This is a genomic window from Acinetobacter sp. NBRC 100985 (assembly GCF_000241225.1).
GTDB classification, from domain to species: domain Bacteria; phylum Pseudomonadota; class Gammaproteobacteria; order Pseudomonadales; family Moraxellaceae; genus Acinetobacter; species Acinetobacter venetianus.
The window spans coordinates 1-55,133 of the sequence record NZ_BAEB01000018.1; the positions used below are offsets into that span (position 1 = coordinate 1).

General features: G+C 38.3%; 51 protein-coding genes, 3 tRNA genes and 2 pseudogenes. 21 read left to right on the plus strand and 35 right to left on the minus strand.

Going from position 1 to position 55,133, the window contains the following annotated elements; genetic code table 11:
* Window positions 1-14: 14 nt before the first annotated feature.
* The 3 genes from ACT4_RS05210 to ACT4_RS05220 form a co-directional block, all read right to left on the minus strand.
* Entirely contained in the window at window positions 15-896 is an 882-nt protein-coding gene (locus ACT4_RS05210) for a hypothetical protein (RefSeq protein ID WP_007480282.1), read from the minus strand.
* Between the two features lie 67 nt (window positions 897-963).
* Window positions 964-2,511, minus strand: coding sequence for an esterase-like activity of phytase family protein (locus ACT4_RS05215; RefSeq protein ID WP_007480285.1), 1,548 nt, complete (start codon window positions 2,509-2,511; stop codon window positions 964-966).
* 142 nt (window positions 2,512-2,653) lie between these two features.
* Entirely contained in the window at window positions 2,654-3,748 is a 1,095-nt protein-coding gene (locus tag ACT4_RS05220) for an SDR family oxidoreductase (protein ID WP_007480287.1), read from the minus strand.
* A 100-nt stretch (window positions 3,749-3,848) separates the two neighbouring features.
* Between ACT4_RS05220 and ACT4_RS05225 the strand changes: the two genes are divergently transcribed.
* Both ACT4_RS05225 and ACT4_RS05230 read left to right on the plus strand, forming a co-directional pair.
* Entirely contained in the window at window positions 3,849-4,226 is a 378-nt protein-coding gene (locus ACT4_RS05225) for a MerR family transcriptional regulator (protein ID WP_007480288.1), read from the plus strand.
* Between the two features lie 217 nt (window positions 4,227-4,443).
* Window positions 4,444-5,736, plus strand: coding sequence for an MFS transporter (locus ACT4_RS05230; protein WP_004877905.1), 1,293 nt, complete (start codon window positions 4,444-4,446; stop codon window positions 5,734-5,736).
* A gap of 49 nt (window positions 5,737-5,785) precedes the next feature.
* On the opposite strand, the gene ACT4_RS05235 is transcribed toward ACT4_RS05230, so the two are convergent.
* Both ACT4_RS05235 and ACT4_RS05240 read right to left on the minus strand, forming a co-directional pair.
* Window positions 5,786-6,562 (minus strand): HD domain-containing protein, encoded by a 777-nt coding sequence (locus ACT4_RS05235; protein ID WP_007480291.1) that lies wholly within the window; start codon window positions 6,560-6,562, stop codon window positions 5,786-5,788.
* An 87-nt stretch (window positions 6,563-6,649) separates the two neighbouring features.
* On the minus strand, window positions 6,650-7,546 hold the full coding sequence (locus tag ACT4_RS05240) for a LysR family transcriptional regulator (protein WP_007480292.1): 897 nt from the start codon (window positions 7,544-7,546) through the stop codon (window positions 6,650-6,652).
* 105 nt (window positions 7,547-7,651) lie between these two features.
* On the opposite strand from ACT4_RS05240, the gene ACT4_RS05245 reads away from it, so the two are divergent.
* Window positions 7,652-8,407 (plus strand): SDR family oxidoreductase, encoded by a 756-nt coding sequence (locus tag ACT4_RS05245; protein ID WP_007480294.1) that lies wholly within the window; start codon window positions 7,652-7,654, stop codon window positions 8,405-8,407.
* A 50-nt stretch (window positions 8,408-8,457) separates the two neighbouring features.
* Here ACT4_RS05245 and ACT4_RS05250 read toward each other — a convergent pair whose 3' ends face one another.
* The 3 genes from ACT4_RS05250 to ACT4_RS05260 form a co-directional block, all read right to left on the minus strand.
* Window positions 8,458-8,775 carry an AzlD domain-containing protein gene (locus ACT4_RS05250; RefSeq protein WP_007480296.1) on the minus strand — a complete coding sequence of 106 codons (318 nt, stop codon included), beginning with the start codon at window positions 8,773-8,775 and terminating at the stop codon, window positions 8,458-8,460.
* On the minus strand, window positions 8,772-9,482 hold the full coding sequence (locus ACT4_RS05255) for an AzlC family ABC transporter permease (protein WP_034604645.1): 711 nt from the start codon (window positions 9,480-9,482) through the stop codon (window positions 8,772-8,774). The genes ACT4_RS05250 and ACT4_RS05255 overlap by 4 nt, the downstream gene beginning before the upstream one ends.
* 77 nt (window positions 9,483-9,559) lie before the next feature.
* A complete protein-coding gene (locus tag ACT4_RS05260) occupies window positions 9,560-10,390 on the minus strand; it encodes an AraC family transcriptional regulator (RefSeq protein ID WP_007480300.1) in 831 nt (276 codons plus the stop codon).
* 323 nt (window positions 10,391-10,713) lie between these two features.
* Between ACT4_RS05260 and ACT4_RS05265 the strand changes: the two genes are divergently transcribed.
* On the plus strand, window positions 10,714-11,637 hold the full coding sequence (locus ACT4_RS05265; protein ID WP_007480301.1) for a DUF2167 domain-containing protein: 924 nt from the start codon (window positions 10,714-10,716) through the stop codon (window positions 11,635-11,637).
* A 312-nt stretch (window positions 11,638-11,949) separates the two neighbouring features.
* Window positions 11,950-12,378, plus strand: a complete 429-nt coding sequence (locus ACT4_RS17460; RefSeq protein WP_023013874.1) for a hypothetical protein — start codon at window positions 11,950-11,952, stop codon at window positions 12,376-12,378.
* A 41-nt stretch (window positions 12,379-12,419) separates the two neighbouring features.
* On the opposite strand, the gene ACT4_RS05275 is transcribed toward ACT4_RS17460, so the two are convergent.
* Window positions 12,420-14,765 (minus strand): Tex family protein, encoded by a 2,346-nt coding sequence (locus ACT4_RS05275; RefSeq protein ID WP_007480305.1) that lies wholly within the window; start codon window positions 14,763-14,765, stop codon window positions 12,420-12,422.
* Between the two features lie 318 nt (window positions 14,766-15,083).
* Between ACT4_RS05275 and ompR the strand changes: the two genes are divergently transcribed.
* From ompR to ACT4_RS05290, 3 genes and pseudogenes are all read left to right on the plus strand, one after another.
* Window positions 15,084-15,848, plus strand: coding sequence for a two-component system response regulator OmpR (gene ompR, locus ACT4_RS05280; protein ID WP_004678831.1), 765 nt, complete (start codon window positions 15,084-15,086; stop codon window positions 15,846-15,848).
* A 17-nt stretch (window positions 15,849-15,865) separates the two neighbouring features.
* Window positions 15,866-17,329 (plus strand): ATP-binding protein, encoded by a 1,464-nt coding sequence (locus ACT4_RS05285; RefSeq protein WP_004877919.1) that lies wholly within the window; start codon window positions 15,866-15,868, stop codon window positions 17,327-17,329.
* Between the two features lie 150 nt (window positions 17,330-17,479).
* Window positions 17,480-18,993 (plus strand): annotated as a pseudogene (locus tag ACT4_RS05290) (acetyl-CoA hydrolase/transferase family protein).
* 60 nt (window positions 18,994-19,053) lie between these two features.
* Here the strand turns inward: ACT4_RS05290 and ACT4_RS05295 are convergent.
* The 4 genes from ACT4_RS05295 to ACT4_RS05310 all read right to left on the minus strand — a co-directional run bounded on the left by ACT4_RS05295 (window position 19,054) and on the right by ACT4_RS05310 (window position 21,295).
* Entirely contained in the window at window positions 19,054-20,313 is a 1,260-nt protein-coding gene (locus ACT4_RS05295) for an OmpP1/FadL family transporter (protein ID WP_007480321.1), read from the minus strand.
* 207 nt (window positions 20,314-20,520) lie between these two features.
* Window positions 20,521-20,596: transfer RNA gene (locus ACT4_RS05300), tRNA-Phe, on the minus strand.
* Window positions 20,597-20,735: 139 nt separating this feature from the next.
* Window positions 20,736-20,811: transfer RNA gene (locus ACT4_RS05305), tRNA-Phe, on the minus strand.
* Between the two features lie 106 nt (window positions 20,812-20,917).
* A complete protein-coding gene (locus tag ACT4_RS05310) occupies window positions 20,918-21,295 on the minus strand; it encodes a GNAT family N-acetyltransferase (RefSeq protein WP_004877925.1) in 378 nt (125 codons plus the stop codon).
* 104 nt (window positions 21,296-21,399) lie between these two features.
* Between ACT4_RS05310 and hisB the strand changes: the two genes are divergently transcribed.
* The 6 genes from hisB to ACT4_RS05340 all read left to right on the plus strand — a co-directional run bounded on the left by hisB (window position 21,400) and on the right by ACT4_RS05340 (window position 26,596).
* Window positions 21,400-21,993 carry an imidazoleglycerol-phosphate dehydratase HisB gene (hisB, locus tag ACT4_RS05315; protein WP_004877928.1) on the plus strand — a complete coding sequence of 198 codons (594 nt, stop codon included), beginning with the start codon at window positions 21,400-21,402 and terminating at the stop codon, window positions 21,991-21,993.
* Window positions 21,993-22,610: an imidazole glycerol phosphate synthase subunit HisH gene (gene hisH / locus ACT4_RS05320; RefSeq protein ID WP_007480325.1), complete on the plus strand. Its 618-nt coding sequence runs from the start codon at window positions 21,993-21,995 to the stop codon at window positions 22,608-22,610. Before hisB ends, hisH begins: the two co-directional genes overlap by 1 nt.
* A gap of 183 nt (window positions 22,611-22,793) precedes the next feature.
* Complete coding sequence (locus tag ACT4_RS05325; protein WP_007480327.1) at window positions 22,794-23,327, plus strand: DUF805 domain-containing protein; 534 nt, start codon at window positions 22,794-22,796, stop codon at window positions 23,325-23,327.
* 103 nt (window positions 23,328-23,430) lie between these two features.
* Entirely contained in the window at window positions 23,431-24,093 is a 663-nt protein-coding gene (locus ACT4_RS05330) for an exonuclease (protein ID WP_007480328.1), read from the plus strand.
* 65 nt (window positions 24,094-24,158) lie between these two features.
* Complete coding sequence (hisA, locus tag ACT4_RS05335; RefSeq protein ID WP_007480330.1) at window positions 24,159-24,890, plus strand: 1-(5-phosphoribosyl)-5-[(5-phosphoribosylamino)methylideneamino]imidazole-4-carboxamide isomerase; 732 nt, start codon at window positions 24,159-24,161, stop codon at window positions 24,888-24,890.
* A gap of 236 nt (window positions 24,891-25,126) precedes the next feature.
* A complete protein-coding gene (locus ACT4_RS05340) occupies window positions 25,127-26,596 on the plus strand; it encodes a SulP family inorganic anion transporter (protein ID WP_007480331.1) in 1,470 nt (489 codons plus the stop codon).
* A gap of 61 nt (window positions 26,597-26,657) precedes the next feature.
* On the opposite strand, the gene ACT4_RS05345 is transcribed toward ACT4_RS05340, so the two are convergent.
* Window positions 26,658-27,209 (minus strand): helix-turn-helix domain-containing protein, encoded by a 552-nt coding sequence (locus tag ACT4_RS05345; RefSeq protein ID WP_007480333.1) that lies wholly within the window; start codon window positions 27,207-27,209, stop codon window positions 26,658-26,660.
* Between the two features lie 103 nt (window positions 27,210-27,312).
* On the opposite strand from ACT4_RS05345, the gene ACT4_RS05350 reads away from it, so the two are divergent.
* Window positions 27,313-28,194 carry a DMT family transporter gene (locus tag ACT4_RS05350; RefSeq protein WP_034604659.1) on the plus strand — a complete coding sequence of 294 codons (882 nt, stop codon included), beginning with the start codon at window positions 27,313-27,315 and terminating at the stop codon, window positions 28,192-28,194.
* Between the two features lie 25 nt (window positions 28,195-28,219).
* Here ACT4_RS05350 and ACT4_RS05355 read toward each other — a convergent pair whose 3' ends face one another.
* Genes ACT4_RS05355 through ACT4_RS05370 form a run of 4 tightly spaced genes read right to left on the minus strand, consistent with a single transcriptional unit; the run spans window position 28,220 to window position 30,561 of the window.
* The gene (locus ACT4_RS05355; RefSeq protein WP_034604648.1) at window positions 28,220-28,537 is read right to left on the minus strand and encodes an antibiotic biosynthesis monooxygenase; all 318 of its coding nucleotides are present in this window, start codon (window positions 28,535-28,537) and stop codon (window positions 28,220-28,222) included.
* A gap of 23 nt (window positions 28,538-28,560) precedes the next feature.
* Window positions 28,561-28,953, minus strand: coding sequence for a membrane protein (locus ACT4_RS05360; RefSeq protein ID WP_004877943.1), 393 nt, complete (start codon window positions 28,951-28,953; stop codon window positions 28,561-28,563).
* A 30-nt stretch (window positions 28,954-28,983) separates the two neighbouring features.
* Window positions 28,984-29,601, minus strand: a complete 618-nt coding sequence (locus tag ACT4_RS05365) for a DUF1294 domain-containing protein (RefSeq protein ID WP_007480341.1) — start codon at window positions 29,599-29,601, stop codon at window positions 28,984-28,986.
* A 9-nt stretch (window positions 29,602-29,610) separates the two neighbouring features.
* Window positions 29,611-30,561, minus strand: a complete 951-nt coding sequence (locus tag ACT4_RS05370) for a homoserine kinase (protein WP_007480343.1) — start codon at window positions 30,559-30,561, stop codon at window positions 29,611-29,613.
* A gap of 112 nt (window positions 30,562-30,673) precedes the next feature.
* On the opposite strand from ACT4_RS05370, the gene hisF reads away from it, so the two are divergent.
* On the plus strand, window positions 30,674-31,432 hold the full coding sequence (gene hisF / locus ACT4_RS05375; RefSeq protein ID WP_007480344.1) for an imidazole glycerol phosphate synthase subunit HisF: 759 nt from the start codon (window positions 30,674-30,676) through the stop codon (window positions 31,430-31,432).
* Between the two features lie 322 nt (window positions 31,433-31,754).
* Here the strand turns inward: hisF and ACT4_RS05380 are convergent, their stop codons facing one another.
* The gene (locus ACT4_RS05380) at window positions 31,755-32,399 is read right to left on the minus strand and encodes a sterol desaturase family protein (protein WP_007480345.1); all 645 of its coding nucleotides are present in this window, start codon (window positions 32,397-32,399) and stop codon (window positions 31,755-31,757) included.
* A 115-nt stretch (window positions 32,400-32,514) separates the two neighbouring features.
* On the opposite strand from ACT4_RS05380, the pseudogene ACT4_RS05385 reads away from it, so the two are divergent.
* Together ACT4_RS05385 and aqpZ are read left to right on the plus strand one after the other, a co-directional pair.
* Window positions 32,515-33,521: pseudogene (locus tag ACT4_RS05385) on the plus strand (AraC family transcriptional regulator ligand-binding domain-containing protein).
* Between the two features lie 174 nt (window positions 33,522-33,695).
* Entirely contained in the window at window positions 33,696-34,385 is a 690-nt protein-coding gene (gene aqpZ, locus ACT4_RS05390; RefSeq protein WP_007480350.1) for an aquaporin Z, read from the plus strand.
* Between the two features lie 43 nt (window positions 34,386-34,428).
* Here the strand turns inward: aqpZ and ACT4_RS05395 are convergent, their stop codons facing one another.
* The 3 genes from ACT4_RS05395 to ACT4_RS05405 all read right to left on the minus strand — a co-directional run bounded on the left by ACT4_RS05395 (window position 34,429) and on the right by ACT4_RS05405 (window position 37,851).
* On the minus strand, window positions 34,429-34,671 hold the full coding sequence (locus tag ACT4_RS05395; protein WP_007480353.1) for a hypothetical protein: 243 nt from the start codon (window positions 34,669-34,671) through the stop codon (window positions 34,429-34,431).
* A 70-nt stretch (window positions 34,672-34,741) separates the two neighbouring features.
* Window positions 34,742-35,815, minus strand: coding sequence for a DNA/RNA non-specific endonuclease (locus ACT4_RS05400; protein ID WP_007480355.1), 1,074 nt, complete (start codon window positions 35,813-35,815; stop codon window positions 34,742-34,744).
* A gap of 158 nt (window positions 35,816-35,973) precedes the next feature.
* Window positions 35,974-37,851, minus strand: a complete 1,878-nt coding sequence (locus ACT4_RS05405) for a potassium transporter Kup (RefSeq protein ID WP_004877957.1) — start codon at window positions 37,849-37,851, stop codon at window positions 35,974-35,976.
* 123 nt (window positions 37,852-37,974) lie between these two features.
* Between ACT4_RS05405 and ACT4_RS05410 the strand changes: the two genes are divergently transcribed.
* The 3 genes from ACT4_RS05410 to ACT4_RS05420 all read left to right on the plus strand — a co-directional run bounded on the left by ACT4_RS05410 (window position 37,975) and on the right by ACT4_RS05420 (window position 40,468).
* A tRNA-Ser gene (locus tag ACT4_RS05410) sits at window positions 37,975-38,065 on the plus strand.
* Window positions 38,066-38,233: 168 nt separating this feature from the next.
* The gene (locus ACT4_RS05415) at window positions 38,234-39,412 is read left to right on the plus strand and encodes an integrase arm-type DNA-binding domain-containing protein (protein ID WP_007480358.1); all 1,179 of its coding nucleotides are present in this window, start codon (window positions 38,234-38,236) and stop codon (window positions 39,410-39,412) included.
* A 219-nt stretch (window positions 39,413-39,631) separates the two neighbouring features.
* The gene (locus ACT4_RS05420) at window positions 39,632-40,468 is read left to right on the plus strand and encodes a TIGR02391 family protein (protein ID WP_007480359.1); all 837 of its coding nucleotides are present in this window, start codon (window positions 39,632-39,634) and stop codon (window positions 40,466-40,468) included.
* A 378-nt stretch (window positions 40,469-40,846) separates the two neighbouring features.
* On the opposite strand, the gene ACT4_RS05425 is transcribed toward ACT4_RS05420, so the two are convergent.
* From ACT4_RS05425 to ACT4_RS05475, 13 genes are all read right to left on the minus strand, one after another.
* Window positions 40,847-41,353: a DUF4411 family protein gene (locus ACT4_RS05425; RefSeq protein WP_007480360.1), complete on the minus strand. Its 507-nt coding sequence runs from the start codon at window positions 41,351-41,353 to the stop codon at window positions 40,847-40,849.
* Window positions 41,346-41,948 carry an ImmA/IrrE family metallo-endopeptidase gene (locus tag ACT4_RS17465; RefSeq protein ID WP_007480361.1) on the minus strand — a complete coding sequence of 201 codons (603 nt, stop codon included), beginning with the start codon at window positions 41,946-41,948 and terminating at the stop codon, window positions 41,346-41,348. Before ACT4_RS17465 ends, ACT4_RS05425 begins: the two co-directional genes overlap by 8 nt.
* Window positions 41,945-42,451 (minus strand): hypothetical protein, encoded by a 507-nt coding sequence (locus ACT4_RS17470; RefSeq protein ID WP_007480362.1) that lies wholly within the window; start codon window positions 42,449-42,451, stop codon window positions 41,945-41,947. Before ACT4_RS17470 ends, ACT4_RS17465 begins: the two co-directional genes overlap by 4 nt.
* A gap of 120 nt (window positions 42,452-42,571) precedes the next feature.
* Window positions 42,572-43,678, minus strand: a complete 1,107-nt coding sequence (locus tag ACT4_RS17475; RefSeq protein WP_007480363.1) for a type I restriction endonuclease subunit R — start codon at window positions 43,676-43,678, stop codon at window positions 42,572-42,574.
* 53 nt (window positions 43,679-43,731) lie between these two features.
* The gene (locus ACT4_RS17480) at window positions 43,732-45,624 is read right to left on the minus strand and encodes a DEAD/DEAH box helicase family protein (RefSeq protein WP_007480364.1); all 1,893 of its coding nucleotides are present in this window, start codon (window positions 45,622-45,624) and stop codon (window positions 43,732-43,734) included.
* A 34-nt stretch (window positions 45,625-45,658) separates the two neighbouring features.
* Window positions 45,659-46,999 (minus strand): restriction endonuclease subunit S, encoded by a 1,341-nt coding sequence (locus ACT4_RS05440; protein ID WP_007480366.1) that lies wholly within the window; start codon window positions 46,997-46,999, stop codon window positions 45,659-45,661.
* Entirely contained in the window at window positions 46,996-49,233 is a 2,238-nt protein-coding gene (locus tag ACT4_RS05445; RefSeq protein WP_007480369.1) for a class I SAM-dependent DNA methyltransferase, read from the minus strand. Before ACT4_RS05445 ends, ACT4_RS05440 begins: the two co-directional genes overlap by 4 nt.
* A 28-nt stretch (window positions 49,234-49,261) precedes the next feature.
* On the minus strand, window positions 49,262-49,855 hold the full coding sequence (locus ACT4_RS05450; protein WP_007480372.1) for a restriction endonuclease subunit S: 594 nt from the start codon (window positions 49,853-49,855) through the stop codon (window positions 49,262-49,264).
* 239 nt (window positions 49,856-50,094) lie between these two features.
* Complete coding sequence (locus ACT4_RS05455; RefSeq protein WP_007480375.1) at window positions 50,095-52,038, minus strand: DUF262 domain-containing protein; 1,944 nt, start codon at window positions 52,036-52,038, stop codon at window positions 50,095-50,097.
* 132 nt (window positions 52,039-52,170) lie between these two features.
* Window positions 52,171-53,088 carry a GIY-YIG nuclease family protein gene (locus tag ACT4_RS05460; RefSeq protein WP_007480377.1) on the minus strand — a complete coding sequence of 306 codons (918 nt, stop codon included), beginning with the start codon at window positions 53,086-53,088 and terminating at the stop codon, window positions 52,171-52,173.
* Between the two features lie 96 nt (window positions 53,089-53,184).
* Window positions 53,185-54,195 carry an HNH endonuclease gene (locus tag ACT4_RS05465; RefSeq protein WP_034604651.1) on the minus strand — a complete coding sequence of 337 codons (1,011 nt, stop codon included), beginning with the start codon at window positions 54,193-54,195 and terminating at the stop codon, window positions 53,185-53,187.
* 3 nt (window positions 54,196-54,198) lie between these two features.
* Window positions 54,199-54,789 (minus strand): bifunctional 2-polyprenyl-6-hydroxyphenol methylase/3-demethylubiquinol 3-O-methyltransferase UbiG, encoded by a 591-nt coding sequence (locus tag ACT4_RS05470; RefSeq protein WP_007480381.1) that lies wholly within the window; start codon window positions 54,787-54,789, stop codon window positions 54,199-54,201.
* A gap of 59 nt (window positions 54,790-54,848) precedes the next feature.
* The gene (locus tag ACT4_RS05475; RefSeq protein WP_034604654.1) at window positions 54,849-55,079 is read right to left on the minus strand and encodes an AlpA family transcriptional regulator; all 231 of its coding nucleotides are present in this window, start codon (window positions 55,077-55,079) and stop codon (window positions 54,849-54,851) included.
* Window positions 55,080-55,133: the final 54 nt, after the last annotated feature.

The window sequence follows — 55,133 nt, forward strand, 5'->3', positions numbered from 1 at the left end:
GGTGTTTTTATTATTTAATTACAAAAACTGGGTTGGTATTGATATACAAACTGGGTCTTGGTCGCTGTTGAACTCGGTGCATTATATTGCGTTAAACCCTTTAAAGCACTAAAGCTTAAAGCAGCTCGTGCCACGACTTTTTTGGTGTAATCCGCATTTGCATCTGCATACTTAAATGACACCTCAACTACAGCAGGCTTCAATCCTGTATAAGGCATTTGGGTATACCACAAGCTCATTTCCAAATCGGCATCAAACTCGCCCAAATCAATGGTTGCGCCATCATATTTACGTTCATAAATAGTTAAACCACCAACCTGTTGTAAGCTCTGACTATTACTAAAAGTGTAATTATTTTTAAAGCCCGTAAATAAAGTATTAATATCTTCAAAATCATTGATCGTTCTTGACGTTGGAACTGTCGTAGACTTGCTTGCAACCACAAGAAAACTCAAATTATCTTTACGGGTAATATCATCTTCAAGCTTGGTTTTCGCACCTGATACGCTGCTGCTCATATCTTCAAAATCAGTAATGTAGTGATCATAACCACGATATTTCAAAGTAACTTCTTTCGCGCCATTTTCGATACGCTCTCTAAAACTATAGCCCATATTATTTAGTGGGCAGCTTCCTTGAGTATCATAAAAGCGGACTTCGCGTTGCGTATCGAGACTCATATTCCCTGTGACATTACGGCTAATTTTATTTTCAATCGCTGTTTTCGCCTGAGAAAAGTAGCTATTTATATTACTTGCTTCATTACCATAACTAAAATTGTTGGGATCTAATAATAATTTGTACTCGCGAGAAGTCACTTTAGGTGAAGCGTAGCTAAGCGATGGCAACACAACAATAGTGAGTAAAGTCATCAAGGTCAGTTTATTTATTTTCATCTTGGTTCTTCTTAAAAAAGTGAATTAAAAAAGCCCAAAAGTTTTTGCTTTTGGGCTTCAAGTATTGTTATGGATTGAACAGATTCAACTTATCAACGACATATAAGGTTGGTGTATCGACACGCATACGCGCATTATCCAAATATTTTTGCTCTAAACCATTGTCATTTCTCCAAAGACCCATGTCATCATCATTCAGCACACCAAGATGCTGATGATCAATCAACCATAAGCCTTCCATTTTGTCATGTGCATAACTCACTCGTTTGCCCATATCCAACACTAAGATTTTGCTGACAGGTTGAATATTTAAGGCTTGTAAACCCTCCCACCCTTGAGTCAAAACATACTGTTCTAGTGTTTTGCCTGCGATGGTCAAACCTAACTTTGGATCTTGCTGTAAGTCACCTTGAGCCGCGACATTTTCTAGATTGGTGGCATCCTTCAGATCAATACGATATACATGTTTCATGATATTCGGATCGTCTTTGAGGAAGTTACCATCACGCTCAAGTACCAAAAACTCATGATCATTAATCGCGACAATCGCTGAGTTTGAGTTTGCTGCAATTTCTTGGCGATAAAGATATTGAGCAACCTTACCCGTCTCTAGGTTGATCGTCACAATACGGGTCAGCGTTGATTTATTGACTGCTTTGGTTGGCAGATTCATGGTGGATTGCATAATCCCAACCAATGTTTTTTGGTCAGGTGTAATCGTTAAACCTTCCATTCCACGATTGGCACGGCGATAACTAAACTCTTGCGGCAAGGTAAGCGTATTACGGGCATCGTTCGCAAAAGGATTGATACGACCAATCTCTTTACCGTTAGCATCATAATGAACAATATGAGGCCCATATTCATCACTAACCCAGAATGTGCCATCTTTCAATGCAGCCAAACCTTCACTATCAAGACCATAGTCATCCAACTTGATCGGATTCGTCACAGAATCATAAGGCTTGCTTGAATCAACAGTAATCACATGACCATTGATGTCGTAAGGAGTTTCACCAGTGCCACCGAGAGCAGCAGTATTCGGTAAGCCCGTGATATTTTTTCCATTACGATCTTTCAATAAAATCGTTTTGATCAGTTTGACTGAACCATCATCTTGTGCCTCAAACAAACCAATTTTAGGAACATAATCTGGAAGCGGGAAAATCTTACCCGCCCCATGAACACCATCATCATAGTCAGCATTTGGACCACGATCGGTAATCGCATAAAACTGTTTTTTATTCGTGGGATGTGCCGCAACGTCAGAACCAAAGCCACCTTGACGAAGGGAAAATGGGCTATCAATGGTTGTACCATTGGGCTGAAAGCTCGCTAGAATTTCATAAGGTAATGCAATGCCTTGTGCAAATAAGTTTGCACCACACTGTACCGAACTTTGCTCGATTTCATTGGCATCCAATTGACCATTTTTGTTTTTATCTAGACCACTTTCAATACGCGTTCCAGCGCTCCAGCAATCATCATTACCCAACGCTAAAGGCGTTTGTTGAATCAAGCTGTTTAATCCATTTTGACCATTATCCCCATCAGAACATGCAGTCAATACAACCATCGAAGCCAATAAAGCCAAAGTGAGCGGTGTTTTTTTCATTGTTTACAAACATCATTGCCAAAGAGCCTTCATGCTAAGAAGCAAAAATGACAATCCCATGAACAAAAGATCACCAATCTATGACAACCGACGATGTGAATAAGTTTAAACTTATCCACAACTTGCCGCTTTTATCATCGGGTTATGGTTGTTGATAAACCCAAAGACTGGTTTTTTCCAAAGCTTTTCTTAAGTCCGTTTCTTGAATATCCCACTTTTGGATGAGTTGCATTAGCTGTGAAGTATTCAGCGGTTCTGTTCGGATAAAGTCCAACATTTCTGCGGACATTTCTAATTTTTGCGCCAACCATTTCCATCTTAAAATCATTCGCAGTACAGACAATGGTACATATTGCGTCGGTGCTTTTTGTTTCACTTGTGCGGCGATAATATTCAACATTTCAGCAAGAACAAATCGCTGTTGATGTGCAACCAAGAGTTCACGCTGTATTAAGCTTGGCTCAGTAGCGGCATGACTGATCACTCGCACAAGATAGTCGACGGTCACAAGTGGTAAATAGTGTTGTGGTGTCGCAGGAATGGCACTCATTTTTTTACGTTTTAATAAATCGACCATATGCGCCATCGGTTGGTTTACAGGGATTTCGCCTGTACTTGCATCTCCAACAACCGTTGCTGGATGAATAATCGTCCAATCTAAGTTCAACCGCCTAGCTTGTGAAATCCATGCATAATGTGCCTCTATTTTCGAAGCTTCATAAGCGCCTTGACGGGCATAGATCTGTTGCCAGTTACTTTGCTCAGGTGATGCTGAATCTATCCCGATCTGCTGCAAATGTTGCTCCAAAGTCAGCATAAATCCTGAAACATGAACAACACGTCGTAACTGACAATGTTGCTGCATACAACGCAGTAAATTTACAGCACCTTCAACATTCACAGCGCGGGCTTGTTGCATACTGAGATTCCATGCAAATAAAGCACTTCCATTGTAAAGCGTATTGACCGTACTCAATTTCTGCCAATCGGACGTCGATATTGCAAGGTCTGGTTGGGTAATATCACCTTGAATGTATGTGAGTTTTTCTAAAGAAACTTTTCGTTGAATGAGCCATGTCTCTAGCTCTGCTTGTTGTTTCAGTTTTTGACGTAATAATGCAAAAACCTGATGTCCTTGCTGCAATAACTCAGCAATTAAAAAGCGCCCAATAAAACCTGTAGCACCTGCAACAAACGCAATTTGTGTCTGCTGCTTATTTAAATCTTTATTTTCCATTGTGAATGACTCATTTTATTCAATGTAGGAATAGGCTAAAGGATGGAGTACACTCAATGGTCAAGATGTTTTTTAAGCAAATAATAAAAAAGGTGATGAAATGTTGATTGGTGAACTTGCAAAACAAACTGACCTCAGTCGAGATACCATTCGCTTTTATGAAAAAATGCAGTTGATTCATTCAATCACCCGCAATAATGGTTATAAAGATTATCCAGAACAAACACTTCAGCAAGTCCAGTTAATTCGTACAGCAAAAAACCTTGGTTTCTCACTCCATGAAATTAAGCAAATCTTAGCAATGACGGCGCAACAAGAAATTCCTGCAGATCAAGTACACACCATCTTCCAAGAGAAAATCGATGTGATTGACGAAAAAATTGCTCAACTTAATAAAATTAAACTGATGCTGAGCCGATTTACTCAAGGAGAGCCTTGTCCATTACGACAGGATTGTCCTATTCCTGAATTAAATTAACTATTTTTCATAAAATTAACTTTTCCATATTGACCCTACTGCCCAGCCTCATGTTTTTTAAATAATTATTCAAAAATGTCCTGATTATCATCATATAAAAATACAGTCATAAAAAGCATACAAAATAGTGTCATTTTCATGCTTTTTTAGCTGTATATAACACTCTGCAAAGATTCAGTTATCGAATCTTGCTTAGTCGAGAAAGGAACATACATATATGAGTCAGACATATAGCAAGGAAGAAAGAACGAGTCGCATCAAAGGCATTGTGGGTGCGGCATCAGGGAATTTAGTGGAATGGTTCGATTTTTATATTTATGCCGTTTTTGCTGCCTATTTTACTCATGCACTGACTGCTCCAGATATGGAGCCAACCACCAAAGCGATTTATGTGTGGGGTGTATTCGCCGCTAGCTTTTTTATGCGCCCGATAGGAAGTTGGTTATTTGGGCGAATTGCCGACCGGCATGGTCGCAAAAAGTCTATGGTGATCTCTATTTGCTTAATGGCACTCAGTTCATTTCTATTTGCGGCATTACCAACTTATGATCAAGTCGGCATGCTTGCGCCATTCTTATTGCTCATGGTTCGTTTGTTACAAGGTCTATCCGTAGGTGGTGAATATGGTGCCGTTGCAACTTACATGAGTGAACTCGGTTTGAAAGGGCAACGTGGTTTTTTTGCCTCGTTCCAATACGTAACACTCTCAGGCGGTCAGCTACTTGCCAGCTTGCTAGGTGTTATTTTGCTGGGCTTTATGACGGAACAGCAACTGAATGATGGTGGTTGGCGTATTCCATTCGTGATCGGGGGGATTGCAGCACTACTCTCTTTAGCTGCTCGAAGCCGCTTAGAAGAGACCTTATCGCATGAAGATGCTGAACGTGAAGAATCAGGTAGTTTGGTCGCGTTGTTAAAGCAACACTGGAAGACTTTCCTCTTGGTGGTTGGTTATACCTCAGCAGGTTCACTGACTTTTTACGTAGTGACGGTCTACTCTAAAACTTATCTCACCAATATCGGGATTGAAGGTAAAACCGTTGGCTTTATCATGACTGCGGCATTATTCGTATTTATGATTGCTCAACCATTCTTTGGTATGTTGTCAGATCGAATTGGTCGTCGTGCATCGATGTTGTCATTTAGCTTATTGAGCGCAATCTTTATCTATCCTGTCATGGTCATTGGTATGCGCAGTTTTGTTGATTCGCCAGTGATTATTGCCTTGTTACTGATCTTCTTAATGATGCTGCTAAGTTTCTACACGTCTATCAGTGGCTTGGTCAAAGCAGAGATGTTCCCGCCTCATGTCAGAGCCTTAGGGGTCGGATTCTCTTATGCAGTCGGTAATGCCTTGTTTGGCGGTTCAGCACCTTCCGTTGCCTTGTTATTTAAAGATGCAGGCATTGAAAACACTTTCTTTGTTTATGTAATCATCATGCTCATTATCTGTTTCTTCTGTAGTTTGGCGCTGCCGAAAAAACCTGCCTATTTAGAACATGATCACTAAATAAATTCTGCCCTCATCCAAACCACTTTTGCTCGACAAAGGTGGTTTTTTATTGTCCCGCTTTTTCCAGATATGGATTGAGATTGACTAAATGCTTAAAGCCACTCTGAACGACCATTGCTGTACGAGACTGAGGACGTGTAAATGCTTCATGCTGGGTAAATTCGATCATGTGTTGATTGAAGTCTAAACGTGGATATTGTTGAAATAATTGTTTTCTAAACTGGGGCGAAAATTCAAAACCTCGGCTTCCAATCACATCACAACTTGCTGCTTGTTGGAGTAAATGTGCTTCAACGCCATCATCAACAGCCACATAAGGATTCATGTGCATACTAATCGCATCAAACAACTGATCAACACGCGGTATCTGCCAACCTTGCTCAATGGACCAATCCTTAGCAGCATAAGCGCCCTGCCCAGCAAAACAACGACAAGTTTCATGATGGTGATAATGTTGTTCGGTCATCCCTAAATCATGTAATAAACAAGACACCGCCAATAATTCAGCATCATGTTTTAAATGCTGCATCTTGGAAAATGCAACGGCATAATGCCAAGTCCTTAAACAATGATTCTGTAAACTCACTGAACTACAAGATTGCATCTTTTCGATTGCCTGTTTGACATCATTGCTATCAGGCAAAAGTAGATCGTCTAAGCTCAGCCCCAACCGAGCATTTGACTGAGTTCGACCTGCTAAAGCATACATTTTTATACTTTGTTTGAGGACTGGAAATAAGCTATGACTCAATAGCTGCATCCGATCTTTTAAGGATAAGTCACCTAAAGTCTGTGCCATCCATGCTTGTCTGCCAATGTGCATTTTTATCACCCACAAAATTAGAGTAATTACTCTAATTTTAGTTTTTACTGTAAATCGCTTTAGTTGTCAAAACATTAAAGGATCATTCTAGCAATGGACAGCAAGCTCACTTTTCAGCAGATCATTAAGCCAATCAATGAAGTCCTGAAAATATTCTGGACGATATTGACGGTCTGTAAGCAAAATATTGACAGGTAGTTCCGAGCTAGGAACGTGTTCAAATAAGCCCTGTAATCGACCTTGTTGTACATAATTTTTCGCATCAAACGCTGGAATTTGGATAATGCCCAATCCTGCTAAACCCGCTTGAATATAGGCTTCTGTATTTTCAATCAATAAACGATATGGCATTTTGACGCGATGATTTTTAAATACTAATTCGCTCAGCTCTCGATAATGCTTGGCAACATGATAATCGACGGCAAAATGCTGTTGCAGCTCATCAAAATCTTTAGGAATGCCAAACTCAGTCAAATATTGCGGAGCAGCCAATGTCCAAATTTCAGTTTGACAAATCGGCTTGATCAGTAAATATTCATCTTGTATCTGCCCGACTCGAACGACACAATCAAGTTGTTGTTCAATCAAATTTGAAAAATCATCACTGCCATTAATCAGAACTTTCACTTTTGGATAACGTTGATAAAACGCTTTTAAATTTGGAATCAAAACTTGAGTGGCTAAACGTTTCGGCATCCCAATGCTAATTTTACCTTCCTGACTGCGTACCTGCGTTTTAAAACGATTGAGCTCTTTTAATTGCGCTACCAAACGGATTGCTTCTTCATAAAACAAACTGCCCTCATGCGTGAGAGCCACCTTACGAGTCGTGCGATAAAACAACAGCACTTCATATTCCTTTTCTAGCGCTTGGATCGCATAGGTCACATTGGAACGTGGTAAGCCTAATTGCACCGCGGTTTGTGCAAACGATTGCTTCTCTGCCACCAAACAGAAGATTTTTAAACGGTCTATTTTATCCATTTTATTATTCAACTTTTCTGCACAATCAGTTCAATACTAACAACTATTTCAGACAAATAAATTCCTTTAGCATCATTTCATAGATAACATCATGAGGAAGAATAAATGTCACAACATCATCTCAAAGGCAAAACCGTACTAATCACTGGCGGCGCAAAAAATTTAGGTGGTTTAATTTCACGTAAATTTGCTGAACAAGGTGCAAACTTATTAATTCATTACAATAGCACTGCAACCCAAGCAGATGCCGAGGAAACACTAAAAGCAGTCCAAGCATTCGGGATCAAAGCGATTTTGGTTCAAGCTGATTTATCCAATATTCAAAATATAGAACAACTTTTTATACGAGCTAAAGCAGAGTTTGGTGGTGTGGATATCGCGATTAATACCGTCGGACGTGTGCTCAAAAAACCATATTTAGATACCACTGAACAAGAGTTTGATGGAATGAATGACATCAACAATAAAATTGCCTATTTCTTTATCCAATCAGCAGGCCGACATCTCAATCCAAATGGAAAAATTTGTACCATCGTCACCAGTCTATTGGCGGCCTACACAGGACTATACTCAACCTATGAGGGTTTAAAAGCGCCAGTCGAACACTACACTCGTGCCGCATCTAAAGAGTTTGGTGAACGTGGTATTTCAGTCACTGCTGTTGCCCCAGGCCCAATGGATACACCGTTCTTCTATGGGCAAGAAGCACCTGAAGCGGTGGCTTATCATAAATCGGCATCTGCATTAGGCGGATTGACTAAAATTGAAGATATTGAACCATTGGTTCGCTTCTTAGTAACAGATGGATGGTGGATCACAGGACAAACTATTTTTGCCAATGGTGGTTATACCACACGCTAAGAGGTGCAAATTTAAAGCTTGGGTTCATGCCATTCATGACCCTAGTTTCTTTAATTCAACCAAAAGACCAAAGCGTAAAAACATGCCAAACTGAGAATAATCGTCGCTAAGGTATGTCGTACCGTATAAGCAATTCCAATTGTTAAGACTGTGGCAAGAAAATAAGGGTTTAGTAATGTCGAACGAAATACGCCTTGCTCATCCATAAAGACAATCGGTGTCGCAATTGCGGTGAGTAAACAAGGTGCTGAATATTGCAATGATTGTTGAAACCACTTCGGTAAACGTAAAGGAATATTCGGTTCAAGCAGAATATAGCGATTCATAAAAACGACGAGCGCTAGAATAATCAGAAGAAACCAATTCATGCCGCACGCTCCCGAAGATTCTGCAAACAAGTCGCGGTCAGCATCCCAATGACACCCGCTAAAATTGCCGCACTTTTAATTCCTAGACTCAAAAACATAATCGTAAGTACTACAGACACCATCACGCCAACGAGCGTATTGAGGTTTTTAATAAACGGAACTACGATTGCGATAAATGTCGCAACAATCGAAAAATCTAAATGATATTGATCTAAATTTGGTACGGATGCAGCGAGCAATACACCACAAATACTGAATAGTACCCAACATAGATAAAAACAAATACCTGCACCCAATAAATAATAAATATAGTGTTGCTGTTTTTTGATACTGACCGCAAATAGCTCATCTGTGAGTAAAAAACCAAGCATAAGTCGATGCTTCAATGGCTGCTTAGAAATATCATCTCGTAAATACAACGCATATAAATAATGCTGTGTCGTAATCAGAAACACCGAAATAATAATCGTCAACGCAGGTGTACCCACCATCACTAAACCTAGCGTCATCAATTGCGCTGCGCCTGCAAAAACTAATGCCGACATACCGATTGCTTGCAGCGTGGTTAGCCCAGCTTGAATCGCCATTGAACCCGCCAATAATCCCCAAGGTAAAACGGCAAAACACAGGGGGAGAATTTTGATCACACCATTGAGAAATGCCTTGGATTCAGACATTGGGGTGTCATCTATGCTTTCAGTTAACATCAAAATCACAATTACTCGTCGAACAGAACATAACTATGCCAAACTTCAACATAACCGAATTGTATAAAATTGCTGTTTTATTTGAGGTAGGCGATATAACCGCCCGGTGTAATACCGAAAGTTTGACGGAAATGACGGCTAAAATGACTTTGATCAGAAAAGCCACACTGTTGCGAGACCTCTGATAAATTTAGTCCTTGCCTCAATAGCTTTTGTGATTTCTGTAACCGCGCTTGGATTAACCATGCATGGGGTGAGAGTCCAACATGCTTTTTAAACTGGCGTAGAAAATGCCACTGACTGAGATTTGCCATTTCCGCAAGTTCAGCCAATGAAAACTCTTGTTCAGGCATACTTGCCATCAGTTCTTTAATCTTTAATATACGTTGCTTCGCATTGGTAAGATCAGCAACCGTGGGACGTACTTGACTATATTTAGAGACAAGCCATGCTATTGTTGATAAAAATAAAGTTTGTTTGAGCAAAGTATTGCTCGGCTGTTCAAGCAGATCGAATAGCAAACGAAACTGTTGTGCCAAACCTTCATCATGTAAGACCGCCTCTCTAAACCACGGTGCTGTCCCATGAATCGTGGTGAGATCTCGTGTTAACTCATGGAAAACTTCTGGTGTTGGATAAATCGCTCGATAACGCCAACCCGTTTCTACTGCAGAAGATCCTGTATGGACTTCATCGGCATTCACCAAAATGATATCGCCTTGTGGTGCAACATGATTGCCACCCGTACGATAAAAGCGTTGTGCGCCCTCTTCAATGACACCAATACAAAAACCTTCATGAACATGACGAGAAAACTCCTGTTGAAAGTAACTGGCTTTCAACATTTCTAAACCACCGAGTTCTTCAAGGTGTAAATAATCCACTTGTTCTCGAGGTCTACGCGACATCACGACCTCCTAAGGCATGTATACATCATTGCAGGTTAACGCGATTGCATGAAACTTATAGAATAAAATTGCTGTTTTTCAAAATCCAGTACATTCAACTCATCCCCAAGCTCATCATACTGCTATATTTTTCCCAATAAATTTATTAAACCATCAATATATATTTGAACAATTATATTTATTACATTCCAATATAAATAAACGCTTCTATTTTAAATGATTAAAAAAATATTTTAATTTTAGATAAAAATATTTTAGAATCCGCTGATAATTTATTCAATAAATTGTAATAAAACGAATAGCTAAAATATTGTGAGAATTTCATGTTAAATCAGTTACAACCGAAAAAATTAACCTCTTTGAGTTATGCAATTGCATTAAGTCTTTCTATGTTGGGTGCAGCTTCAGCGCCAAGTTATTCATTTGCTTCAGCATCAACTGAAGAAACCACCGTGCATAATACGCAAACTCAACAAGCTGAAGAAAATCCGATGTCAAAACTAGATTGGCATTTAGGTCCTAAAAAAGAAAATGTTGCCAATGTCGCGACATTAAATACGCTCAAAGATGAAGGATTTTTAGATCCCGTTAACTCAGATAAATTTCTAGAATTAACAGGCAATCTTACCAGTGGCAGCACCAATATTCTTGTTGCTCCAGATAATTCATGGTGGGCAACATTTGATTTTGATCCCGCTGGATATGTAAAAGATGATGAAAAAATAGATGCAGATGCATTATTAGAACAGCTTAAAGCCTCAGATGAGCCATCGAATAAAGAACGTGAGCGTTTAGGTTTTCCAAAACTTTATACCGTGGGTTGGGCGGTGCCGCCACATTATGACAATCAAACTAAACGTTTAGAATGGGCATTGAAAATTCGTGATGATAATAATTCAGAAGCAATCAATTACACCATTCGTATCTTAGGTCGTACAGGTGTAACCAGTGCCACACTCGTTTCTGATGAAGAAGGACTAACTCAAAATATTGATGCCTTTAAATCAAGTTTAAAAGGATTCGAATATAACTTTGGTGAGAAATATTCTGAATATCGTGAAGGTGATAAAGTTGCAGAATATGGCTTAGCCGCTTTAATTGCGGGTGGTGCAGCCGTTGTAGCAACTAAGAAAGGCTTCTGGGCAGCAATTGCAGCCTTTTTTGCGGCAGCATGGAAATTTGTTGCTGTGGGTGTGGTTGCTTTGGGTGGATGGATTAGCTCTTTATTCAAGCGAAATAAATCATAAATGCATTTACCCTTAGAAATACTGATCATTATCGGGTTATATGGATTTTATCTTTATGACTCTGCTCGTCTATATTTTTTTAATGAATTCAATGTGACTAAGGGTATTCGCTCAAGCTTTAAATTCCAACACATTACGAAATCATTTAGTTTTTTGAGTAAGTATTTATTTATTCCTAATATGTTCTTTTCGTATCAATTGATATTTAGATGTGCTTGGAAAATAAAACAATCCATACCATCAGATCAGTCCACAGATGTCGACTCTATTCTATTGATTAGCAAAACATTGAGACCACTACAATGGACTAATATGTTGATATCATTATTAACACTGGTCTTACTCCCTCTGTTGTTACTACTCAAATTAAGTTATTTACCTTTAGCAATCACAATTATTACGATCTATATTCTTAATATCTCATCTTTACTTTTTGTTATTTTAAAACGGAAATCATTACAACTGTCTTGGACTAAAATTTTCCAGTTTTCCCTCGATATATTGTTATGCCCGCCTTTCGCGTTAAACCTATTACGCAAAATTGGCTTAAATTATCACATTCAAATGGAAGGGATTGCTCTTGCAGAAAAGCTGCTAAACCCTACAGATTACCAAGTGTTTTTAGAACAGATTATTTTAGATATTAATCATTTAAAAACATCAACCAATGATAAAAATTTAACGTACTTATTATCCAAAGAAAAGCTTTTACGTTCATCACTCAACGCCAATAAAGAATAAAAAAACCTTCCCGAAGGAAGGTTTTTAGGGACTCAATTCAATTACTTAGAGCCTTTGATTCCTGCTTGCAATAACAAAGCACCTAAACCACCGATTTTTTGCTCTTGCGGTTTTTCAGTTTTTGGCTTGTTATTTTGTGGACGCTTAAAGTCGCCCTCTTTACGTGGTGGGCGTTGACCTTGTGGTTTACGCTCAGTACGGTCTTGCTGTGGACGTTGTTGACGCGGTGCTTTTGCTGGAGCAGCACCTTCAGCACGCATACTGAGGTTCACACGGTTACGTTCCACATCGACCTGCATCACACGTACTTGTACGATTTGACCCGGTTTTACCACTTTATGCGGATCTGAGACAAACTCGTTTGCAAGTTCAGAGATATGCACAAGACCATCTTGATGTACACCCACGTCAACGAATGCACCAAAGTTCGTGACATTAGTTACGACACCTTCAAGCTGCATACCTTCAGTCAATTGCGCAACTTCAGTAATGTCTTCACGGAACTTCGCAGTACGGAACTCAGGACGTGGATCACGACCTGGTTTTTCCAATTCTGCTAAAACGTCTTGAATCGTCGGTAAACCAAATTTGTCATCAACAAACTCATCTGCTTTAACCTGACGAATAATCTCGGTATTGCCAATAATGTCTTTAACCGTAGTTGCTTTCGCTGCAACGATTTTTTCTACCAGACCATAACTTTCAGGGTGAACAGCTGATGCATCCAATGGTTCAGAACCATCTTGAACACGTAAGAAACCTGCCGACTGTTCAAAAGTACGCTCACCTAAACGTGGCACTTTCTTCAACGATTGACGGTTATCAAAACGACCATTTTCTTTACGATATTCAACGATCTGCTGTGCAATTGATTTATTTAAACCAGCAATATAAGCCAAAATCGCAGGTGAAGCTGTATTCACATCTACACCAACAGCATTCACACAGTCTTCAACTACTGCATCCAAAGTTTTTGCTAGACCCGTCTGGTTTACATCGTGTTGATACTGACCAACACCAATTGATTTTGGATCAATTTTAACGAGTTCAGCCAATGGATCTTGTAAACGACGTGCAATCGAAACTGCACCACGAATCGATACATCAAGATCAGGAAGCTCCTGCGCAGCAAGCTCACTCGCCGAATAAACCGATGCGCCTGCTTCGCTGACAGTTACACGCGTCAATTGCAGATCCGTATTCGCAGCCATCATTTCAGCAACAACGGCTTCTGTTTCACGACTCGCAGTACCATTACCAATCGCAATAAGTTCCACGTGGAACTCTCGACATAAACGTGCGAGTTCAGCAATCGAACCTTCTTTATCTTCTTTCGGTGCAAATGGATAAATCGTGCTATGTGCCAACACATCACCCGCATCATTTACAACAGCGAGTTTCACGCCAGTACGAATACCAGGGTCAACACCTAGAGTTGTACGACCACCCGCAGGTGCAGAAAGTAATAAATGACGTAAATTTTCCGCAAAAACATCCATAGCTTCTGCTTCAGCAGCCAAGCGCTTATCCGTCAGCAATGAATGCTCAATCTGAGGACGAATCTTACCTAACCAAAATAATTTTGCAGTTTGTTTTAAATAATCTTGGCGGCTTTGTGGTTGAATTTGTTCAAGATTATATTCAACTTCAATACGAGCCAATGGAGCTTCATCTTCGCCATCTACTTTTAAACCAAGTACATTTTCTTGACGACCACGTAACATTGCCAATAAGCGATGAGAAGGAACTTTATTCAGATTTTCTGAGAATTCGAAATAATCACGGAACTTCTTGCCGACTTCTTTCTTTTCATCAGAAGCAACTGCACTTTTTAGAACAGCAGTTTTTGCAAAAGTTTGTTTTAATTCAGTCGTTAAGGCAATATTTTGTGCCCAATCATCGATCAAAATATGTTGGATTGCATCCAATTGACTCTCAACATCTGGATAATCTTCGTGGCTAAAACCAGCCAAAGCTTCTGTTGGATCAACTTGTTCTGCAATTATCTTTTCAGCGATTGGACCTAAGCCCGCTTCTTTTGCTTTAAATGATTTACTCGTACGTTTCGGACGATACGGTGCGTAAATTTCTTCTAATGCATTTTTAGTTTCTGCTGCATTTACACGCGCCAGTAAGTCATCGCTTAATTTATCTTGTTCTGTTAAAGATTGGATCACTTTCTCACGACGCTCGTATAAATCACGTAAATAGGCTAAACGTGTATCGAGTTGACGTAATTGAGTATCGTCTAAGCCTTGCGTGACCTCTTTACGGTAACGTGCGATAAAAGGAACACTAGCGCCTTCATCAATTAAACGAATAGCAGCTTCTACTTGGTTTGGACGTACGGCAAGTTCATTTGCCAACTGCTGAACTAAGTCAGTCATCGTGATTGATTCCACAAGGGTTAAGTCTAAAAGCACTGATTATAAAGTCCACGGCTATAAAATCCACCATTGTTTTTTTGAATATTTGGCGAGTATTTTTTGCAAATTGATGAATGTTTCTAAAATATCGACATTTTTTACTCTAAATATTGAAAAATAGATTGTTTGTCATAATTTTACCTGTATATATTTGGTATCTATCTCTTGATTTTATTGGCAATATTTGTTGCTTTATAACATAGCCAAACCTGTGCAATGAATCGTATACTCCCAAGCATTGCATAATGACGATGACAATAAACGATAAAGGAGCACATCATGAGTTTAGTTGTACCTGCTGAATCGACGGAAACCGTACACCATGAGACAGATCGTGTCGAACGCATTTTAGTGGTCGATGACGATGTGCGTTTGCGTACGCTTTTACAACGTTTCCTAGAAGACAAAGGTTTCGTCGTAAAAACTGCTCATGATGCAACACAGATGGATCGTTTATTACAACGTGAGTTGTTCTCGCTGATCGTCCTCGACTTTATGCTCCCTGTAGAAGATGGTTTAAGTATCTGTCGTCGTTTGCGTCAATCAAATATTGATACCCCGATTATTATGCTAACTGCACGTGGCAGTGACTCTGACCGTATTGCGGGTCTTGAGGCAGGTGCAGATGACTATTTACCAAAACCATTTAACCCAAATGAATTGTTAGCGCGTATTCGTGCCGTATTACGTCGCCAAGTCCGTGAAGTACCAGGCGCACCAAGTCAACAAGTTGAAGTGGTCAGCTTTGGTCCTTGGGCGTTAGACCTTTCTACTCGCACTTTAACCCGTGAAGGTCAAGTGGTTACACTTACGACGGGCGAATTTGCCGTGTTAAAAGCGCTTGTGCAGCATCCACGTGAGCCATTAACTCGCGACAAACTGATGAACTTGGCACGTGGCCGTGAATGGGGCGCAATGGAGCGTTCAATTGACGTTCAAGTTTCTCGTTTACGTCGTCTAATTGAAGACAACCCTGCCCGTGCACGTTATATCCAAACTGTTTGGGGTGTAGGTTACGTTTTTGTTCCAGATGGCGCGGAATAAAATCAGGAATCTAAACCTTGAAACTTGAACCAATTGATCCACAAGCATTTACAGATTTTGTTTCGTATTCTGAAAGACCACGAACAAAGTGGGAACGTTTTTTAGATAAAATCAAACCACGATCCGCCGCAATGCGTACCACGATTTTGGTACTCTTTATGGTGTTTTTCAGCCTCTTTATGTCATTGTGGTTCTTTTGGCGAACACTTTATTTACCTGAATTACAGCAACACGCTCGCTACCTCGCGATTGAATTAGAACTAGTCAACAATCCTGATATTCGTATTTTGCATCGCGACACTGAAGTCGATGTTGATACGTGGCTTAAAAATAGGATCGGGATTGAGTACATTACTGATCCCAAAGAATTTCCAAAAGTCGAAGATAAATTTTTAGCTGAGTTATTTACCAACCAAATCGAAAAAAAATTGGCGAAAGAACTTGGTGTTGATAATGCTGACAATGTGACGGTTTATTTCAAATTTAAACCAATCCCTCGTATCTGGATTCAAACACCAGAAATGAATGGCAATTGGGTTCGAGAGCCCTTAAAAACCTACACCAACTATAGTGTTGAGTTGATCGCAACATGGCTATTTGGTGTACCCATTTTATCTTCAATTATTATTTTAATTTTAGTTCGTCAAATGAATCGGCCATTGCGTCGATTACAGAATGCGGCCAACAATTATAGTAAAACAGGTAAAGCCCCTTACCTTGATACCAATCATGGTCCTTTAGAAATCCGTCAAGTGAACCAAGCGTTTAACCATATGGTGTATACATTGGAACAGACAGAGCGTGATCGCCAAATTATGTTGGCAGGGATTTCTCATGATTTACGTACACCATTAACTCGAATTCGATTAACTGCGGAAATGCTCCCAGATGAGTTTCTACGTGAAGGCTTAGTATACGATGTCGATGATATGGATGCGATTCTGAACCAATTCATTTCATACATGCGGGACGGTTCGGATGAGGAATTAACTGATACCAATATCAATACCTTATTACAAGAATTAGTAATCCAGTTCAAGCCGCTCGACATTCGCTTTGAGATGCAAGAATTACCGATTATTCCTGCACGTAGCTTGTCTCTAAAACGCTTAATTGCCAATTTGATTAACAATGCCAAGCGTTATGGTGCTGAACCGATTGAATTGTCAGCCAGTTATGTTGATGAACATATTTTAATTACTGTGGCAGATCACGGTGAAGGTATTCCACCTGATCAAGTTGAAGAGCTGATGCAACCCTTTGTTCGAGGCAATTCTGCACGAACAGTCCAAGGAAGCGGTTTAGGCTTAGCGATCGTAAAACGCATCGTGGATATTCATCAAGGACAAATCAATATTCGTAATCGTGAGCAAGGTGGTTTAGAAGTGGTCATCTCTCTTCCGATCTCAACTCAAGAGCCTGAAGAAAATCCGAGCAATACGATTGGCAAGATTAAACAAACACTTACAGGGCATTTTTAAACTGATTTTTGCTCATTAAAAATGCCACTTATTTGTAGTCAAAAATCATCTTCTATTTCACATATTAGACCTTAGCAGTAGTCCAATTCACTTTTGCACTTTTAGCGCTAAAATCCATATCTAATGAAAAAGCAATATTGAGAATGGATGATGTCTTTAAGTCGTATTCGCCTTGCATCTCTTCACGACAAAGTGATGAGTGCTGAGCAGGCAGCTCGCTTTATTGAAAATGATATGACGGTTGGTATGAGTGGCTTTACACGTGCAGGGGAAGCAAAAGCAGTCCCTCAAGCACTGGTTGAACAAGCTAAAAAAATCCGTTAAAAATCACGTTAATTACGGGCGCTAGCCTTGGAAACGACTTAGACAAACAACTGACTGAAGCAGGTGTTCTTGCGCGTCGTATGCCATTCCAAGTTGACAACACTTTACGTCGTGCAATTAACAATGGCGAAGTGATGTTCATTGACCAACATTTATCTGAAACTGTTGAGCAAATGCGTAACCAGCAGCTCAAGCGTCCTGATGTAGCCGTGATTGAGGCTGTTGCGATCACAGAAGAAGGTCATATTGTTCCAACAACATCTGTAGGGAACTCTGCGAGCTTCGCGATCTTCGCTGAAAAAGTGATTGTAGAAATCAATACGTCTTTAAGTGAAAACTTCGAAGGTTTGCATGACATTTACATCCCAACTTACCGTCCAACACGTACACCTGTACCTTTGACGAAAGTTGATGATCGTATTGGTTCAACTGCAATTCAAATTGATCCGGCGAAAATCGTTGGTATCGTGTTTAACAACACAGCGGACTCGCCATCGACTGTGACTGCACCTGATGCTGAGACTCAAGGTATCGCAAATCACCTCATTGCTTTCTTTGAAAAAGAAGTTGCTGCAGGTCGTTTGGCGAAAAACTTAGGTCCTTTACAAGCAGGTATTGGTTCGATTGCCAATGCCGTATTAACAGGTTTAAAAGATTCTAATTTTGAAGATCTAGTCATGTATTCTGAAGTACTTCAAGACTGTACTTTTGAATTAATTGATGCAGGTAAAATGAAGTTTGCCTCTGGTAGTTCTATTACGTTATCAGCACAATGTGGCGAACGCGTTTTTGGAAATCTCGAAAAATACAAAGACAAATTGGTGTTACGCCCTCAAGAAATTTCCAATCACCCTGAACTTGTTCGTCGTTTAGGAATCATCGGTATCAACACTGCCCTTGAGTTTGATATCTACGGCAACGTGAACTCAACGCATGTGTGTGGCACGAAGATGATGAATGGTATTGGTGGTTCAGGTGATTTTGCTCGTAATGCGCATTTAGCCATCTTCGTGACTAAATCAATTGCCAAAGGTGGTGACATTTCATCAATCGTTCCAATGGTCAGCCACGTTGACCACAACGAACATGATGTAGACATTTTAGTAACTGAAGTCGGTCTTGCTGATTTACGCGGTTTAGCGCCTCGTGAGCGTGCTCGTGTCATTATTGATAATTGTGTACATCCACTGTATCAAGGTGCGTTAAATGATTATTTTGAACGTGCTTGTGAACGTGGTGGACATACACCTCACATTTTACGTGAAGCATTGTCATGGCATGCAAACTTTGAAGAAACAGGTCAAATGCTTGTTGCTGACTCACTTGCAAAGACTGCATAAATACACAGAATTTTCTGATGTGAAAAAAGCTGAATCTTTATGATTCAGCTTTTTTTATTGTTAAAACTTCACACCATATGAAAGCCCCCAAATTTGCTGATCCATCTCAATATTGGCTTCTCCACCACCAAATGCTGTTGGAATCGATTGATTCCCTTTAACGGTTTCTTTTAAACCATAGGTATAAGCAACACTCAGCTCTTGTGCTCGATCAATATTCCATGTTGCTCCAACACTAACGTGATCTTTAATAACACCAGGCGCCAAAATATTTAAAAAAGTCTGACTTTCAGAAATAGGCTGATCATTATGGCTATATCCTGCACGTAGAGTAAGTTGTGGATTCAATTGATAACTTGCACCCACTTTATAAACATTAATATCTTTCCAACCGAAACCCTGCCCCTTTTCAGAACCAAAAGCATTGCCCGCCATTAATGAATCAAAACTAAAGACGTTGCCGACAGAATCCACATCCGAATAGTTGATACGCTGTATATCAGCTAGCAGTGTTAGTGCAGGGCTGGCTTTTACACTAACCCCTACACCATAACTTTCAGGAACATCAAAACTGCCTGCTTGAGCAAATAAGCCACGATACTGATCAAACTTGTCTGCTTTAATTTTTGATGAGTAATTTGCACCGACAGTCACTACGTCATTTAACTTAGCGCTCCAACCCACGCGAACACCGATTCCTGTCGATGAATCTTTGCCTTGATTACTTAAATGCTCACCATCTGTAGAAAATGGTGCAAAACCGGAAATGCCTTTCGCTTCAAAACGCTGGTAGAGAAAATTCGTTGCAACACCAATAGACTGATTTTCGCTGTACCGCCAAGCTACAGATGGAGAAACAAAGATCTGTGTTAAATCCACACCTGCTTCACCTGTATTACCAAAAGCAGCATAAGGATTATTCCGATATGAAGTATTCATCCCACCATTACCATAAACTGCCAGACCTAGAGCAACACTGTCATTTACCTTCTTATTGATCGCAATTTCAGGTAAAACAAAGTATTCACGACCATTCGCACTATATTGTCCATTCGCACCCGCTAGATTTCCTACAATCTCGCTAGAGCGCTTCGGGTTAAATAAGGTTGCACCAACATCCACGCGACTGTCTAACCATGCTAGACCTGATGGGTTACTCGCAATCGTTAAAGCATCGTTAAATGCCGCTATAGAAGCTCCTGCGTTACCCTGCGCCTTTACTCCATAGCCATGCATGAAATAGCCTGTAGTTGCGAAACTATGCTGAGATAGCGTAGATAAAATAAGAACTGGTAAAACAACCCCGAGAGACTTTTGCATAGTTTATCTGCATTAAAAATAATATATATCAAAGCATATTGTTTTTCTTTTATTCATATAACTAAGTAAAATTGAAGTACATATTCTTTTTATTCATAAGCTATTAATTAATAGGCACTTAACGAGAGCAATAGCGTAACAATAATGAATAGGTCTATTTTGAAGTATAAAAAAAGCCCCAAACAGATGTTTGAGGCTTTTTGAATATGGTGGCGTGACCCAGGATCGAACTGGGGACACACGGATTTTCAATCCGTTGCTCTACCGACTGAGCTATCGCGCCAATGGCGTGTATTAAGCCGTATCTCAGCTCAATAGTCAACAATTATCCTGAGCTTTTGATTTAATTGCCCATTTTTCACGCAAAATATTTTGGGTAAAAAAAATCCCTGATGGGATCAGGGATTGAAAATACAAATCTATGGTGGCGTGACCCAGGATCGAACTGGGGACACACGGATTTTCAATCCGTTGCTCTACCGACTGAGCTATCGCGCCAAAGTGGGCGTATTAAACAATGTTTGTCAAAATCCGTCAAGCAAATTTGTGGATTTTTCTATTAAGTGTTTAATTTTGCTCCAGAGTCCAGGTGAAAATCATATTTTCAGATTCGACCAATATGCGATAAACAGCGATGGATTGCGCCACAACCCGGTTCGAATTGTTTTACCCCTTGCTCTTCTTCCATACGGCAAACCTCTTCAACTAAGCGTTCCGCCACACCTCGACCACGATTGGCAGGGTGCACAACTATATATTCCAAAACACGGCTTTCACCTTGTCCTGTGACCCAGATTGCACCTATAATTTTGGTGTTAAATTCAGCGGTATAAACTGTGGTATATTGCTGTAGATCTTGTTCAAGTTGCTCCATCGCATCTTGCCCATCACCAAACTCTGGGCTGGTGTCATAAAGTCGCTCTAGCTGGGTACGAATCCCTAGATTTTCTAGTGAACTGTAAGCATGTACGGTAATAGGCATTGATTAACCCTCCTGAGCAAACTATGATGCTGTCACTTTTTCGTCACAGCGAAACTATTGGTTTTTAATTCAATCATTTTTGACGTTTTTTGAGGAACGTGTCCATGACGCAACGTATCAGTGAAGTGGTAAGAAATACCAACGAAACAAAAATTCGAGTTCGTCTCAATCTCGATGGTACTGGTCAAGGCACACTCAACACTGGAGTTCCATTTTTAGACCATATGATTGATCAAATCAAGCGCCATGGTCTATTTGATATCGACATTCATTGCGATGGTGATCTCGAAATTGATGATCATCACACCGTAGAAGACTGTGGAATCACCTTAGGACAAGCCTTTGCGCAAGCTTTAGGTGATAAAAAAGGCTTACGTCGTTATGGTCATTTTTATGCACCTCTCGATGAAGCACTTTCTCGTGTTGTAGTCGATTTGTCTGGTCGCCCGGGCTTGTTTATGGATATTCCATTCACTCGTGCACGCATCGGAACCTTCGATGTCGATTTATTCTCAGAATTTTTCCAAGGTTTTGTCAATCATGCACTGATGACATTACATATTGATAACCTGAAAGGAAAAAATAGCCACCATCAGATCGAAAGTGTTTTCAAAGCTTTAGCACGTGCATTACGTATGGCGTGTGAAGTTGATCCTCGTGCAGAGGGTATGATTGCTTCGACCAAAGGTAGCCTGTAATGACTCGTATTGCTTTACTTGATTATGGCATGGGCAACTTACACTCAGCAGCAAAAGCTTTAGAGCATGTGGGTGCAACAGTTGACGTGACCAACGACCCAAAACTTATTGAAAAAGCAGATAAAATTGTATTCCCTGGTGTTGGCGCCATGCGTGACTGTATGCAAGGGATGCATGAAGCAGGAATTGATGAAGTTGTTCGCAAAGCCGCTTTCAACAAACCCGTTTTAGCAATTTGTGTTGGTATGCAAGCGCTGCTACAAAGCTCTGAAGAAAATGGCGGCGTAGAAGCATTAGGTATTTTTGATGGTGTTGTTAAACATTTCCCAGCAATTCCAAACCTAAAAGTGCCACACATGGGATGGAACCAAGTGCATCAACTTGATCCAAACCATCCAATGTGGAACAACATTGAACAAGATGCACGTTTCTATTTCGTTCATAGCTACTATGTAGAACCCAAAGATGCGATAGTCACTGCAGCAACTTGTGATTATGGTGTGAACTTTTGTACCGCGATTCATAAAGATAATCTGTTCGCGACACAATTCCATCCTGAGAAAAGCCATACAGCAGGTTTACAGTTATTGAAAAACTTTGTGGAATGGAAAATTTAATTCGTTTTCAGCTGTTTTAAATATTCAAAATTAGGTCAATTGATATTGGCCTAATTTTTTTCATACGCATTTCTATTTATTTACAATTATTTTTTGCTTATTATGCAAACGCTTTGAATGAAAACCAAACAATTTATCTTTTAAAAAATTAATTTTAAAAATCAGTGACAACAGGAAAATAACATGTCATCTCATCTTCAAACAAATGATTCGGGTTTTAGTGCAAGTGGACGTTTTGGCCGACTATCTTATTTAGGCTGGAATATGTTACTCGTAGTCTTCGTATTCATTTTAGGTATTATCGCAGCATTTCTTGTCCCAGCTTTTAGCAGTTCATCAACAGGCTCATCGTTATATGTATTCGGTGGACTCTTTGTCATTGTTTATATTGCAATGATCTATTTCAGTTTCATTTTCTCGATTCGTCGTCTACATGATCGAAATCAAACAGGTTGGCTGTCATTGTTAGCGTTATTGCCACTCATAAATTTATTCTTTTTTATTTATTTAAGTTGTGCAAAAGGCGATGAAACTACAAATAACTACGGCTCACCACGTATTACTCAAGGTTGGGAAAAGGTTTTAGGGTGGATATATATCGTCATTTTCCCACTCAGTATCTTAGCGATCGCAGCAACCGCTATTCCTGCGTATCAAAACTATATTCAAAAAAGCCAACAAATCCAAATGGAACAAATGAATAGATATGCTGAATAAAATGCATAAATAGAATATTTATTTCAAAGCCAAGTTTTCTAACTTGGCTTTTTCATTTCAAGAAAAACGTTTAAGCTCATCTAATAGATTTGAGTTGAATCCAATGAAAATGCAGCAAAAGCCAAAACTTTTAAGCAAAGAAGAAATAAGAACTTTTCCTGCATTTCAAAATTTAGATACTCACAATATTTTAGTCATTCAAACGCTTGCACAATGTCTCAGCATTCAAGATGAACTCTATTCCATTCAAGTGTTTGGCTTCGATACTGAATCTAAACCCACATTCAAAGTCGGTGAGAAATCAACTGGACCTCACCTCGTACAACTTGCAACCTCAGAGAAAGCATATCTGTTTCAAGTTAATCCTGACATTCTCAGCTTCTTAAAACCGATTTTGGAGAATGAACAACAACTCAAAGTTGGCTTTGGTTTAAAAAATGATAGTGCGAGTTTTCGCAGTAAAGGCATTGAACTCAACTCCCATATTGATCTATCAAAAAGCTTCTCAAGTTTTGGTTATACTTCCCAAGTCGGAATACAAACAGCAATTGCTGTCCTGTTTCAACGCCATTTAACCAAAAGTAAAAAAGTCAGCACGTCCAATTGGTCGGTAAAACAACTCAGCTCTCAACAGATCAACTATGCTGCCGCAGATGCCTATGCTGCACTCATGGTTTTTAAATATTTGTATCAACATCAACTTCTCTCTCCTCAATTACAACAAAAAGTCGTGAGAATACTTGAAGGTTCAGCATCCAAGGCTTAGCGATTGATCAATATTTTGATAATATGTAGCCAATTTAAATTTATGATGATGCAAGGAGCGAAAGCATGCTAATCATCCCTGCGATTGACCTGAAAGATGGTAAATGTGTTCGTTTAAAGCAAGGCCGTATGGAAGACGATACTGTTTTCTCTGATGATCCTGTTGCAACTGCACAACATTGGGTTGATGAAGGCGCTCGTCGCTTACACTTAGTTGACTTAAATGGTGCCTTCGCTGGTACGCCGATTCATAAACCTGTAGTTGAAGCAATTGCTCGTGCTCAGCCTGAGTTGCCAATTCAAATTGGCGGTGGTATCCGCTCACTTGAAACCATCGAGCACTATTTAGATGCTGGCGTATCATTCGTAATTATTGGCACAAAAGCCGTCAAAGAACCTGAGTTTGTTGAAGAAGCATGTAAACGTTTTGCGGGTCACATCATTGTCGGTATCGATGCAATCAATGGTATGGTTGCAACTGATGGCTGGGCAAATGTCACTGATGTAAAAGCAACTGATCTTGCTAAACGTTTTGCTGATGCTGGCGTATCTAGCATTGTTTACACTGATATTGCGCGTGATGGCATGATGCAAGGTGTAAATGTTGAGCAAACTGTAAATCTAGCTGCTTATTCAGGTCTTCCCGTAATTGCTTCAGGCGGTGTGACTAACCTTGATGATGTTCGTAACTTAAAAGGCCAAAAAGGCATTTTAGGTGCGATCACAGGTCGCGCAATCTACGAAGGTACACTTAACCTTCGTGAAGCTCAATTATTGTTAGACCAACAATCATTGTAATTCTCTGCATTCGCTCTAGTGATTGAAATGATGACTAGAGCTTTTTCTGCTTAAATGTTATCCTTATCCAAACTCTCATCTCAAAGTTCCATCCCATAATGACACTTACGCCACCTTAGTTTTTTACACATCCCATCTGTAAGTAACTCATCACTGTCTAGTGATGTGGTGTAGTCTTGTGTTTTTATATCACATCACTAGCCTTTAATTTTCAAAGAAAAAAATAGGCTATTTCTATGTTATCCAATGTTCGAGAACAATGGTTTTCCAATATCCGTGCGGATATTTTGGCAGGGCTGGTTGTCGGTTTAGCACTCATTCCTGAGGCAATCGCATTCTCTATTATTGCGGGTGTTGACCCTAAAGTCGGCTTGTATGCATCATTCTGTATCGCAGTCGTGATCTCATTTGTCGGTGGACGACCTGCTATGATTTCGGCGGCAACTGGTGCGATGGCACTGGTTATGGCCACGCTAGTGAAAGAACACGGCTTGCAGTATTTACTGGCTGCAACGATTCTAACGGGCGTCATTCAGATTCTTGCAGGTTATCTCAAACTCGCCAAACTCATGCGCTTTGTCTCTAAATCTGTGGTGATTGGTTTCGTCAATGCGCTCGCGATTTTGATTTTTATGGCGCAGCTGCCCGAACTAGTCAATGTCACATGGCATGTTTATGCACTGGTTGGTTTAGGTTTAGCGATTATTTATCTATTTCCATTGATTCCTAAAATTGGCAGCTTTTTACCTTCACCATTGGTCTGCATCATTGCTGTCACGCTCGTTGCTATTTATTTCGGAATTGATATTCGTACTGTCGGTGATATGGGCTCGTTACCAGATACTTTACCGATCTTTTTACTCCCCGATATTCCGCTTAACCTAGAAACACTCCAAATCATTTTGCCTTATTCGATTGCTTTGGCTGCTGTGGGTTTACTTGAATCAATGATGACCGCAACGATCATTGATGAAATGACAGATACACCCAGTGATAAATTCCAAGAATGTAAAGGTCAAGGCATTGCCAATATCGCGTCAGGTTTCATGGGAGGGATGGCAGGCTGTGCCATGATTGGTCAATCGATCATCAATGTAAAATCAGGTGGTCGCGCACGTCTTTCAACCTTCTGTGCAGGTATATTCTTACTCATTTTGGTCGTGTTTATTAGTGACTGGTTAAAAGTCATTCCAATGGCGGCATTGGTTGCGGTGATGATCATGGTTTCAATCAGTACCTTTGAATGGAAGTCATTAACCACATTTAAAGCCAATCCTAAGAGCAGTAATATCGTGATGCTCGCGACCGTTGCCGTGGTAGTTGCCACCCATAACCTTGCCTTAGGTGTGCTGACAGGTGTGTTACTTTCAGCGTTATTCCTTGCTAATAAATTAGAAAATGATATTCATATCGAGCATTATTTTGAAGGTGATGTCCGCGTTTACGATCTTAAAGGGCAGATTTTCTTTAGTTCATCAGAAAAATTTATGCAGAGCTTCGATTTTCAAGAACCTGTTAATGATGTGATTATTGACCTGACACACTCTCACATCTGGGATGTTACCTCCGTTGCCATGCTTGATTCTGTCGTCAATAAATTTCAAAGAAATGGTGCCAATGTGACCGTTCGTGGTTTGAACGAAGCCAGCTCAATTATGATTGATAAATATGGTACGCATAGCAAACATCATTTTGAAACGATCTAATATTCATTGATCGTTTCAAAATCCCAAAGAGCCAAATTCAAAAATTTGGCTCTTTTTAATACTAATAAATGACATTACGAACAAATTTCAGCGTACCCTTGCCTTGATTGCAATAACGATAATGTGTCGAGCTTTCAAATAAAATGGATGATCCAGTACTAATCACTTGTGTACCTGATTCTAATTCCAGACTGAGCTCACCCTCGATCACATAGATTAATTCTTGCCAACCTTGTTGATCAGGTTCGGCCACGTATGTTTCTCCTTCTGCCAAACTCCATGTCCACAATTCAACCTGCGCACGTGCAGGAACAGCAGCATGCAAAACTGCCTGACTTTCAAGCTGCTCCCCCTGCCACGCAATCGTGTTAACAACTGCCGAATCTGCAAACTCAGGCGCACTGACAAGACGTTTAAAGTCGACTCCTAAAGCATTTGCGATAGCATCTAGTTTCGCTAAACTAATATTGACCTGTCCTGCTTCAAGTGCGGCGATGGTTCGCCGGCTCAGCCCTGCCCGATCAGCTAGCTCTTGTTGACTGAGCTGCGATTGGTCACGGAAGAAACGTATATTTTCGCCGACATATTGCAAGATGGCTTCTGATTGGCTCATTCAATTCAATCATAAAAAACAATGTGCAATATATTGCACAACATTAAAAACCAATGCAATATGTGCAGTATATTGCACACATCCTGTATTCGGAATTTTTACTTTGACGAATTTGTCACAATCGCCCAAAGCGGCTCAATTCGCCCTGATCTTTATCACGATGATTTGGGGTGGAACATTTTTAGCGGTTCAATATGCACTAAATTTTAGTACGCCGATGTTTTTTGTCGGCTGTCGATTTGCTGTCGCAGCACTGGTTATTTTTCTGATTTCAGTAAAATCCTTGAGCGGCTTAACGCTCAAAGAAACGTTTGCTGGGACAGCGATTGGTGTGATGATTGCCATTGGCTATGGCACTCAAACCATTGGACTGCAAACTATTTTAAGTAGTGAGTCTGCTTTCCTAACGGCGCTTTATGTCCCGCTTGTTCCTATTTTGATGTGGGCTATTTTTCAGAAACGCCCTTCACTGATGACATGGATTGGAACAGGATTAGCATTTACAGGTTTGGTGTTGCTGACAGGAAATGGATTTTCAAGTATTAGCCTAAATTATGGACAAGTTCTTACACTGATTTGTGCAGTTGTGATTGCGATGGAAATCATTTTGATTGGCTATTTTGCAGGTAAAGTAAATTTAAGGCGCGTGACTATCATCCAACTTACAGTTGCCTCATTACTCTGTTTTGCTAGTATGCCTCTCGTTGGTGAGCATACGATTCCAAGCTTTTCATGGCCACTATTTCTAGTGGCTGTCGGGCTAGGTCTCGCGAGTGCATTGATTCAATTCGTCATGAACTGGGCACAAAAAATGGTTGATCCAACACGTGCGGCGATTATCTATGCTGGAGAACCTGTCTGGGCAGGTGTATTTGGACGTATCGCAGGTGAACGTTTACCACTTTTAGCATTATTTGGTGGCTTATTGGTGGTCGTAGGTGTGCTCGTAAGTGAATTGAAACTCAAAATATTAAAAGACAAATAAGACTAAAAAATTAAAATTATCCAACTCAATGAGAAGGTTCTTTCTTTTTAAGCAACATATTCGGTTGATAGTATTCAACCGTTGGCATCGGATCATAGAATGGATGCAATAATGTCTTCCATTCTTGATACGCTGCTGATTTTCTAAAACCTTCAGTATGATGTTCTATACTGTCCCAAAAAATCATCAAAATGTAGTGGTGATTGTCCTCGACATGTTTAATCAGTTGAACTGCATTCAGCCCATCCATTGGGTAAATAATCTGTTTAGCTTGCTGAAAGGCTAACTCAAACGCTTCACTTTGATTGGGCTTAATATTTAAATGTACATGCTCAATAATCACAATCACACCGTATGAAGTCAGGTTTATTGATACATCGGTTTATTATCATTTAAAGCAATTAAACCACGGATTGCACGATAGACAATCCACACCCATGCACCGAACACGGCAGCAAAGGCAAAAGTCGTTGCCGTTAACGCAACACCCGCAAACGCCGTTCCATTATCACCTGTAAAGAACAAGAATAAGAACGGAACAAAGGCGATAATATTCCAAGCTAAATACCACCAGAAGGTGCGAATTTGCCAAGTAAAATGACTTTCAAATATCGAGCCTTGAACATCACTACGTTTTACATAGTTAATGATGAGCGCAATGATCGCCAATAAACCGCCAGTAAAAATGGCAATAATATAAAGTACATAAAGAACCAACGTTAAAGTACGGTTTGGATCTTGATCTACGGAATAGTTCATTTTTATTTATCTCCAAACTCCATCTCAATATTAATAAAACACATTGAGGGGAGAAATTAACCAACATATCAACAATATATGAAAGCCTATGGTACAGAAATAAATCTTACGGAACGGTTGTTTTTGTGTTTTATGTCTCAGTTTTTGCTGTGCAAGCCAACCAGCACACCATCCTCCTAGAGAATCAACGATATGTAAAGTCTGCTCAGGGATACGGCGATTGCCTAATTGTGCTGCTTCTTTGTCCTGTGCATATAGCCAATAGCTCAAAACATTCATCAAACTGACAAACAATAAAGTATAAGGCGGTAGCAATTTACTAAAGCTCGCAATCACCATAAATACAATATAAATCACGATACCGATTTGCATCGCCGACCAACGCTTCGCTGCTGTTGGTCGAGCTGGTTTTGTCTTATATTCAAAGACTTGTGATGCTTTTAAATAAGTGACTTGCTGAGCGCGATAACGACCGCGCTCATCGAGAATAATCGTGTATTCCAAAGCACAACCGACAATTGGTCGAGGGCCTGTGCGAGCAAAGTCTTTGATGTGCAAAAAAACGCGATCTTTGTGTACATCATTGGGTTGAATAAAGCCGTAACCTTTCTCATCAAACCATTCGACTAAACGACCTTGATCTCGCATAACTCTTCCTTAAGCACTGATTCTTTGTAAACGATCTTGTAACATCATACGCATTTCAAGCGGATCTTTTTGCGAGATATCATCACCTGTGCGCCCATGTTCAGCATTTTTTTGTGCCACTTGCAAACGCATACTCCAAAATCGACAAGCTGCCATCGCCAAGAAAATATCAAGACATGCAAGCTCATCTTGAGTTAATGGACGAATCGCTTGATAAGCTGCTAAATAATGCGCTGCTTTTTCTTGATCAAGATGGGCTTGAGGATAAGCTGTACAAAAGTCATTGATACTAATTGCAATATCAAAGAGCCATTCATCTTGATTCAATTCATAAAAATCAAGAATCCCTTGTAATTCATCACCCTCAAATAAGGTATTGTCTCTAAATAAATCAGAGTGAATAAAACCCACAGGACGGTCAGGATGTTGCTGGGTAATTTCAGCAAACTTTTGGAAAACCTGCGCCGATAATGCTTGATCTTCAGCATTCATTTTGGGTTGAAGCTGTGCCGCGACATCAGACCAATATTGATGATTACGATTAAAATCGCGTTCTAAAGGAAAATCATGTAACGCTAAATGCATTTTCGCCTGTGCTTGAGCAATTGCATCAACCTGTTTAATCGTGGTTTGCTCTGGATGTTGGCCCATCAAACGCGGTGCAATCTGTGCAGGTTTATTGGCAATGCTATGAATCGCTTGTCCATGATGTTTTAACGGTACTGCAACTGGAACGCCCGCCTCACCTAAACGATCAAGCACAGGAACAAGCTCACCTGCACCTTCAGCATCTAATTCCTCAAAAACAGTGAGTACATAGTGTTTCTGAGACTGATCCACCAAAAAATAATTGGTGTTTTGAATACCGCCTTGGATTGGAATGAGGTCAATCACTGCCAAACCATATGGTTCAGCGAATGCTTGAACTTCTTCTAAACTCAACGGGGTATAAACCGACATGGAAAACCTGCAAAAAATAGCTGTGAAGTTTGATAGAATACCCGTTCCCTCCATGAAGGTGTAGCACCAGAGTCGGTCTCCTTTCACTATTGGCGATTTTTTGGAAAATTTTATGCTCGCAAAACGTATTATCCCTTGCTTAGATGTTGATAATGGCCGAGTCGTCAAAGGCGTTCAATTCCTAGATATCCGTGACGCAGGTGATCCTGTAGAAGTCGCACGTCGTTATAACGAACAAGGTGCTGACGAAATTACTTTTTTAGATATTACTGCTACCCATCATGGACGAGATACGACTTATCGCACTGTAGAACGTATGGCTGAAAGCGTTTTCGTTCCACTCACCGTGGGTGGTGGCGTGCGTAAAGTTGAAGATATTCGTTTACTGCTGAATGCTGGCGCTGACAAAGTGAGTATCAACTCAGCTGCTGTTTTCACACCTGAGTTCGTACAAGAAGCCTCGCAGCGCTTCGGTGCACAATGTATCGTTGTTGCGATCGATGCCAAAAAAACGGGCGAGAACAAATGGGAAATTTTCACCCACGGCGGACGTAAACCGACGGGAATCGATGCGATTGAGTGGGCTATCAAAATGGCAGACTATGGTGCAGGCGAACTTCTCATCACAAGTATGGATGCCGATGGTACCAAAGCAGGTTATGACATTGCGCTGATGCGCCAGATCAATGATCGCGTCAATATCCCAACCATCGCTTCAGGCGGTGTTGGTAATCTACAGCATTTAGCAGACGGTATTTTAAAAGGTGGCGCTGATGCGGTGCTTGCTGCTTCGATTTTCCACTTTGGTCAACACACCATTCCAGAAGCCAAACAATACTTGGCAGATCAAGGCATTGAAATGCGTCTCTAAATCTTAGAGATACTCAAAAAAACCTCTCAATAATTTATTTCGAGAGGTTTTTTTTATTCTTTGACATTTCTTTCAGACAAAAAAATACCTTGCGGAACAAGGTATGGAAACTGCGTTTATACAACGCTAGAGGGTAAACAAAGTACAGCAAATCTGGATAAATATTAAGCAATAAAAAGGCTTGAGCTAAGGTAGCGATAAACTCAGCATAAATATTGACATTAAATCCCGATTTTATTGACAATTCACGACAAGCTCATCTTTATTGTCGTGATTTATCAAAATAATACTTTGTCTGGCTTATTTACCCTTAAGCGATAAGTTAAGCCACTGATGCACTTTGCTCTTGTTCTACGACAGGAGGCTTAACCAGTTTTGGCTTTTGCTCAACCCATTTTGCTGGAAATACAGATTCAATCGCATGACTGAGTGCTTTAGAAATAGGGGCTGGTAACTTGATGCCTAGCGGATTGTCCTCTTTTAAATCCGCAGATGAAACAACCCGAGTTCCCATCACATAATCAAACCATGGGCGTGTCACACACCAGTTCGCATCTTGGTTTGAGTTCATATGATGATCATAATGCCAAGGAATTGTACGACGTGCCCAATCAGGTTCTAAATGCGCGCGACGGTGCACATAATAATAATTTCCTGCACTGTAAATCGCGGCAAGTGACATCCCTTTTGAGAAAGGATAGAACACAACACTTGCTACACCCGCTGCCACAGCAAGAGACATTAACTCATTACGAGTACGCCAACTATCTAGCCCCTTAACATAACAATCATCAGAAAATTCTTGTTTGCGCACTTCACGATGGTGTGCCCAATGCGACTCCATACTTTTTGGAACTGGACTATAGCGTGGCTGTCCTGGGCGATGTACGCCATGTAAAACGTATTTATGTGCAAACCACTCAAATGCATTTGCAACGGCTAGACCTGCAATAAAACCCTTTAACATGGTTTTCTCCAAAAGATTCCTTATTTTTATTAAAGATATAAATTTTTATAGGCGAAGTATTGACGATACGATATAGTAATATTGACAAAACACGACAAGATCGGGAGTAGACGGGATGTCTCAACTCAAGAATTATACAGGCTCTGTATTTGGAGGTTTGGGGCACTTATTAAAAGCCTATTGCGAAGCAAAAAATATTGAAATTCCTGAACAATTACAACAAGTTCAAAACCTAGAGCGCTTTGATTATGTGATTTGGCGTGACTTGCTGGAAAACCTCAATGCGATGCACCCTAAAACAGGTTTAGGGTTAGAAATTGCGGAATATGTTCAACCGAAGCATCTGGGGATTATTGCTTATCTTGCTTTGTCCTGTGAAAATTTAGGCGAGGCTTTGGCCCGATATCATGACTTTCATCGACTGATTTATGATGGCAGCCCTCTCATTGTTGAGTTCAATCCACCTTATGTCTCGATTCGTTGGGAAGCCCCTGAACCTCATCCAACACAACTGACAGATGAAATTGCAATTGCCCTTATGGTGCAGTTTCTAAAGCTTTTTATGTCAGGCGAAAGTATTCATTTACATGAAGTCCACTTCGTCAATACAGCACCCAAAAACATCGCAATTTATGAGCAATACTTTCATTGTCGTGTTCGTTTTGAACAGCCTAAAACTCAATTATTGCTTCCTGTCAGTGAAGCGTTTAAACCGCTTAGAACTGGCGATCACACATTACAACAGCTCTTGTTAAAACAAGCACAGGCACTCTTGGAACAACTACCAAACTCAACTCAACTGGATCAACGTTTACAACATTCCATTTTGACTGGACTACAAAAAACCAATATCAAATTGATTTTATTGCTGAGAAATTAGGACTTTCAGTACGACAATTACAACGTCATTTACAACAACAAAACACCACTTTCCAAGAGCGCGTACAGCAAATCCGCTTTATGCTGGCAACCGAATATTTAAAAGACCCTCATTTGAGCCTACAAGAAATCGCCCTACTACTTTGCTATTCAGAACAAAGCGCTTTTCAACGTGCTTTTAAGATTTGGACAGGACAAACGCCTCAGCAATGGCGGAAAGACAACACAACTTACAATTCGTAATAAATTTCGGGGCAAACTAACGGTTTCACAATTGATCATTATTTTTACACCATTTATACAATAGCCTACAACCTGCGTGAATTAATTCACATTTATTTCACATAGGTTGAACATATCCACAATAAATTTTTGGATGGTTACTTTTTATTTTTTATAAATTGTGTGGTGATAAAAATGAACAAATATTTAGCAGAATTTCTCGGAACCTTTTGGCTCGTATTTGGTGGTTGTGGTAGTGCAGTGCTTGCAGCTGCATTTCCAGAACTTGGAATCGGTTTCTTAGGTGTTGCTTTTGCTTTTGGTTTAACTGTTTTAACAGGCGCTTATGCCTTTGGTCATATTTCTGGAGCGCACTTTAACCCAGCTGTCAGTGTGGGCTTATGGGTGGGTGGTCGTATCGAAGCCAAAGATTTAGCACCATATATTATTTCGCAAGTGCTCGGTGCAACATTCGCCGCATTTATTCTTTACATTATCGTTCAAGGTCAAGCAGGCTTTGCAGGCACAGGTGGCTTCGCAACCAATGGTTATGGTGAGTTATCTCCAAACCACTTTTCGTTGGCTTCAGCATTTTTAATTGAAGTGGTTTTAACAGCCGTTTTTTTAATTATCATTTTATTGTCTACACATAAGAATGCCCCTGCTGGTTTTGCTCCGATTGCGATTGGTTTAACCTTAACAGTGATTCATTTAATCAGTATTCCAGTCACCAATACATCTGTTAACCCTGCACGTAGTACAAGCGTTGCATTCTTTGCAGAAACAGCAGCATTAAGCCAACTTTGGTTGTTCTGGGTTGCACCAATTATTGGTGCTGTGATCGGTGCAATCATCTACAAGGTGGTAAGCAACGAGAAAAACTAAGCTATATTGCAATAAAAAACAGCCTGATTAGGCTGTTTTTTATTTATAGAAATGGGTTTTCTATCTCTTGTTCAGGTCGACGTTCAATCTTCGCAGGCAATTCTTGCTGCTCTAATGCTGCCACAAGCTCATTCACAAACTGCTGTAAAGCTTTTGCTGTTTTCAAACCCTCTTGATCTTTGGTGATCTGCAAATTGCCATATAAGCTCACGCAATCTAAATCATTTTCTAGTGTCAGATCATAAATCGCTGCTGACTCATTTCCGTTTTGAAAAGGCTTAAACATTTTTTCTCTCATTGTTATTTTCAGTTTTACACCATGAGCGAAGTGTGGAGACTTTGCAATCTTCGCTACACTATCTCAACAATTGTAAGAAATACTGAACTAGGGCATCGACTAACTGCTTGATTAATGCTTGTTTAGTCTCCTCATCGATCTGTGGAAATTTACTTTCAACAGCTTGTGTTTGTCCTGAAGTGAACTGTTTTTGCTGCGCTTGAATACTGACATTATCCGCTTCATCTGCGCACTGACTTTGACCATCCCAATGCGCGTAACTGATTTCTCTATTGGCTTTTACATTTTGCGCAGTGAGTGGAAGATGATAAACATTCCGCTTCTGTTGTTCGGTCAGCTGTGGAAATAAATTGATTCCCAATTTCTCTTCTAGATAACAGATACTCACCACTTTCACCTGCTGAGAATTATTATTAGGAGCGTAATAAGCACCAATAATCCCCTGCTTTGGCAAATAAACTGCCTTATACACCGCAGTTGGTACAATCACTCCACTGCCAATGGTTTTTAATCTTTTACCTTCAAAAACTGGCCCAGTGAGTACATAAGCATCTTTATGATGTTTGGTTACGACTGCTCGAACCGCCTCTTCTAATTTACGCCAAACTTCCTGATTATTTTTCGGTGCTTGCGGCACCATATTTGCCAATGAAAAACTATCATATTGTGCTGCGGTATTATTCATATCCGCATTCGGTGCCATATGGCCGCGATCATATCCTGAACCACGATAATCGGATAACAATGCACGATGAGACTGTTGTACACGTGTCTCTTCATGAAAATTATCTTCACGCTTAATTTTGATACTTAAACGCTCAGGCGTAAGATGCTCTGCTGACCAAAGTGGGGTTTTAGAAATCCCAGAATACATAACATTAAAATCATTAAAGCACAGTGCATAGCTGTCTTTTTTTAGGCTATCTTTTGCTAATAATGGCGGTACATCGCGATAAAACTGTTTTAAACAAGCCCCATTACTCGACTGTAATGGAATAAATTTAGCAATTTTTTCACTACCAAATGCGATCGCAAAACTTCCTGTCGCGATCAAAGCAAGCATAATTTTTCCAACATTTTGGCTTAAAAAAGTAGCTTGTGATTTACCTTTTCTCGTTGGTCTCTTCGCCATAATTACATCAAAATCAATATGAACGCGAAGCTTAGCAATTCAAAACTACGCTGTATATTGAGTTCCCATAAAGAACGACAATTTATGTCGCAAAACTGTTCAATTGAACAACAGACAATAAAAAAGGCACTCTAAAGTGCCTTTTTCTTCAAGATTCATTAAATTTCAATTTGGCTACCTAATTCCACCACACGATTGGTTGGAATTTGATAAAAGTCACTCACAGGGCTGGTATTACGCTGCATCGAAATGAATAGACGTTCACGCCATGGAGACATCCCATCACCAACACTATGCACAATACGATCACGCGAGATAAAGAAGCTGATTTGCATTAAATCGTATTCAAAGCCCAATAATTCATAAGCTTGAACCAACGCACGCGGCACATTCGGCTCATCTTTAAAACCATAAAAGATTTTTATACGATAAAAAGCACCGTCCAAAGTCTCGACGCTGACACGTTCTTCTTGCGGGACAAAAGGGACATCTTCGATCACCACAGTGACTAAAATATTGCGTTCATGCAGCACTTTATTGTGCTTAATATTATGCAACATCGCATGAGGAACTACATTCGGCGTGCCTGTTAAGAAGACCGCATCGCCCGGTACACGCAGTACATTGTCACCCAAGCTTCTGACAAACAGATCCAATGAAAGCGTATCTTGTTCAAGTTTGGCAAATGTAAGCTCTCGACCGCGCTTCCAAGTCATCAGAATCATGATGGCAATACCGCCGATCAATAATGGCACCCAACCACCAGAGAACATTTTTAAGGATGCCGCAGCCACTAAAATAGACTCTAAAACAAAGAACGGAATAATCAAAAGCAGAACTTTTGGTAAGCTCCATTTCCAAGCATAGTAGATAAAAATCGAGACTAAAATCGTATCACATAGCATGGTCAACGTAACAGCGAGACCATAGGCACTTGCCAAGTTTGAGCTGGTTTGGAAAATTAAAATGAGGATAACAATTGCCACAAGCAACAACCAATTCAAGAAAGGTACATAGATCTGTCCCTCTTCTGAATCCGAAGTGTGTTTAATACTGAGTCGTGGTAAATATCCTAACTGAATCGCTTGACGTGCTAAGGAGAAAACGCCTGAAATCACCGCTTGAGATGCAATCACTGCCGCCATCGTTGCCAAAATGATCATTGGATAAAGTGCCCAACTTGGAACGAGTAGATAGAACGGATTTTCAATCGCACTCGGATCACGTAGCAATAACGCGCCTTGCCCTGCATAATTAAGCACTAAACAAGGAAGCACCACACTAAACCAGCCTAGTCGAATCGGCGCTGGCCCAAAATGTCCCATATCGGCATAAAGCGCTTCACCGCCTGTTACTGTTAAGACCACCGCTCCCATAATGAAGAAAGACATTACTGGATGGGTGAAAATAAACTGAATCGCCCAATGTGGACTCACCATTCCAAGGACTAAAGGTGTTTGTACAACACTGACAACGCCCCAAATCCCGAGTGACATAAACCACAATAGCGTGATTGGGCCAAAGAATTTACCGACAAATGCCGTTCCATGTTTCTGCATCAAAAACAAGGTTGTTACGATAACAATCGCTATCGGTACAATAAAAGGATCCAACACATTGGTTGCAATCGAAAGCCCTTCAACCGCCGACAATACCGAGATTGCTGGGGTGATGATCCCGTCACCAAAAAAGAGTGATGCGCCGATAAAACCAATTGCGATCAGATAAATCTTTTTACTATCCGATATTTTTGCTTTTCGTAGATTCAGGGCCAATAAAGCCATGATCCCACCTTCGCCATTATTATCAGCACGCATAACTATTGCGATGTATTTGATACTAATGATCAGCATCAAACACCAGAAGATAATGGACAAGATACCCAAAACATTTTCAGGTTGAATTCCTAAACCATGTGCAGCATGGAAAGATTCTTTCAACGCATAGAGAGGGCTTGTTCCAATGTCTCCAAAGACCACCCCTAATGCTGCCAATGCCGTGGCAGGCAATGCTGCTTTTTTTGCAGTATTTTGCATATATTGTCTTCAATACAGAACATTACATGTCGCAATCTTAACATTAGCCAAAAAGTTTTTGTGCAAATCTGTTCGACGACAACTTGGCAGCCTGCTTTTTTTTCGTTACTATCGCACCCCATTGGTGAGGTGTCCGAGTGGCTGAAGGAGCACGCCTGGAAAGTGTGTAAACGTTTATAGCGTTTCGAGGGTTCGAATCCCTCTCTCACCGCCAAATTTACTTTCTATGGTATCCCATAGAGTCCTAAAAGCTTAAATCTAAAGGGTTTAAGCTTTTTTTATTGCCTTATGCTTTCCAACAAATACTATTGAATCCTGAGATAGTTGGGGGTATAACTGGGGGTAAAATAATTTACCCCTATTTTTTTACCCCCAAATTTCTATGAAAAATTCCACACAACTTACAGATGCTCAAGTCAGAAAGATCAAACCTTCTGAAAAAAAAGTAAAATATCCTGATGGAAAAGGCATGTATTTAGAAGTTACACCTTCAGGCGGTATGCATTGGCGTATGAAATTCCGTCTAAATGGGAAAGAAAATATTTTTAGTATAGGCACATATCCCGACACTACACTTGCTCAAGCAAGAAGAATACGTGACGAAGCTCGCTTACAGATAAAAGATGGCATAAATCCAAATGAAGCAAAGAAACAAAAAAAATTACATGCTGAAGAAAGTACACTTTTTAAAATACTAGCAATGCAATGGATGCAAGACCGTAAAGATGCAATTACTGAAGGCACTTATTTACGTGATTTATCTGTTTTTGAGAAAGACCTCTTCCCTGCTCTAGGGGACATGCCAATTGATCAAATTAAAGGGAAAGACATATTAGCTTGTGCCAAAAAAATTGAAGAGCGTGGTGCATTGGAAATGGCCAAGCGCTCTATTCCTTTGACTGGTCGAATTTTTCGCTATGCAATACGTAAAGGAATTATTGAGAATGATCCTACCCCACACCTACAAGAAGCATTAAAGCCGCGTAAAGTAAAACATATGGCTCGTTTGGATATTTCTGAGTTTCCACCGTTTCTAGAGCGTATGGATCGTTATCACGGCAGTATCTTGGTTAAAACAGCATTACAACTAATGACATTAACATTTGTAAGAACTGCTGAACTTATCAATATGGAATGGAATGAGATTGATTTTGATAATCATTTATGGCGTATTCCTGCATACAAAATGAAAATGGCTCTACCTCATATTGTTCCTTTATCGAGACAAGCTGTTGAATTCATTGAGGGACTAAGACCAATAACAGGTAATAAGCAATTTGTTTTCTATAATCACAGTAAAGCTAAACCTTTAAGCAATAATGCTCTTTTAAGTGCAATTCGAACAATGGGTTATATGGGGAAAATGACAGGACATGGATTCCGAGGACTTGCATCTACAACATTACATGAACAAGGTTATATGCATGATGCGATAGAAATACAGCTAGCTCACACCGTTGGGAACTCGGTTTCTCAAGCTTATAATCATGCACAGCACCTAGACTATCGTATCCAGATGATGCAGGAATGGTCTGATTTTATTGATAGGTTGAGGAATTAGGCTGCTATTTTTTATTGTCAATTACAAACATATTGAAAATCTAAAACTCTATAAACTCCATAATTGATATATAGAGTCAATAAAATCCTAAAAGATCAGATTAAATAAATCATCTATTTAAAAGATTCTTAAATTAACTTTTCTATACATTTAGCTGGATTTCTACTTTTTTTTACTTCATCATAACTTTATAAATTCACAAAAATTCCATTAAAAAATATGTTTAAGACTGAAAATTACTATCATCTTGAGTACATTGGTGAAGCTGGCATTACGCAAACATGTCTTATCAGTCTTTGTAATTTAATTCAGGTATATCCTGACCTTAATTACGCTTTACTACTTACAAATCAGCAAACACATGCATTCATTCTTCGTAATAGTATAGACAGTTATTATATAATACGTTCAGGCTTTTCATCAGGTTATCCAGGAGAAGGGCCGAAAGGTTTAGCTACTGCTCTTAGCTTGTTAAAAAAACATCAAATTGAAACTGAAGAAATTGTAGTTAGTCCCAAAATAATCAAAAAAATAAACCATTCATCACTTAATGATGTAGATATTGATACATTATTTAATCAAAAGATTATTCGCCCAATTAGATTACATGATTATATCTACCCTTTTAGAAAGGAGATTGCAGAAGCTGAAAATCCTAAACACTATTACCCTTTTGAACTACCTTATTCAATTTTAGATGATAGAATTTTTGACCTTGCCTTACTTTTTAAACAAGATCCTGACTCAGCTCTTTTAAAAGCTTACAAACGTCTAGAAGATATAGTAAGAACAAGAACTGGACTTAGTGAGCACAGTAGTAAATTATTTTCTCAAGCATTTCTACCTCCTAAAGCATGTCTGACTTGGGATCTACCTGATAATTCAGAAATTGATGGTCGAGCCAATCTATTTACAAATACTTATAAAGCTTTTAGGAATGCACGCACACATCGTGAAAAAGATGAAAATCAAATCCATCAATTTCGAGAATTTTTATTAGTTAATGAATTGTATTTACTTGAAAGAGAAGCTACCCCACTTAAATCAGAAGACTAACTCTAAAGTCAGTATTCAACTTTTAAAACTTTATCAGCTAGAACCTAATCTACCAGTTATCTAATTTTCAATGGGTATATCTGGATAAAGTTATGCTAAATTCTTCTCGATATAAGTTTAGTTTTATTAAAGAATGTTTCTAGTTATGTTTGCAATCGCAGAATTTTCCTTAATTAATTTTTCAGCATTATATAGTTTTATGTAACTCTATTTAGAGATTATACAATTTTTTTACTGACACTTTTACAAAATTTCTATAGTTGATATGTACCAAAATTTTAGACACACATAAATTCATTTAGCATAATCTTATTTACGCTTTAATAGATACATTAACTACATAGAATTTGATTTATATATCAGCTAGTTGATGTAAAATTAGATTATTAATCGGATTTCTTTAAAAAAAGTATTCATGTCTATACAGCGAACACCAAGATCATTTGCAATATCAGGAACTTTTGGGCTTTGTGAAGGTTGATTTTTATTTAAACTAATATTTTTCGTTTCACTTGTTACAATCACTAAATTATCTTTCTTTGCAATTGCGATCAACCATCCATCTGCTATTTTTTCATGTGTCCAACTTTTGTCATTTGTTAAGGCTTTCTCACTATAACAGTCATGAGTTGCAATATGTTGGATAACTTCAGCCCATAAATCAGCATAATCTTTGTATTTACAAGACGCTCCTGTAAAGTTTTCTTCAAGCCATTTTTTAAAACTTTCATCTTGATAATGTTCATTAACAACAATATCTGGAAGTACTACTTGTGAATTGATGATGACTTTAATTTTCTCCCAAAAACTTGGAAAAAAATCAAATTGATAATATCTTTCATAAAAATTGATATAAATATTAGTGTCCAATAAATACTTAGTCATTGCCACCTCTATTCATCAAAATTTTATATCCTTTAAAACCGATACCTACAATATTAAATGCATCTGTATATGAAATACGATCATGATTTACTGCATTCATTACATATTTGAAAAATCTATTATCAACTCTAAATCTAATATTATTAGTATAACTTCCACCATTAGATTCATTTGGTAAAAAACGTTCAAGGTTTTCCTTTAGGTCTCTAGTACGATTCAGGTATTCTTCACGTGTAATCTTATTTAAGTCTAATAGTCTTCTTACAATTACAAATTCACTGACTTTAAATTTTCTAGCTAAAAAATTACTATCGGTTGAATTAAGCTGTAAGAAAATCTCTTGAGGAACTAAAATTTCTGCTGTTACTTTATTTATAAATGCTTCAGTTCGATCAAATTGGTAATCGCCAGCATCTACAATGTTAAATATTTCTTCAGTACCTACAAAAATATGCACTAACTCATGCACTAATGTAAAGAGTTGACCATTCTTAGTATCTTTCTGATTAATAAAAATTATAGGTGCTTTATGGTCAAGTAATACAAACCCTCGAAATTCTTTCACACTTAGAGGACGATGTGTATTGTCTTTCACTTTACCATTAAAAAAACAAATACGCCTATACCATTAATCTTATCACGTAGATAATTTAATGGATTATCCGCTTGATTATGGAAAAACAAAGGAATTTCTAGCTTATTACGTATTTGTTTAGCTACCTCTAGAAAATTGGAATCAATAGAGAATTGACCCACAAAATCTAAAGTTTCAGTAATTTCATTCTTCAAAAATTCCTGTTTGACCTCCATTTCTGCAATGGTATCTCTTAACTCTTCACTTGCTTCATCGATTGAATCTGACTCAAGTGTCCTGAAGTCCAATCGTTTAATGTCAATATCAATAGTTTTATTCAGTAATAAAAGACCTGTCGGAACATTAATTTTTTTTGCTATTTCCGATAATTGATTAAAAGTTGGCTGCTTTTCTCCACTTAAAAATTGATCTAAATTATTAATTTTTGTTCTTAAAACACTCAAAGAAATTTGGGCATTTTGAACATAATAATTCAATGTGTTAGTGTCGATACGCATTGACATTACATTCCCTCCTCTATGCCCATTTGACCTTGTCTTATGCTAACATAAATTAACTGTGCAATACTGTCTATAAACATTCATAACAGCACGGCACAATTTGACGTGAAATTTTAATAAGAACTATTTTGAAGTCTTCGTTTTAGTTCGTGTATAAATATGCTTCGCCAATCGCTTAGCAACTTTTTTACGCAACTCATCTGTACTCATAACCTTATTACAGACTTCCTCATTTCCTGCAAGTCGAACAAGAAACAGATCAATCAACTTTCCAGATAAGTACTCTGTAAAACTGTCTAAAGAATTTGCGTTCACTGCTTGTACAATTTCTTCATTTTCAATAGCTGCTTGCTCAACCTGATCAAAGAACAATTGATCAGCTACTGTAAAGTCTGTACCGAACGCCTCATTCAACTCATCAATCAGATGCGATACAGTATCCGTAGATTCTGCCTGCCCTGTTCCCACATCCGTTGAACCTTTCAAGGCATTCGCTTCGCCATGTCCTAAATCGATACTATTTTCGCTTATTTTCTGCAATCGATAAAATTGAAGTTCAACAATTTTAGATAAATCAACTTCATTTTCCTTAGAGCCTTTAGGCAACTTTTGTAGTAAAGCCTTTAAATACGCATATCGTTGCTCATGTTCTGAATCTGTAAAGTCCATGATTTGCGAGACAAACAGATATAAATTTAAATAACTTTGTAATTGGCTTTTAAATAGCTTTTGTTGCTCTTGTTGATGCACAAGATCATCAGAATGAATTTTCTTATATTTATCAACAGCACTATCAATAATACTGTTCAACTGCTTATGTTCATGCCCTGTTAGCTTACTTCTATCCTTAAACCAAATATTTGCAAACTCAATTAAATCAGCTTCAAAGTAAAACTTCCATTGATCCAATGTATGCCCAAGCTCATTCAATTTTTGCTCATTTGGAATATCGCCAAGTTTAGTCCGCTCGTAAAATGGCTTAAATGCTTTATAAATGTCTTCATGTGTATTCACAAAGTCCAATACAAAAGTATCTTCTTTACCATAAGCACAACGGTTCAAACGCGATAAGGTTTGTACCGCTTGAATTCCTGATAGCTTCTTATCTACAAACATGGTGTGTAGCAAAGGTTGGTCAAATCCTGTTTGATATTTTTCAGCGACTAAAAGTACTTGATAATCATCTGTATCGAATTGATCAGGTAATTCAGTTTCTTTAAAACCATTCATTTTAGGTTCTGTATATTCAGTACCATCAACCTCTAGTTTCCCTGAAAAAGCGACTAAGGACTTAATCCCTGTATATTTTTTTCTTTAATATACTCATCAAAAGCAAGCTTGTAGCGTACAGCTTGTTCACGAGAGTTTGTAACAACCATAGCTTTGGCACGACCACCAATTCGATGCATCGTGACTGTTCTAAAATGCTCGATAATGATTTCTACTTTCTGTGCAATCACACTTGGATGCATGGAAACAAAACGAGCCATTAAAGCTTTGGTTTTATTTTTTGCAAGTTCTGGATCACTATCAGCAATTTTGATTAATTTAAAATATTGTCCATAAGTTGTATAGTTTGCCAATACATCTAAAATAAAGCCTTCCTGAATTGCCTGTTTCATACTGTAATGATGAAATGGAGCTTCTCCGTTATCGCCTGCTTCATCAAAGCAAGCAAGCGTTTTCCATTTTGGTGTAGCAGTAAAGGCAAAGAAACTTAAGTTAGGCTGGCGACTACGTTTTGACGCTTCTGCAAATAAATGCTTTTTCACGTCATCAGTAAGTTCACTTTCATCCTCATCACCATCATCTAAGAACTCTTGAGCAATTGCAGACTCAATCCCATCTTTATTTAGAATTTTGCGTAGCTCCATTGCTGTTTCACCACTTTGGGAACTGTGAGCTTCATCGACAATAACAGCGAAACGCTTTCCTTCTGTACTCAAATCAACCTTAATACCTTTTTTCGCTTGGGTACGAATAGATTGCATGATGTATGGGAATTTTTGGATAGTAGTAATAATGATAGGTACATTCGAAGCTAAGGCATTGGTGAGCTGTAAGGTGTTCTCATCAATCTTTTGTACCACACCATCTTTATGCTCAAACTGTGCAATTGTTTCTTGTAACTGACGATCCAATACAATACGGTCAGTAATCACAATAATGGAATTAAAAATTTTCTGATCATCTGCATTATGCATCGATGCCAATTGATGTGCGAGCCAAGCAATGGTATTTGACTTGCCTGAACCTGCTGAATGCTGAATTAAGTAGTTATGACCTGAACCACTGGCTTTACTGTGTTTTGTGAGTTTACGCACAGCATCTAATTGATGGTAGCGTGGGAAAATCATGGTTTCTTTTTCTATATATCTAAAGCCAGTATCAGTTCTAATCTTTTTGGTTTCTACACTCAAATGCATATATCGAGCAAAGATTTCCATAAAGCTATGACGAACTAAAGTTTCAGTCCACAGATAGTGCGTGCGTACATCGCCTTCTACAGGTGGATTACCTTTTCCATTTAAATAGCCCTTGTTGAAAGGTAGAAAAAAGGTATTTTCGCCATCCAACTTCGTGGTCATATAAACTTCACAGGTATCTACTGCAAAATGAACCAAGGTACGTTTTTTAAAGTCAAATAAGCGTCCTTTGGCATTGCGATCTTTCTTAAATTGAATTTTTGCATCTTCAACATTCCAACCTGATGCTGAAAACTCATTTTTAAGTTCAAGCGTAATCAGTGGAATACCATTGAGTGAAAGCACCATATCTGGAATTTCATTAAATTCTGTATGAAGCTGACGTGTACATTTGAGTACATTGGCATCGTATTGTTCTTGGGTGGTTTTATTGATGCTGGTATTGGGTGCAAAGTACGCCATTTTGATTTTTTTACCAAAGCATTTAAAGCCTTGACGTAAAACCGATAATGCACCTTCGGTATCTAAGGCATGTGCTAAATCATTGACAATACGATTTTCTGTTTCGTCTTTACAGGAGCTATGAATTTTCTCCCAAGTTTTCGGTTGCGTTTTCTGAATAAAGGCAACGACATCTTTGGGAAACAAAGCAATTCTTGGATCATAGTCTTTCGGGTTGCCTTTTACATAGCCTCCAACAGTTGTTAAGCTGTGTTCAATGGCTTGCTCAAAATAATATTCACTATGCATGGCATTTCCCCAAAAAAATATGACCCAATGTTTTTTAGTTTACATGTAGATTTCGAACATCGATCTTACCCGTAACCACTTGCGTGATTAAAGTTGAGCGATATTCTTTTAACTTATTAATGGTTTGTTCAACTAAGTTTTTAACCTCTGAAATTTCATTAAGCTCTTTATCTAAAAATTCAACAATTTCATTTTGATCATTTAGACTTGGCACAATGATTTTCAAACATTTCGTTTTTTCCTGATTAATAATGCCTAAAGTTGAAGCACTAGATAATAGTTTGACTATATCTCTCAAAGAATTTAATTGATACATCAAATACTTAGCATTCACACCTTCGATAGGAATCAAGGAGTTAATTTGCTGATTGGTTGTACAATCAACATTAGTAATCGCTACTTTTCCTAAAGTAGCGCCAATACCAATCATCATAATCGATCCTTTCGGCATTGGTTTTACAACTTTATCCTCTAATGCTAATGCACTGATCTTTTTAACAGAGTCATTTAAAATATAATTTTCATCTGTAAAATCAGCAGGTCCATACCAAATAATATCATCACTACTATAATATTCAGGGACAGCACTAGGAGGAGTAGACCCCGTTTGAATTTTAGTAATAACAAACTTTAATTGTTTTACACCCCAAGATTTAGGTATTTGCTTAAACCAACCAATACCACTTTCTTTCATCTCCACATCAGAATTTAAACCCTTCGTCACCGCATGAGAAATCAAAGCTATACGTTGTTCAGCTAATTTTTCCAATAAAGTTTCTTGTTTAGCGATTAAAGCATCAACTTGGGCAAGGCGTTTATCTAAAAAATCTGCAATAACTTTTTGCTCGTTAAATGGTATTTGTGGAATATAAATTTTTTTAAGATGATCTGTATTAAATCTATAAACTTTTGTGCCCGTAGCATATTTACGCAGATAACCAGAAAATGCTTTTGATAAATAATACAGATACTTGCCTAATTGTTCTTCCTGATTAACTTTTAGTAAAAACTGTTCACCACCTATTAGACCAATATCTTGACGGGCATAAAAACATGAATGACCTAAATCCTCTATCGTTTCCGAAGTTGAGATAAGAACCGTATCACCATACATTGCAATTTGACTCAACTTATAAAACTCTTCATTTACATAAGAAGAAAAAGTATTATTTATTTCATCTACTTTATAAGTTTTACCATATTGCAATGCTACGTATTGCCCCTCTTCTAATAAATCAGCTTTAGAAAATCCTGTATTACCTCTAACAATTTCACAACCTTGATCTAATCGTACAACAGCCCAATGGCTAGGGATTTCCCCTAACCATTGCACGCCACTATCCTTATAACTTTCGTAACGTGGTAACTGACTCATGCAGACAAACCTCCTAACATCTGCATAATCTCCTGCTCAAGCTGAACAATCTCAGACTTAATTTCCTCTAATGGACGTGGTGGCTCATACACGTAGAAATGACGGTTGATTGGAATCTCATAACCGACTTTAGTTTTACTATAATCAATCCACGCATCAGCCACATGCGGTAAAACTTCCGCTTTTAAATAAGCTTCACAATGCGCTGTAACTAATGGCAATAACTCAGATAAGTCAGGCTCTTTGTCATAATTCACAGTCAAAGGTAAAGTCAAATTGTCAGGGAATGAAACAAGTTCTGTATCACGCAATTGCGTATCTGGTTCAATATTCCCTTTACTGTCTTTGCATACATCCGCAGTCTGATCACGTTCAGACAATGCTTCCAAAATCGCTTTCTTCACAGGTGCGCCAACTTTAAAGCTTAATCCTTTTAGAATTGGATCAAGTACTTTTAAGAAAGTATCACGATTTTTCCAAACTTGATCAGAAATTTTTTCTGTAAGTACCTGTTTAATTTCTTCTTGCTGCAAGCGACCTGCTACTTCTTCCTTTGCAATTTCAGCAGTATCTTTGACTTTCTTACTCTTTGCCAAGTTTTCAAAGGCAGATTGATCATCTAACAAAGCAATACGCTCAGCAGATATTGTAAAATTCAACCGTAAAGGGCGTTCTACAGTCAGCTTCAAATAACCAAAGTCTTGATTATTGAAAATCTTCGAACATACCTTCGCTTCACCAGCTTTGGTTTGAATCATTGCACTGGTGTCTTGATCTTTAAATTTCGAATAGAACTTAGTCAGTTCAGCAATATGGTCTTTAGATAACTCATGGCGCTTGTTACCTAAGCTTTTCGCCATTTTCTGATAATGCGCCGTACCATCAATAAGCTGTACCTTACCTTTACGCTGCTCAGACTTTTTATTCGAAATAATCCAAACATAAGTATAAATACCTGTGTTATAGAACATCTGATCAGGCAAAGCGATAATCGCTTCAAGCCAGTCATTTTCAATAATCCAACGACGAATATTACTTTCACCACTGCCTGCATCACCTGTAAATAATGGTGAACCATTAAATACCACAGCAATACGTGAGCCTTCCCCACCATTTTCAGGCGAAGGCTTCATTTTAGAAATCATGTGTTGAGCGAACAATAATGATCCATCATTGATACGTGGCAGGCCTGCACCAAAGCGACCTGAAAAGCCTTGCTTCTCTTCCTCATCAATAAACTCTTTTTGGTTTTTCCATTCCACACCAAAAGGAGGATTTGAGAACATATAGTGAAAGTCTTTATCTGCATGACCATCACGCGGAACATAACCATCTTTTTCCTTGGCATTTTTCACACCAAGCGTATCACCATACACAATGTTTTCAGCAGGTTCATCTTTTATCAACAAGTCAGAACAACAGATGGCGTATGACTCAGGGTTATACTCTTGTCCATACATATCAAGGCTAATCTTGTCATTGTATTTCTTAAGAAATTTTTCTGATTCAGACAACATCCCGCCCGTACCCGCCGTAGGATCATAAATACTACGGTGCACACCTGCTTTAATAAGCTCATCCTGATCTTCTTCAAAGATTAAATTCACCATCAGCTCAATCACTTCACGAGGCGTAAAGTGATCCCCTGCTTCCTCATTTGCCTGTTCATTAAACTTACGTACTAACTCTTCAAATAGGTAGCCCATTTGTAGATTACTCACGCTACTAGGCGCAAGGCTTAAACCTGACTCTACCAAACCATTACGGAACTCTTGGAAGACTTTATATAGGCGGTTTGCATCATCAAGTTTTTCAATTTCTTTAGCAAATTCAAACTTGGCAAAAATATCCTTTGCTTTAGGTGAAAAACCATCAATATACTTTGTTAAATTTGCCGTAAATTGATCTGGATCATCCAACAGTTTTTGTAGATTAAAACCACTGATGTTATAAAGATTTTGTTTACGATTTTTATCCGCAATTTGGCTCAACTGCTTTTGTAAAAAGACATTTGGGTTTTTGTCTTGCAAATTCGCCACAGCTTTTTCATAGCATGCTTTCATTTCATCTGCATACGGTGCAAGAATTGCATCAAAACGGCCTAATACAATTAATGGCAACATCACACGACGATACTGCGGTGGACGATAAGGGCCACGAATAATGTTGGCGATACTCCAGACTAATCCTACAATTTTGCCATGTTGTGAGTGTTGATTTACTTCATTTGTCATTTTCATTTCTCCAATTCAAAAATTCGGTTTATTGCGCCACTTTGGCTTGCACTAAAATTTGTTCGCTCTTCGCTTGATTGTATTCGGCTCTTAAAGCTGTCAATTGTTTGAATATTAAAGCTTCATTGTGTGCTTCTTCGGCAAGTCGAAGAATCTCTTCTTGTTGAAACATAGAAGGAATAACTATTTCCGCTTCTTTTAAGGTCGAAATACTGAGCATCATCAGCAATGATCCTCGACTATTCATTTCAAAATAAGATCGCATTGCTTGTGAATGATTAAAGTACCAAGCTAAAAATTCGGGTTTTATGTTATCAACATTCAAATTCACGACGATAAATTGATTACTTACAACAACTTGATCTGATTCATTACCTTTGAATACATAGGCTTTTGGCTCTCCACGAGCGACCACAATAATCGAGTTATATTTCAAAAATTGAGGTCTTGAGTCGTAAGCCCATTCAAGTTCTGACCATTGATTTTCTGAAATAACTACTTGATCTTTGGATAAATCTTTAATTTGAATTGCTTTGACATCAAAAGTCACTGCTGGTTTCTCAAGGGGGCGTTGTGTAAACCCTGTATAAATCTCAGCAATATTTTTTAATTTCGTCTCCATAGTCTTTCCTTTTAATAAACTTGGAGTACTTTGTTATTTTTCAGATATAATCTGCTTAACAAAGTCTCCTGTGATAGTGGATTTTGTTTTGAAAAGTTATCTGATCGCCAAATCCCAACTTTTCAAATCATGCAGTAGAGCAAAAAGTGCAAGCTCTAACTGCATGAAATCACTATACGATATTAACCTTACTAATGCAAATTTTTTGCACTTTTTCATGTACTGCAAAATTTATTATTTTAATTTTCTAATTCTTCTTGATATTTTTTATAACCTATATAACCCTTTAAAGACCATCTTTTCATTGCGAATTTGATATAACGTTCTTCTTGTTCATTAATAATTTCATTATAAAAATCAGAATAATAATTAATAGTTTTCTTAACATCACTCATAGCTTTAACGGTTTTCCAAACACTTTTTCCTGCTAGTCGTACATGATATAAATCTGTTGGGGCTTCCTGTTCAAACCCTTCAAGATATCGATCTGCTTTAATCCAAATGTCATCATCATTACCTTGAATATTTAATCGAAGTTCCAGTAAAACGAAATTTCCAAGTCTTCTTTTTTGATAATTGTCAATTTCTCTACAATTCTGACCATCAAAATTTCGATTCTGTGTTGCCCACAAGTGTTCTATAGACAAGTAATCATTTGTTTTTCCCGATGATCTACTCTTTAAAATCTTATCGATATTAATCGTTTTATTCGGTTGTAGAGAGGATTCATAGTTCATTAAGAAATAACGAATACCTCGCCAATTATAAAAATCAAAAGAACTTTTACCATCTAAATCAAATGAGGCTTCAAACCAACCATCATGCGCAAGATTTTGAGTAAAACTTACCAATAAATATTCTAGTGCTTGATCATCGTTGATGAGTTCCACCTTGCCGATACTCCTCTCATCATCAGAAACACAGTGCTTTAATAAGTTGCCGTAGTAATATTTACTGGCATATTGGTATAAATCACCTTGTCCTTTATCTTTTCTCGATGTCATACCATTAGCAATGTAGACTCGAAAATTTAACGTTTCTAACAATTGTAAATGCCGTTCAAGTACATCTCCTTTTCCTTTATTTTTTAGTACCAATGCTAGGAATAAAGGCATGATTGAAGCATGGACATTTTGGGCTCTAATGTTTTCAATGAGTGGCTTTATGGTCTTGTCTAAACCAACATAATTAGGAGCATAAAGGTGTTCGTACCACTTTGCAGCTAATTTTAAAAACTGAACAAATTCTTGAAGTTTGGTTATTATTTGATTTTTATTTTCACTTGACTGCAAACATTGATCTATTTTTATTCTATCCTTAAGAACATCATACCCATACTGACTATCAGTTTTATTCATTTTAAAAAATACGACTAAACAGTATCTTAAAAAAGAACTTTCTTCACTTGGTGATGTTTTCTTGGCTTTATTTAATGATTGTAAAATATCCGACCAATGATCTGTAATTTCATCTCTTAATGACAAGGCTGAGAGCTTAATAGAACAATAAATTAAATAATTTTTAACTTTTTCTAATTCGCTGAGTTGTTTACCTCTGTTATTAATAACTTCAAACATGATACCTGTTTCGGCATCTTCTACAGGTGAGTAAACTAAAAATCCTAATCTATTTTCTAAAATATTTAGAATCTGCTCAATAGAAACTCCTGAAGAAGTCTGTTGAGATAACCATTTGACAATCAAATTATGAGCGTTTAATAGCCGCTCATGTGACTCTAATGTAATTGGGCAATTTTCCAAATTAGCATCAGCCAATACTACTTTTTCAAAAAATTTCCGAGTGTCCGTATTTAACTTTAATGCAAATTGGTCATTTCCTATTGCACCTCGTTTTAGATATTTGGTGGTAATACTTTTTTTTAATTCTTCACCTGAAAAAAGTGAAATACATTTTAAAAAGATAACTAGAGTTGTTAAACGTTGTTGTCCATCTACAATATGATATTGATTAGACGGACCTTTGATCTGCGATAAAACAAGCGTACCAGTATAGTGCCTCACAGCAGAAGTATCTAAAAGAAGATGATCAATATCTTTCAATAATTCATCTATCTGCTTTTCATCCCAAGCATATCCCCTTTGATAATCAGGAATTTGAAAAAAATTATTTGTAAAAATCTCTGATAAAGTTAAAAGCTGGGTAACGAAATGATTTTCTAACATGCGAAAAAGCTGGATAAAATAAAAACAATTATATTGATTTAAGCTCTTTAAAAAAACAAAAAATTAATAATATATCAATTATTTAAGCATATTTTACCAATCTAAAAGTAAAAATATATCTTGTCACACCGACTAGTGGGAATTCATCTGAATTTCTTCCCAATCCTTATAACTTGTTTGAGGCTGACCTAAAAGCTTCCAAGTAGATGGTCCTGATGTTGGACGGCCAAATAATATTGCAGCAGGTGTCGAAGTACTTGTAAAAGATACATCTTGAGTAAACTCAATTTTATCATCGACCACTCGGATCATACCTTTATCTATCAAAGATTGACGTTGATTGATAATGAAATTATGTTGAGATGAGGTCTGCTGTTCCTTACCAATAGAACCTTGTCTCACATAGAAAATTCCTTCTTTTATATAAGCTTTTCCATCTACTTTTTTATCACGACTTAAAACAAAAAATTCTGCCTCTATTGCTTCATCTATAGTAGTAGCCAATTGGGTATTTAACTGACTTGAAATTTTTACCACAGGCGTAAGTAAGTTGACCCCTAATGCAGGTAACACAAAACTTAAGTTATCTAAAAAAGTATCCATATCAGAAATATCAGCATCTGATAATCTACCTGCATAGCTTTTTAATTCTTGTTTATTTTCAATTTGATAGAGTGTTTTTTCTTTAATAAATTTATAAACCTGATATTCTAAATACGCACAATGAGTTTTAGTTAGTGTCGTATCCTTACATTGGACTAAAATGACAGTATCCCAGAAATCTTTATTATAGTCATGATGTTGCATTCTCTGAATTCCATTGACGGTTTCTCCAACATAAACATTGTATTTGCCTTCAAGCTCCTGAGACTTACTGATAAGAAAATAAATTCCAGAACCATGCGCATCTTCTTTTTCAAGAAGTTGTTTTAAGCTTGCTCTCGGTGCTGCATATACATAGCCAGTCCAATTCATTAGCTCAGCTCTAACAATACCATTATGTTGTCCATCAACATAAAACAGACGGATTTGACGACCACGTTTTTGCATTCTTTCCTTTCCAATCAAGATGGTTACAAACCAATCAATCTAAAATATTTCTTACTTATTTTTATCAAATCGTAAGATTATCACTAAACACAGCTTTTACATTAAACCCCACAACAAATACCCATTCTCATTAGCCTGCTGATATGCCCAATTAGCAACACTATGTGATCTTTCAATATTTGTCAGAAAACCAAACTTTGATAACTCATCTGTAATGATGCTATCAAAGTTCTGGTTTCGTTCTTGCCACTGCAACAAAAACTCTGCTGATGCTAAAAAATCACTTTTAGCTGAATTGCATTTTTCATCTGCAAGCACAAAATTATGACCTGTATCTGCTGGGTACATCACCCAAGGTATGAAATGATCAACAGCCCATTGATTTTGTTTAATTGGCTTTTGACAGTAGAAACATTTACATGCCTGTAGGTCAACTAGGAACTCCCCTACTTGTCGAAGCTGATTTCGGCTTGGCTCAAACATGAATGTTGCCAGATCAGGTAAACCATCTAAAACCAATAAATTCCCTTTATTTAACCTGACAAAATCAACCCATTTTTTCTGGCATAGTTCTTCAATAATTTCACTAAATTGACGCAAGCAATACATGACATTTGGCAAAAGTATGAGTTGTTGTCGAGAATCTTCTAAATGATATAAAAACTCAATATTTTGACCTTTCAAATTTTGCAGGTAGGTTACAGGCATTTTCTTTATGATATCTGCCACTTTCTTTTTCAATTGCAACCAGTACACATGATCTCGTCTGGCTAAGGCAAGGGATTTATAACGTTGTTGGGCAGTGTGAATTAAGCTAATAATTCCTGCCTGCTTGCCATTATTCTGTTGTAATAGAAATGGGTCATTTTCATTAAAGTGAAATGGCAGTGTCTGCTTCCAGTATAAATCTATAAATTTTTCTGCAATATCCAGATATTCTAAGGTTAAGTTTTCTCCAGTATCACTTCCCTGTTCAATTGCTAAGCGGGAAAGACTCATCAACAAAGCAAATTTATAAGTGGAAGAAAAACTTCCTGAATGTAAAATTTGCTGGATCTGTTTCAGAAACCTGAGTTGCTGCTGCGGTGTAGGTATAGATACTGACATTATTTATTCAATTTTTTTTTGAAATACGATATTCAGCCAATCTTCATGATGATCGGGACGCTTATCAATGGTAATCCATTGTTGTAACAGTAAAATATTATCAAATTTTTTTAATAAGTTCTGTGCCTGTGATTCATCTATATCTGTAAATTTTCTTCCATCCTTGTAACGGTCTCCCGTACCATATTTAAATGACATATAGCAGATACCATTAACTTTTAATGCTTTTAATATTTTTTCCAGTACCTCAGGCAAGCTTTTTCTTTCACAATGTAATAGTGAAGCACATGCCCAAATACCATCATACTGATTTAGCTCAGACAACTCATAGAAGCTTTCAAAACGCACATCGATTCCAGTGAATTGACTTGCCTTATCAACCAGTTCTTTTGAATAATCTGTTGCTGCTACCTGATAACCTTTATTCTTAAAAGCCAAGGTATCCCTACCTGAACCACAACCTAAATCAAGTATAAAAGCCTTATCTGATAGATAGCATAAAAATGGTTGATATAGGCTCTCCATATCTACTTTGAATGTAGACTCGAAGAACCCTAATGCATTTATATCGTAATAATCTAAAGTTTGTTTCATTTATAACATGAGTAATTTTTTTCGATTCTACCAAAAAAATAAGGGAGCAAAAGCTCCCATTACTCTCGTTCTTCCATCTTAGACTCAATCCACTGATGGATTTCCCAAGCAGACCAACCGATACGCATCTCTGTTAACCGTATCGGCTGAGGAAATTCCGGATCATAATACTTTGATTTCTTATTGATCATCTCATAGATTTTTGATTTGCTTAGAGCAGTAAATTCAACAACATGCTTGATGTTAATGATTTGATTCATCTGAAAAGTTTGACCTGTGAACGCATTCATGATGTTTTTCTCCCAATCAATGATGCGAGCGCAATTTCGCTCAAATAATAGAGC

Bases quoted from the DNA above. Each gene is read 5' to 3' on its own strand.
- ACT4_RS05455 (WP_007480375.1), bottom strand. From the start codon at position 52,038: ATGTTAGAAAATCATTTCGTTACCCAGCTTTTAACTTTATCAGAGATT.
- ACT4_RS05215 (WP_007480285.1), bottom strand. From the start codon at position 2,511: ATGAAAAAAACACCGCTCACTTTGGCTTTATTGGCTTCGATGGTTGTA.
- aqpZ (WP_007480350.1), top strand. From the start codon at position 33,696: ATGAACAAATATTTAGCAGAATTTCTCGGAACCTTTTGGCTCGTATTT.
- ACT4_RS05445 (WP_007480369.1), bottom strand. From the start codon at position 49,233: ATGACAAATGAAGTAAATCAACACTCACAACATGGCAAAATTGTAGGA.
- ACT4_RS05330 (WP_007480328.1), top strand. From the start codon at position 23,431: ATGAAAATGCAGCAAAAGCCAAAACTTTTAAGCAAAGAAGAAATAAGA.
- hisF (WP_007480344.1), top strand. From the start codon at position 30,674: ATGCTCGCAAAACGTATTATCCCTTGCTTAGATGTTGATAATGGCCGA.
- ACT4_RS05420 (WP_007480359.1), top strand. From the start codon at position 39,632: ATGTTTAAGACTGAAAATTACTATCATCTTGAGTACATTGGTGAAGCT.
- ACT4_RS05345 (WP_007480333.1), bottom strand. From the start codon at position 27,209: ATGAGCCAATCAGAAGCCATCTTGCAATATGTCGGCGAAAATATACGT.
- ACT4_RS05225 (WP_007480288.1), top strand. From the start codon at position 3,849: ATGTTGATTGGTGAACTTGCAAAACAAACTGACCTCAGTCGAGATACC.
- ACT4_RS05340 (WP_007480331.1), top strand. From the start codon at position 25,127: ATGTTATCCAATGTTCGAGAACAATGGTTTTCCAATATCCGTGCGGAT.
- hisH (WP_007480325.1), top strand. From the start codon at position 21,993: ATGACTCGTATTGCTTTACTTGATTATGGCATGGGCAACTTACACTCA.
- hisA (WP_007480330.1), top strand. From the start codon at position 24,159: ATGCTAATCATCCCTGCGATTGACCTGAAAGATGGTAAATGTGTTCGT.
- ACT4_RS05255 (WP_034604645.1), bottom strand. From the start codon at position 9,482: ATGTTAACTGAAAGCATAGATGACACCCCAATGTCTGAATCCAAGGCA.
- ACT4_RS05395 (WP_007480353.1), bottom strand. From the start codon at position 34,671: ATGTTTAAGCCTTTTCAAAACGGAAATGAGTCAGCAGCGATTTATGAT.
- hisB (WP_004877928.1), top strand. From the start codon at position 21,400: ATGACGCAACGTATCAGTGAAGTGGTAAGAAATACCAACGAAACAAAA.
- ACT4_RS05415 (WP_007480358.1), top strand. From the start codon at position 38,234: ATGAAAAATTCCACACAACTTACAGATGCTCAAGTCAGAAAGATCAAA.
- ACT4_RS05325 (WP_007480327.1), top strand. From the start codon at position 22,794: ATGTCATCTCATCTTCAAACAAATGATTCGGGTTTTAGTGCAAGTGGA.
- ACT4_RS05460 (WP_007480377.1), bottom strand. From the start codon at position 53,088: ATGCAAAAACGTGGTCGTCAAATCCGTCTGTTTTATGTTGATGGACAA.
- ACT4_RS05440 (WP_007480366.1), bottom strand. From the start codon at position 46,999: ATGAGTCAGTTACCACGTTACGAAAGTTATAAGGATAGTGGCGTGCAA.
- ACT4_RS05380 (WP_007480345.1), bottom strand. From the start codon at position 32,399: ATGTTAAAGGGTTTTATTGCAGGTCTAGCCGTTGCAAATGCATTTGAG.
- ACT4_RS05370 (WP_007480343.1), bottom strand. From the start codon at position 30,561: ATGTCGGTTTATACCCCGTTGAGTTTAGAAGAAGTTCAAGCATTCGCT.
- ACT4_RS05240 (WP_007480292.1), bottom strand. From the start codon at position 7,546: ATGGATAAAATAGACCGTTTAAAAATCTTCTGTTTGGTGGCAGAGAAG.
- ACT4_RS05400 (WP_007480355.1), bottom strand. From the start codon at position 35,815: ATGGCGAAGAGACCAACGAGAAAAGGTAAATCACAAGCTACTTTTTTA.
- ACT4_RS17475 (WP_007480363.1), bottom strand. From the start codon at position 43,678: ATGAATGGTTTTAAAGAAACTGAATTACCTGATCAATTCGATACAGAT.
- ACT4_RS05210 (WP_007480282.1), bottom strand. From the start codon at position 896: ATGAAAATAAATAAACTGACCTTGATGACTTTACTCACTATTGTTGTG.
- ACT4_RS05275 (WP_007480305.1), bottom strand. From the start codon at position 14,765: ATGACTGACTTAGTTCAGCAGTTGGCAAATGAACTTGCCGTACGTCCA.
- ACT4_RS05450 (WP_007480372.1), bottom strand. From the start codon at position 49,855: ATGGAGACGAAATTAAAAAATATTGCTGAGATTTATACAGGGTTTACA.
- ACT4_RS05235 (WP_007480291.1), bottom strand. From the start codon at position 6,562: ATGCACATTGGCAGACAAGCATGGATGGCACAGACTTTAGGTGACTTA.
- ACT4_RS05365 (WP_007480341.1), bottom strand. From the start codon at position 29,601: ATGCGAGATCAAGGTCGTTTAGTCGAATGGTTTGATGAGAAAGGTTAC.
- ACT4_RS05310 (WP_004877925.1), bottom strand. From the start codon at position 21,295: ATGCCTATTACCGTACATGCTTACAGTTCACTAGAAAATCTAGGGATT.
- ACT4_RS17470 (WP_007480362.1), bottom strand. From the start codon at position 42,451: ATGTCAATGCGTATCGACACTAACACATTGAATTATTATGTTCAAAAT.
- ACT4_RS05465 (WP_034604651.1), bottom strand. From the start codon at position 54,195: ATGTCAGTATCTATACCTACACCGCAGCAGCAACTCAGGTTTCTGAAA.
- ACT4_RS05405 (WP_004877957.1), bottom strand. From the start codon at position 37,851: ATGCAAAATACTGCAAAAAAAGCAGCATTGCCTGCCACGGCATTGGCA.
- ACT4_RS05475 (WP_034604654.1), bottom strand. From the start codon at position 55,079: ATGAATGCGTTCACAGGTCAAACTTTTCAGATGAATCAAATCATTAAC.
- ACT4_RS05245 (WP_007480294.1), top strand. From the start codon at position 7,652: ATGTCACAACATCATCTCAAAGGCAAAACCGTACTAATCACTGGCGGC.
- ACT4_RS05250 (WP_007480296.1), bottom strand. From the start codon at position 8,775: ATGAATTGGTTTCTTCTGATTATTCTAGCGCTCGTCGTTTTTATGAAT.
- ompR (WP_004678831.1), top strand. From the start codon at position 15,084: ATGAGTTTAGTTGTACCTGCTGAATCGACGGAAACCGTACACCATGAG.
- ACT4_RS05425 (WP_007480360.1), bottom strand. From the start codon at position 41,353: ATGACTAAGTATTTATTGGACACTAATATTTATATCAATTTTTATGAA.
- ACT4_RS05265 (WP_007480301.1), top strand. From the start codon at position 10,714: ATGTTAAATCAGTTACAACCGAAAAAATTAACCTCTTTGAGTTATGCA.
- ACT4_RS05360 (WP_004877943.1), bottom strand. From the start codon at position 28,953: ATGAACTATTCCGTAGATCAAGATCCAAACCGTACTTTAACGTTGGTT.
- ACT4_RS17460 (WP_023013874.1), top strand. From the start codon at position 11,950: ATGTTGATATCATTATTAACACTGGTCTTACTCCCTCTGTTGTTACTA.
- ACT4_RS05470 (WP_007480381.1), bottom strand. From the start codon at position 54,789: ATGAAACAAACTTTAGATTATTACGATATAAATGCATTAGGGTTCTTC.
- ACT4_RS05260 (WP_007480300.1), bottom strand. From the start codon at position 10,390: ATGTCGCGTAGACCTCGAGAACAAGTGGATTATTTACACCTTGAAGAA.
- ACT4_RS05230 (WP_004877905.1), top strand. From the start codon at position 4,444: ATGAGTCAGACATATAGCAAGGAAGAAAGAACGAGTCGCATCAAAGGC.
- ACT4_RS17480 (WP_007480364.1), bottom strand. From the start codon at position 45,624: ATGCATAGTGAATATTATTTTGAGCAAGCCATTGAACACAGCTTAACA.
- ACT4_RS05295 (WP_007480321.1), bottom strand. From the start codon at position 20,313: ATGCAAAAGTCTCTCGGGGTTGTTTTACCAGTTCTTATTTTATCTACG.
- ACT4_RS05220 (WP_007480287.1), bottom strand. From the start codon at position 3,748: ATGGAAAATAAAGATTTAAATAAGCAGCAGACACAAATTGCGTTTGTT.